Annotated in this window: 51 protein-coding genes and 3 tRNA genes (2 of these 54 running past the window's edge); 27 read left to right on the top strand and 27 right to left on the bottom strand. The window is 44.6% G+C overall.

From position 1 onward, the window contains the following. The 3 genes from OXI21_RS07060 to OXI21_RS07050 all read right to left on the bottom strand — a co-directional run. Positions 1-2,244, bottom strand: the beginning of a protein-coding gene (locus OXI21_RS07060) for an ATP-binding protein (protein WP_279618855.1). It extends 2,493 nt beyond the left edge of the window; the window shows 2,244 of its 4,737 coding nt (coding positions 1-2,244); the start codon lies at positions 2,242-2,244; the stop codon falls past the left edge of the window. Position 2,245: 1 nt separating this feature from the next. After that, positions 2,246-3,322, bottom strand: coding sequence for a Fic family protein (locus OXI21_RS07055; protein ID WP_347815521.1), 1,077 nt, complete (start codon positions 3,320-3,322; stop codon positions 2,246-2,248). 299 nt (positions 3,323-3,621) lie between these two features. Beyond that, positions 3,622-3,698 (bottom strand) — tRNA-Met (locus OXI21_RS07050). A 370-nt stretch (positions 3,699-4,068) separates the two neighbouring features. Here OXI21_RS07050 and OXI21_RS07045 point away from each other — a divergent pair. Both OXI21_RS07045 and argC read left to right on the top strand, forming a co-directional pair. Continuing rightward, on the top strand, positions 4,069-4,602 hold the full coding sequence (locus OXI21_RS07045) for a hydrolase (protein ID WP_279618853.1): 534 nt from the start codon (positions 4,069-4,071) through the stop codon (positions 4,600-4,602). Positions 4,603-4,620: 18 nt separating this feature from the next. After that, positions 4,621-5,658 (top strand): N-acetyl-gamma-glutamyl-phosphate reductase, encoded by a 1,038-nt coding sequence (gene argC, locus OXI21_RS07040; RefSeq protein ID WP_279618852.1) that lies wholly within the window; start codon positions 4,621-4,623, stop codon positions 5,656-5,658. 82 nt (positions 5,659-5,740) lie between these two features. Here the strand turns inward: argC and OXI21_RS07035 are convergent, their stop codons facing one another. From OXI21_RS07035 to OXI21_RS07005, 7 genes are all read right to left on the bottom strand, one after another. Beyond that, positions 5,741-8,821, bottom strand: a complete 3,081-nt coding sequence (locus OXI21_RS07035) for an efflux RND transporter permease subunit (protein ID WP_279618851.1) — start codon at positions 8,819-8,821, stop codon at positions 5,741-5,743. Positions 8,822-8,833: 12 nt separating this feature from the next. Continuing rightward, positions 8,834-9,907, bottom strand: coding sequence for an efflux RND transporter periplasmic adaptor subunit (locus tag OXI21_RS07030; protein WP_279618850.1), 1,074 nt, complete (start codon positions 9,905-9,907; stop codon positions 8,834-8,836). A 225-nt stretch (positions 9,908-10,132) separates the two neighbouring features. Further along, positions 10,133-11,248: an AI-2E family transporter gene (locus OXI21_RS07025; RefSeq protein ID WP_279618849.1), complete on the bottom strand. Its 1,116-nt coding sequence runs from the start codon at positions 11,246-11,248 to the stop codon at positions 10,133-10,135. 34 nt (positions 11,249-11,282) lie between these two features. Then, complete coding sequence (gene greA / locus OXI21_RS07020) at positions 11,283-11,759, bottom strand: transcription elongation factor GreA (RefSeq protein ID WP_279618848.1); 477 nt, start codon at positions 11,757-11,759, stop codon at positions 11,283-11,285. A 48-nt stretch (positions 11,760-11,807) separates the two neighbouring features. Next, on the bottom strand, positions 11,808-12,233 hold the full coding sequence (locus tag OXI21_RS07015; protein ID WP_279618847.1) for a VOC family protein: 426 nt from the start codon (positions 12,231-12,233) through the stop codon (positions 11,808-11,810). A 384-nt stretch (positions 12,234-12,617) separates the two neighbouring features. Continuing rightward, entirely contained in the window at positions 12,618-13,187 is a 570-nt protein-coding gene (gene grpE, locus OXI21_RS07010; protein ID WP_279618845.1) for a nucleotide exchange factor GrpE, read from the bottom strand. A gap of 90 nt (positions 13,188-13,277) precedes the next feature. After that, entirely contained in the window at positions 13,278-13,478 is a 201-nt protein-coding gene (locus OXI21_RS07005) for a hypothetical protein (RefSeq protein WP_279618844.1), read from the bottom strand. A gap of 279 nt (positions 13,479-13,757) precedes the next feature. Here OXI21_RS07005 and OXI21_RS07000 point away from each other — a divergent pair, with 279 nt between their 5' ends. Further along, the gene (locus OXI21_RS07000) at positions 13,758-14,801 is read left to right on the top strand and encodes a magnesium and cobalt transport protein CorA (RefSeq protein ID WP_279618843.1); all 1,044 of its coding nucleotides are present in this window, start codon (positions 13,758-13,760) and stop codon (positions 14,799-14,801) included. 130 nt (positions 14,802-14,931) lie between these two features. Here OXI21_RS07000 and OXI21_RS06995 read toward each other — a convergent pair whose 3' ends face one another. Beyond that, on the bottom strand, positions 14,932-15,657 hold the full coding sequence (locus OXI21_RS06995) for a DUF4377 domain-containing protein (RefSeq protein WP_279618842.1): 726 nt from the start codon (positions 15,655-15,657) through the stop codon (positions 14,932-14,934). Between the two features lie 212 nt (positions 15,658-15,869). Here OXI21_RS06995 and OXI21_RS06990 point away from each other — a divergent pair. Next, positions 15,870-15,947 (top strand) — tRNA-Asp (locus OXI21_RS06990). A gap of 154 nt (positions 15,948-16,101) precedes the next feature. Next, positions 16,102-16,179, top strand: a tRNA-Asp gene (locus tag OXI21_RS06985). An 80-nt stretch (positions 16,180-16,259) separates the two neighbouring features. On the opposite strand, the gene OXI21_RS06980 is transcribed toward OXI21_RS06985, so the two are convergent. Beyond that, entirely contained in the window at positions 16,260-16,832 is a 573-nt protein-coding gene (locus OXI21_RS06980; protein WP_279618841.1) for a DUF456 domain-containing protein, read from the bottom strand. Then, on the bottom strand, positions 16,829-17,443 hold the full coding sequence (locus OXI21_RS06975) for a chorismate lyase (protein WP_279618840.1): 615 nt from the start codon (positions 17,441-17,443) through the stop codon (positions 16,829-16,831). Before OXI21_RS06975 ends, OXI21_RS06980 begins: the two co-directional genes overlap by 4 nt. A 132-nt stretch (positions 17,444-17,575) precedes the next feature. Here OXI21_RS06975 and OXI21_RS06970 point away from each other — a divergent pair, with 132 nt between their 5' ends. From OXI21_RS06970 to OXI21_RS06950, 5 genes are all read left to right on the top strand, one after another. Beyond that, complete coding sequence (locus OXI21_RS06970; RefSeq protein WP_279618839.1) at positions 17,576-18,352, top strand: TSUP family transporter; 777 nt, start codon at positions 17,576-17,578, stop codon at positions 18,350-18,352. Positions 18,353-18,484: 132 nt separating this feature from the next. Continuing rightward, on the top strand, positions 18,485-19,441 hold the full coding sequence (locus tag OXI21_RS06965) for a metal ABC transporter substrate-binding protein (protein ID WP_279618838.1): 957 nt from the start codon (positions 18,485-18,487) through the stop codon (positions 19,439-19,441). A gap of 129 nt (positions 19,442-19,570) precedes the next feature. After that, positions 19,571-21,220, top strand: coding sequence for a glutamine--tRNA ligase/YqeY domain fusion protein (locus tag OXI21_RS06960; RefSeq protein WP_279618837.1), 1,650 nt, complete (start codon positions 19,571-19,573; stop codon positions 21,218-21,220). Between the two features lie 6 nt (positions 21,221-21,226). Continuing rightward, positions 21,227-21,922: an ABC transporter permease subunit gene (locus OXI21_RS06955; protein WP_279618836.1), complete on the top strand. Its 696-nt coding sequence runs from the start codon at positions 21,227-21,229 to the stop codon at positions 21,920-21,922. After that, the gene (locus tag OXI21_RS06950; protein WP_279618835.1) at positions 21,919-22,608 is read left to right on the top strand and encodes an ABC transporter permease; all 690 of its coding nucleotides are present in this window, start codon (positions 21,919-21,921) and stop codon (positions 22,606-22,608) included. The genes OXI21_RS06955 and OXI21_RS06950 overlap by 4 nt, the downstream gene beginning before the upstream one ends. Positions 22,609-22,736: 128 nt before the next feature. Here OXI21_RS06950 and OXI21_RS06945 read toward each other — a convergent pair whose 3' ends face one another. Next, on the bottom strand, positions 22,737-23,300 hold the full coding sequence (locus OXI21_RS06945; RefSeq protein WP_279618834.1) for a DUF4303 domain-containing protein: 564 nt from the start codon (positions 23,298-23,300) through the stop codon (positions 22,737-22,739). Between the two features lie 137 nt (positions 23,301-23,437). Next, positions 23,438-24,154, bottom strand: coding sequence for a GntR family transcriptional regulator (locus tag OXI21_RS06940; protein ID WP_279618833.1), 717 nt, complete (start codon positions 24,152-24,154; stop codon positions 23,438-23,440). A 29-nt stretch (positions 24,155-24,183) separates the two neighbouring features. Here OXI21_RS06940 and lhgO point away from each other — a divergent pair, with 29 nt between their 5' ends. The 3 genes from lhgO (at position 24,184) to OXI21_RS06925 (ending at position 26,680) form a co-directional block, all read left to right on the top strand. Then, entirely contained in the window at positions 24,184-25,410 is a 1,227-nt protein-coding gene (gene lhgO, locus OXI21_RS06935) for an L-2-hydroxyglutarate oxidase (RefSeq protein ID WP_279618832.1), read from the top strand. A 321-nt stretch (positions 25,411-25,731) separates the two neighbouring features. Then, positions 25,732-26,445 carry a murein L,D-transpeptidase catalytic domain-containing protein gene (locus OXI21_RS06930; RefSeq protein WP_279618831.1) on the top strand — a complete coding sequence of 238 codons (714 nt, stop codon included), beginning with the start codon at positions 25,732-25,734 and terminating at the stop codon, positions 26,443-26,445. Between the two features lie 25 nt (positions 26,446-26,470). Beyond that, complete coding sequence (locus OXI21_RS06925; RefSeq protein ID WP_279618830.1) at positions 26,471-26,680, top strand: hypothetical protein; 210 nt, start codon at positions 26,471-26,473, stop codon at positions 26,678-26,680. 135 nt (positions 26,681-26,815) lie between these two features. On the opposite strand, the gene glaH is transcribed toward OXI21_RS06925, so the two are convergent. Beyond that, complete coding sequence (gene glaH / locus OXI21_RS06920; protein ID WP_279618829.1) at positions 26,816-27,733, bottom strand: glutarate dioxygenase GlaH; 918 nt, start codon at positions 27,731-27,733, stop codon at positions 26,816-26,818. A 333-nt stretch (positions 27,734-28,066) separates the two neighbouring features. Further along, entirely contained in the window at positions 28,067-28,384 is a 318-nt protein-coding gene (locus tag OXI21_RS06915; RefSeq protein WP_279618828.1) for a DUF3870 domain-containing protein, read from the bottom strand. A gap of 535 nt (positions 28,385-28,919) precedes the next feature. Between OXI21_RS06915 and OXI21_RS06910 the strand changes: the two genes are divergently transcribed. The 6 genes from OXI21_RS06910 (at position 28,920) to rsgA (ending at position 34,966) form a co-directional block, all read left to right on the top strand. Beyond that, positions 28,920-30,356, top strand: a complete 1,437-nt coding sequence (locus tag OXI21_RS06910; RefSeq protein ID WP_279618827.1) for a cation:dicarboxylase symporter family transporter — start codon at positions 28,920-28,922, stop codon at positions 30,354-30,356. Between the two features lie 183 nt (positions 30,357-30,539). Further along, positions 30,540-31,808 carry a serine--tRNA ligase gene (gene serS / locus OXI21_RS06905; protein WP_279618826.1) on the top strand — a complete coding sequence of 423 codons (1,269 nt, stop codon included), beginning with the start codon at positions 30,540-30,542 and terminating at the stop codon, positions 31,806-31,808. 23 nt (positions 31,809-31,831) lie between these two features. After that, positions 31,832-32,083, top strand: a complete 252-nt coding sequence (locus OXI21_RS06900; RefSeq protein ID WP_279618825.1) for a YfhL family 4Fe-4S dicluster ferredoxin — start codon at positions 31,832-31,834, stop codon at positions 32,081-32,083. A gap of 321 nt (positions 32,084-32,404) precedes the next feature. After that, on the top strand, positions 32,405-33,610 hold the full coding sequence (tyrS, locus tag OXI21_RS06895; protein WP_279618824.1) for a tyrosine--tRNA ligase: 1,206 nt from the start codon (positions 32,405-32,407) through the stop codon (positions 33,608-33,610). A 33-nt stretch (positions 33,611-33,643) separates the two neighbouring features. After that, positions 33,644-33,967: a ferredoxin FdxA gene (fdxA, locus tag OXI21_RS06890; protein WP_279618823.1), complete on the top strand. Its 324-nt coding sequence runs from the start codon at positions 33,644-33,646 to the stop codon at positions 33,965-33,967. Between the two features lie 42 nt (positions 33,968-34,009). Continuing rightward, positions 34,010-34,966, top strand: a complete 957-nt coding sequence (rsgA, locus tag OXI21_RS06885) for a ribosome small subunit-dependent GTPase A (protein WP_279618822.1) — start codon at positions 34,010-34,012, stop codon at positions 34,964-34,966. A gap of 168 nt (positions 34,967-35,134) precedes the next feature. On the opposite strand, the gene OXI21_RS06880 is transcribed toward rsgA, so the two are convergent. From OXI21_RS06880 to OXI21_RS06865, 4 genes are all read right to left on the bottom strand, one after another. Next, a complete protein-coding gene (locus OXI21_RS06880) occupies positions 35,135-36,562 on the bottom strand; it encodes a DASS family sodium-coupled anion symporter (protein WP_279618821.1) in 1,428 nt (475 codons plus the stop codon). A 549-nt stretch (positions 36,563-37,111) separates the two neighbouring features. Beyond that, positions 37,112-37,885, bottom strand: coding sequence for a M48 family metallopeptidase (locus tag OXI21_RS06875; RefSeq protein WP_279618820.1), 774 nt, complete (start codon positions 37,883-37,885; stop codon positions 37,112-37,114). A 62-nt stretch (positions 37,886-37,947) separates the two neighbouring features. Next, entirely contained in the window at positions 37,948-38,568 is a 621-nt protein-coding gene (locus OXI21_RS06870; protein WP_279618819.1) for an IMPACT family protein, read from the bottom strand. Between the two features lie 189 nt (positions 38,569-38,757). Then, on the bottom strand, positions 38,758-39,960 hold the full coding sequence (locus OXI21_RS06865) for a PLP-dependent aminotransferase family protein (protein ID WP_279618818.1): 1,203 nt from the start codon (positions 39,958-39,960) through the stop codon (positions 38,758-38,760). 143 nt (positions 39,961-40,103) lie between these two features. Between OXI21_RS06865 and recC the strand changes: the two genes are divergently transcribed. The 6 genes from recC to OXI21_RS06835 all read left to right on the top strand — a co-directional run bounded on the left by recC (position 40,104) and on the right by OXI21_RS06835 (position 48,338). Continuing rightward, a complete protein-coding gene (gene recC, locus OXI21_RS06860) occupies positions 40,104-43,577 on the top strand; it encodes an exodeoxyribonuclease V subunit gamma (protein ID WP_279618817.1) in 3,474 nt (1,157 codons plus the stop codon). A 122-nt stretch (positions 43,578-43,699) separates the two neighbouring features. Further along, positions 43,700-44,092 carry a hypothetical protein gene (locus OXI21_RS06855; protein ID WP_279618816.1) on the top strand — a complete coding sequence of 131 codons (393 nt, stop codon included), beginning with the start codon at positions 43,700-43,702 and terminating at the stop codon, positions 44,090-44,092. A gap of 130 nt (positions 44,093-44,222) precedes the next feature. Continuing rightward, positions 44,223-45,080, top strand: a complete 858-nt coding sequence (gene rapZ, locus OXI21_RS06850) for an RNase adapter RapZ (protein ID WP_279618815.1) — start codon at positions 44,223-44,225, stop codon at positions 45,078-45,080. 21 nt (positions 45,081-45,101) lie between these two features. Beyond that, entirely contained in the window at positions 45,102-45,989 is an 888-nt protein-coding gene (gene folD, locus OXI21_RS06845; RefSeq protein WP_279618814.1) for a bifunctional methylenetetrahydrofolate dehydrogenase/methenyltetrahydrofolate cyclohydrolase FolD, read from the top strand. A gap of 139 nt (positions 45,990-46,128) precedes the next feature. Next, the gene (leuE, locus tag OXI21_RS06840; RefSeq protein WP_279618813.1) at positions 46,129-46,854 is read left to right on the top strand and encodes a leucine efflux protein LeuE; all 726 of its coding nucleotides are present in this window, start codon (positions 46,129-46,131) and stop codon (positions 46,852-46,854) included. A 146-nt stretch (positions 46,855-47,000) separates the two neighbouring features. Next, the gene (locus OXI21_RS06835; protein ID WP_279618812.1) at positions 47,001-48,338 is read left to right on the top strand and encodes an FAD-binding oxidoreductase; all 1,338 of its coding nucleotides are present in this window, start codon (positions 47,001-47,003) and stop codon (positions 48,336-48,338) included. 98 nt (positions 48,339-48,436) lie between these two features. On the opposite strand, the gene hemB is transcribed toward OXI21_RS06835, so the two are convergent. The 4 genes from hemB to OXI21_RS06815 all read right to left on the bottom strand — a co-directional run bounded on the left by hemB (position 48,437) and on the right by OXI21_RS06815 (position 54,963). After that, positions 48,437-49,441: a porphobilinogen synthase gene (gene hemB, locus OXI21_RS06830; protein ID WP_347815494.1), complete on the bottom strand. Its 1,005-nt coding sequence runs from the start codon at positions 49,439-49,441 to the stop codon at positions 48,437-48,439. Positions 49,442-49,583: 142 nt separating this feature from the next. After that, on the bottom strand, positions 49,584-50,933 hold the full coding sequence (locus tag OXI21_RS06825; protein WP_279618811.1) for a ferric reductase-like transmembrane domain-containing protein: 1,350 nt from the start codon (positions 50,931-50,933) through the stop codon (positions 49,584-49,586). Between the two features lie 184 nt (positions 50,934-51,117). Further along, entirely contained in the window at positions 51,118-53,001 is a 1,884-nt protein-coding gene (locus OXI21_RS06820) for an AAA family ATPase (RefSeq protein ID WP_279618810.1), read from the bottom strand. 327 nt (positions 53,002-53,328) lie between these two features. Continuing rightward, positions 53,329-54,963, bottom strand: coding sequence for a Na/Pi cotransporter family protein (locus OXI21_RS06815; protein ID WP_279618809.1), 1,635 nt, complete (start codon positions 54,961-54,963; stop codon positions 53,329-53,331). 355 nt (positions 54,964-55,318) lie between these two features. On the opposite strand from OXI21_RS06815, the gene OXI21_RS06810 reads away from it, so the two are divergent. Then, positions 55,319-55,738, top strand: a complete 420-nt coding sequence (locus tag OXI21_RS06810) for a YeeE/YedE thiosulfate transporter family protein (protein ID WP_279618808.1) — start codon at positions 55,319-55,321, stop codon at positions 55,736-55,738. A gap of 11 nt (positions 55,739-55,749) precedes the next feature. Then, positions 55,750-56,166, top strand: coding sequence for a DUF6691 family protein (locus OXI21_RS06805; protein ID WP_279618807.1), 417 nt, complete (start codon positions 55,750-55,752; stop codon positions 56,164-56,166). 102 nt (positions 56,167-56,268) lie between these two features. Here OXI21_RS06805 and nfsB read toward each other — a convergent pair whose 3' ends face one another. Together nfsB and OXI21_RS06795 are read right to left on the bottom strand one after the other, a co-directional pair. Beyond that, positions 56,269-56,913 (bottom strand): oxygen-insensitive NAD(P)H nitroreductase, encoded by a 645-nt coding sequence (nfsB, locus tag OXI21_RS06800; protein WP_347815520.1) that lies wholly within the window; start codon positions 56,911-56,913, stop codon positions 56,269-56,271. 162 nt (positions 56,914-57,075) lie between these two features. After that, a protein-coding gene (locus OXI21_RS06795; protein WP_279618805.1) for a GMC family oxidoreductase N-terminal domain-containing protein crosses the window boundary here: on the bottom strand, positions 57,076-57,671 show its 3' end. It continues 1,027 nt past the right edge of the window; the window shows 596 of its 1,623 coding nt (coding positions 1,028-1,623); its start codon lies beyond the right edge, outside the window — the gene reads right to left on this strand; the stop codon is at positions 57,076-57,078.

Raw genomic sequence — 57,671 nt, 5'->3', positions numbered from 1 at the left:
GAATGCTTGTGCTGTAATATGATTATCGAAATTTTTTTCACCATTAAAATACAAAAGATTATTGGCTTTACTTGTTCCTTCGATCACACAAATAGCCTCAAAAAATAGCTCAAAATTCTCTATAATTTGACTATGATACTCCTCTGATATAGTTGAATATATCGTACGATTCAATTCACTTAAATAAATAATAAATGGCCAATCGAGCTGTTCTGTTGCAACTTTTAAAAAGGACTTAAAATTATTTTTGATTAAAGCCTCAGAGTGACCTTGGTATAAACTATTAATTAAGAAATCAACATTAGCTAATTCTTTAATTTTTTCATATTGATGAGATTCAATGAGGTATTTGGTTAGATAGCGATAGGATTTTTGATTTTCATAAAATCCTTGTTCTTCCAACCAAAATGCTATATTTTCATGCAATTCCAATTTTGCTTCTTCAGGCAATCTCTCTAAATTAAAACGTCGGAAACTATCATGATATAGCCTTATGCCACCTCTAGAAGCATTCTCTATAATGACGGGAGATAATATTTTTAAGTCTTTCTCCATCATATAAGCAGGTTTTACTACTTCTTTTAGCTCATTCTTATAGAGAGAAAAATCCAAACAAGATAACGTATCAGCTGTTGTATTTCTTTCTAATTGAGCTGTGAGATGTTTATAATAGCTCTGTAAGTTAAAATCATATTGAGGTAGGCTTTCAATCTGTTCTTGTGAGACCCGTTGTATATTTTCTATTGATCTTAAAATATATGTTAAATAAAGAGGGTTGCCCTCACTCTTTTTGTAGAGGAGATCTGAAAGATTATCTTTTTCAAAACTGATATCTTTACGGCTAAACTTATCCATTAATTGCTTTGTAAAATTAATATTCCATTTAGGTATTGATATTTCTTGATAGTTAAAATCCTCTGTAAGAAATTTCACTTCTTCAACGTTTTGCGAACCTAAAACAATGGATATATTTTCAGAAGTTTCTAATTGAGAAATAGCTTCTATAATTCTGGTTCTATCTTCTGACAATTCCTTTGAATTTTTTAAAACTCTTTCAATATGATCTAACCCATCAATAATTAGTATAAAAGGCTCTTCAATCTTCGAGAGCAAAAGATTCAATTCAGATAGATTTGCTACATATCTATTTTCTTTTTCAGTAAATAGATCTGGAAATTTCTCTAAAATGGATGAAACTAAATTACCATAGAATGTATCAGTCTTAATTCTATCAAGTAACAAATCATCATCTGTCCCTGTAAAACAATAATGACGTATAACTGCAATATTTTTTTGTGAAAGGTGATTTATAAAATTAGTTAAAAACCATGATTTTCCAGAGCCTGGTTCTCCAAGTAAAATTGTTTTTTTATTTTCAATCTCTTCTAGAAAAGAGTTATAGTCTGAATCCGAAGTAATATTTAAATTGGCATTAATATCGAATTTTTGCTCAATTTTTCCAAAATCAGTTTTTACTCTTAATTCAATTAAAACATCTGTAACAGTAACTTCAGCCGATCGAGTTCGATAATTTCCTGCTAATTTAGCAAGGCGAACTAAAAAATCATTGATATAAACATCATCATTAGGATATTGCCCTATCCCTAATTTTTCCGCTTGTAGAATTAAAATGTTCTCTAAATCATCTGGTTCCTTAAAGCTTAAACTTGCTTTTGGGAAATTAACTTCTATTAACAACTCATCTGTAAAATTCTTAAAAGTACTTCTATCAAGATTATGTTCTGTTGCGTAATTTTTTAGACTATCCCAACGATTAAAATTTTCTGGTTCTATTTCCCATAATTTATCCAAATCTATTTTAAAAACCTTTGTTGGAAATATAGAAAAAGAAGATATATCAGATGACTGTTCAACTAATACTCTTGTGATATTGTTATCTATTGGTTCATCCCATGCCAAGCATAATCTAAATTCAGTATTAGAAGTTTCTAAATTTATCCAAGTTTCATATAAACTATGAAGAGCAATTTGATAATGGCTATCTGCAGAAAGATAATCTTTTGTTAATTTTTTTCCTGTATCTCGGTTGCTATACTTAATCTGTTTGCGTTGTACTTTCTGTTTATTTGTAATCACAATATCATCAAATCTATCGTTATCACTGTTTTTTCTATCAATAGAAAAAACACTGTCTAAATTACCCGATAAAGCTTCTTTCAAAATAAAATAACTGGCTATCAGATCTTGATACTCATAACCTTCATGTGCATGATTTAGACTCATACTATCCCCTCATCAATTCAATCAACTTATTATTAATAAACATTTTTTCTCGACCTTCCGTATGCTCAGTCAACACACCAATATCACAAAGTTTTTGTAAATAATTCGATGCGGTTTGGCGCTTAGCAATATCTTTCTCTACTAAGTTAGCAATACGACAATAAGGCTGCTCAAAGAGAATATTGACGAGCTCATAGCTATATATTTTTGGTTCTTTCTCTCTAATATGTTGAGCCGTTTCTTCGATTAATGTCGTTATTGAAGCGATTTTATTTTTTGTCCAGGTAGAGGTTTCTTCAATGGCTTTTAACATAAACAAAATCCAGGACTCCCACTCGCCACTTGCGGTAACCGTTAACAACAATCGATAATAATTGCGCTTATTCATAACAATATAACGGCTCAAATAGAGGATGGGTAAAGTCAGAAGCTCTTTCTCAATCAAATATAAAATATTGAGGATTCTTCCTGTCCGGCCATTTCCATCTATAAAGGGATGAATCGCTTCAAATTGATAATGTAAAATGGCAAGCTTAACTAACGGATCGAGATCATCTTCAACATGCAAAAAATCTTCCCAATTTTTCAGTAATGTTCTAATGGTCCCTTCCCCTGCTGGCGGAGTATAAATAACATCACCGGTAGTACTATTGCGCAATGCTGTTCCTAATTGCTTCCGCACGTTCATATCACTGCCTTTTAATGTACTGCAAATTTCGATTGCGGTACGGCTTGAAAGAGGAACGTTTTTTAATGAAATAAATCCATTATAAAGCGCACGACGATAATTTAAGGCTTCTTTGGTCATAGGATCCGCACTATTCTCTTCCCCAGCATACTGAAAGAGTTTATCTGTAGTGGTAACGATATTTTCTATCTCAGAACTCCCCTGAGCTTCTAAAATGGGCAATAAATTGATAAGAAGCCCTTGGTTCGGTAAAAGCTTTCCTGCCTGATTTAATTCTGCTAACGAAGCACGTGCAGTAATACAGGCTTTTAACACTTCTTTAGTTTCAATCTCTATATTAGGAGGCAATAGAGGAAGATCGTTATAGGGTTGATCAGCAATCCAAGTCATCATTTTTCCTTTTAAATTTTTAATACAGTATAGGTTGATGGAATCAGCACATCAACATAATATGTTTAAAAAATAGAAAAAAATCGACACGTTTTTACAATGTGTCGATCGCATCGACACAATATCGATACTTGATCAGAGCTTATAAAAGTAAAAAAATGGACTTTATGGATAAATTTAAAAGGATCAATCGGCTAATCAATTTGAGGAGGGATTTTAAAATATTCGGCAGAATCTTCGGCATTTTTATGCTGGACAACAAAAAAGCCCTTGAAAATCAAGGGCTTCCGTGTTTTATGTGGTGGACATAGGTAGATTCGAACTACCGACCCCAACATTATGAGTGTTGTGCTCTAACCAACTGAGCTATATGTCCGTTGAACTGATGTGTATTCTAGGGGGTAATGCCTTTTCTGTCAAACTTTTTTTACCATATGATTACAAGTTGAGCACTTATCTCTTTTATTGCAGATAACCACTTGTTTTAATGCAATCTAACGATATTTATGATGCGATTATTCAAGTGCTATTTGCGTGAGTTTAATAAAAGTTTAATAAAAATTTGCACGGGATTGGTGAACATTTACTCAAAATGAAGCAAAATTTTCTCCTCCTAAATTTTTCTTCTCTCCCGCCTCTAAAATTGAGGGTTTTCCGTCGCCCTCTTGTTACTTTGATGGGTTAGTGCTAAAACTATTTATATAACAATAAATATCAAACGCATCGAACATGCGTGAGGAGCGATAATGAATAACACTATTTTTGTACTCGTCGATGTCCAGGAGCGACTTGCGAATGTGATCGACCAAAATGAAGCAATTATTCGTGAAACCCATCGGCTGATTTCGGGCTTAAAAACCCTCGAGATTCCCATTTTATGGCTCGAGCAATATCCAAAAGGATTGGGACCAACCTGCGAGCCGTTAAAAAGTGAATTGACGGGCTATTGTGAGCCGATTGAAAAACGTGAATTTAGTGGCTATCTACAACCTGCCTTTGTCGAGGCGCTTGAAAAAAGTGGCCGTAAACGCGTCATTGTTGCCGGTATGGAATCCCATGTATGCGTCTATCAAACGGTGAAAGATCTCTTAAAAGAGGGTTATCGCGTTGAAATTGTCGCCGACTGCATCGGCTCACGCACAGCGGAAAATCGTAAAGTTGGCATTAAAAAAATGATGGCACTCGGCGCGCAGATCACCTCGGTCGAGACGCTATTATTTGAATTATTAGAAACCTCTCTGCATCCAAAATTTAGAGAGATTAGCAACCTGATTAAATAGAAAGGAACAGATAAAATCATGATCAAAGTAGGAATTATTGGCGTTACGGGCTATGCGGGCATTCAGCTTTTATGGCTCCTTGAGAACCACCCGAATGTTGAGGTCACGATGCTTGCGTCGCGCTCTTATGAGGGCATGGATCTTGCAGAGGTATATCCAAATTTTCAGGGTCGACGACGCCAAATCCTACTCTCTGATGATGCGCTGATGAGCCGTATTGATGAGCTCGATTGCCTGTTTATGGCGCTCCCTCACGGGCTTTCACAACCCCTTGCGCAAAAGGCGCACGATCATCATGTCAAAGTGATCGACCTTGGGGCAGATTTCCGCTTTGATGATCTTGAAACCTATGAGAAATGGTATAAGGTCAAACACGAATCAAAAATACTCAATGATCGGGCGGTTTACGGGCTTTGCGAGCTCTATCGAGAAGAGATTAAACAATCGGATATTGTCGCCTCACCAGGATGTTTTCCAACCTCCGCCATTTTGGGCGCAGCGCCTCTTTTAAACGCGAAGCTTGTCAATCCAAAAACGATTATTGTCGATTCCAAATCAGGCACAACGGGGGCCGGTCGAGGTAATAAAACCGCCTCGCTATTTTGCGAGGTTAATGAGAGTTTTAAAGCGTACGGCGTCTTTTCCCATCGCCATCGCCCCGAGATTGAGCAAGAGCTCTCACATGTCGCCGATGAGTCTGTCGAAATCGTCTTTACGCCCCACCTTATTCCAATTAACCGTGGAATTTTATCCACCATTTATCTCGATCTAAACACCCATCAAACCGAGGCCGATCTGTTAAAACTCTATCAAGATTTTTATCAAGGGGAAGCCTTTGTGCGCGTCCGTGAATCATTACCGGAATTGAGTCATGTGAAAGGGACAAACTTTTGCGATATCGCCATTCGCGTTGATGAAGAACGTCAAAAAGTGATCGTTATTTCCGCGATCGATAATCTCATCAAAGGCGCTGCCGGCCAAGCGGTACAGAGCATGAATATTATGCATGGACTTGATGAAACTCTCGGACTGAAACTGACATCGATGTATATTTAATCCATTAAAAATCAATTAAAAAAGCCTACTCAGAACATTATCTCAGTAGGCTTTTTAATCTTATATATTTTTATATGAAACGTTAGACGACCTCCTCACTCACCTCATACTCTGAAAAGTCGATGCGTTTGTGGCGATTGATAATCATATAGACTACCGGCACCACAAAGAGCGTCAGAAGTGTTCCAAGTGTAAGACCACCGACGATGACCCAGCCGATTGCTTCGCGGGATTCAGCGCCCGCGCCCGTTGCAAGTGCAAGCGGTAAAGAACCGAGCACCATTGCTCCCGTTGTCATTAAAATGGGGCGCAGACGAAGGGCCGCCGACTCTTTGATTGCCTCAAGTTTTGCCTTGCCTTCATCTTGCAATTGATTGGCAAATTCAACGATCAAAATCCCGTGTTTAGTAATGAGCCCAACAAGCGTCACAAGGCCAATCTGGCTGTAGATATTGAGCGAATTCCCCGTAAGATAGAGCGCGCCAAGAGCACCAAATCCAGCAAGGGGCACCGAGGTGAGAATAATAAAGGGGTCAATCCACGACTCAAATTGCGCCGCTAATACAAGATAAATAAAGAGCACCGCAAGCCCAAACATCAGATACATCGACGAACCAGAATCAATGAGCTCTCGCGCTGAACCGGTGTAATCGAGCATCGCATCAGGCATCACCTCACGAATTACCTCTTCAACCATCCGCAGGCCTTCTCCTTGCGATGTCCCCTCTTCTAAGTTCGCTGAAATCGTCACCGAACGGAGTTTATTAAAGTGGCGTAATACCTGAGGCGCAATGGTCTCTTTAATAGTGGCAAACGTTGATAACGGCACCATCTCGCCACTCTTAGTGCGCACATAGATATCTTCCATATCCCGCGGTTTACTGCGCTTATCAGGGTTTACTTGCACAAGTACATCATACTGCTCAGCGCCCTCTTTAAAGCGGGTAATATTACGGCCACCGAGCGCCGTTTCAAGCGCCTTGCCGACAACATTGACATCAACGCCAAGGAGCGCAAGTTTTTCACGATCCACCGAGACTTCAAGCTGTGGCGTATTCATGCGAAGATCGTTGTCTGGCGTAACAAGCTCGGGCATCTGATTCAGACGCGCCATAATTTTATTAACCTTTTGGTCGAGCACTTCAAAGGATTCGTTCGATCGAATAACAATCTCAACCTCTTTTGAGCGCCCATCCTGCCCAAGCGATTGTTGGTTACTTGCAAAGACGCGAAGCCCAAGCGCGACATCGCGAAACTCGCGGTTTAATCGGCTCACCATCGCCATCTGCGACTCTTTACGTTCGTCCCAATCTTTGAGCGTCACCGAACCAAATCCGCCCGATGCAACGCCCGACACCACAAAGACATTTTCCGCCTCAGGCTCGTTGATTAAGAGATCTTCCACCTCGTTTAAATAGCGGTCAGTAAAATCAACCGTCGCACCATCAGGGGAAATTGCTGCAATACGAATATTCCCGCGATCTTCAATCGGCGAAAGCGCTTGAGGAAGGAGATTAAAGAGCCCGTACGTTCCCGCCAATACGAGCACCATCACGATCACAATCACGCTTTTCACCTTAAGAACTTTCGCAAGCAGCCCTTCATAGAGGTGATTAATTCCCGTTAAAAAGCGCTCAATCAGAGATGAGAGTTTCCCCTGTTTATGGGACGGTTTTAAAAGACGCGAGCACATCATCGGCGAGAGCGTCAGCGCGGTAAAACCTGAAATCATCACCGCCAGTGCCAGCGTCATAGCAAACTCAACAAAGAGCTGCCCAATTCGCCCCTCTGAAAAAGTGAGCGGTAAAAAGACCGCCGCAAGCGTAATCGTCATTGCAATAATGGCAAAACCGATCTCTTTTGAACCCACAAAGGCGGCGCGAATCGGATGCATTCCCGCTTCAATATGGCGGTGAATATTTTCAAGCATTACAATCGCATCATCGACCACGAGCCCAATTGCCAGCACAAACGCCAGCATCGTCAACGTATTGATCGAATAACCAAGCACATACATTAAAAAGAGTGTTCCAACTAGCGCAATCGGCACCGTGATCATGGGAATAATGGTCGCCCGCGCATCGCGGAGGAAAAAGAAGATAATAATTCCGACAAAAATCAGCGCTTCTACAATGGTTTGATAGACCGATTTAAGCGATTTATTGATAAAGACGGAGTTATCTGAACTAATCCCAAGCTCAACCGAATCGTCTAGACTTGCTTGAAGCGCCGGTAATACGCGCCGTACCTCGCTCGAAAGAGTTAAAGGATTTGCCACCGATTGCTTAATAATCGCAATCCCAACGCCCTGCTTCCCATTCATGCGCGGTTTTGTGGTCTCTTCCACCCCGCCAAGCTCGACATTTGCCACATCGCGAAGGCGTACAATATGCTGGTTTACATTGGAGCTTTCCGGTTTTGTCGTTTTAATGACGACATCGCCAAATTCCTCTTCACTATTTAAATCGGTCCGCGCGACAACTGAAAACTCTTGCGTGGAGCTCTTCACCGTTCCTGCAGGAATCTCGACGTTTTGCGTTCGAAGCGCTGACTCGATATCGGCCACCGTAATCTCAAAAGCCGCCATCTTTTGGGTATCGAGCCAGACGCGCATCACCGGCTGACGTTCTCCCCAAATGGTAATGCTCGACACGCCCTCAAGGAGTTCAAGTTGCGGTTTTATCGCAAGCTCCACCATTTTAGTAAGCTCAATGGCACTATGATTATCACTTGAAAGCGTGAGCACCATCACCGGATCGGCATCAGAATCACTTTTGCTGATAATCGGCTCATCGACCTCTTCGGGTAGCATGCGTTTCGCGCGAGAGACTCGGTCGCGCACGTCATTAGCCGCCTCTTCAATATTTTTATTGGGTTTAAAGGTGATATTAACGTTAGAAAATCCGCGGCGAGACATCGAGGTAATATAATCGATTCCTTCAATGCTCGTGACCGCATCTTCCACTGCTTTTGTCACCTGAGTTTCGATAATCTCAGGGCTAGCGCCAGAATAACTGGTGCGAACGCTAATGATCGGCACATCAATATCGGGATATTCGCGAATGCTCAAACGATCAAGCGCAATCATGCCGAGTAAAATCAGCACAATATTGATCACTATCGCAAAGACCGGGCGACGAATGGAGACTTCTGATAACATCATAATGGTAACTCCCTACAGCGCATTCGCCGTCTCTAATCGCTCAAGGCGAAGCGTGCGTGAGCGTTCATTTTCCTGCACCGTTGCGCCATCGCTAATTCGGATTTGCCCCGCCCGAATCACAAGCTCCCCACCGGAAAGCCCTTTTAAAATCTCCACGTGTGAACGAGTTCGCTCACCAAGCTCCACCTCGCGCATGAGCGCTTTATATTGTTTATCATTGCCGGCAATGGGTTCGGCAATATAGAGAAAATGTTTCCCCTCTTGCGCCACAATTGCCTCCTCCGGCACCATCACCACATCATATCCATAAGGAATTTTAAGCGCGAGACGGGTGAACATTCCGGAGATTAATTTCTCATCAGTATTATTGTAGAGCGCGCGGATCGCTAGCGATCGCCCCTCTTGCTCAATTTTTGGGCTCACGGCATACACCTCTGCCTCAAACATCTCATGGGGAAAGTTATCAATGGAAAATTCCACCTGTTGCCCCACTTTTGCAATGTGTGCAACGCGCTCTGGAATATTAAACTCAAGCTTGAGCTGATCGGTATTTGAGAGTGTCACTAGGCTCGTGCCCGCTTGGATATAATCGCCTAGATCGAAGTTTTTTAGTCCCATCGTGCCATTAAAAGGTGCGTGAATGGTCATCTTTTCAAGATCGGCTTTGGCAATTTCAAGACGCGCTTCCGCTTGGAGAAGGGTTGCATGGGCTTCATCTCGCATTTGCGCCGTAGCTCCGGCTTTTGCCGCTTGAAAACGCTCATAGTTTTGCCGGGCAATCATCACTTTTGATTCCGCTTCCACGACATTCGCCGCCTGAACGCGTTTATCAAATCGAATGAGTACATCGTCTTTAGCAACATTGCGCCCTTCAATAAAATCAATGCCGATAATGCGCCCCGAAATTTCAGGACGAATGGTGATTTCCGAGGAGGGAAAGAGCGTGCCGATCGCATAGATCTCTTCGCTTTTAGGAATTAATTGGCTCGCTTCAAGCTCCACTTCCGTTGCCTTATCTTGTGCTTGGAGGAACATCGGAAAGAGCATCAACAGGGAGAGCCCAAGGGAAAGATAACGTCGATTCATAGCGCAAACCTCTCGCGTAATACTAAACTCTAGCTAAATAATGTGAAGAATCCTAGCATAGCCTTTAGTGTGTGATTTTTTGTAAATAAGTCAGCTAAATTAATGCTTAGTCTATCATGCAGTGCGATGCGACTACACGTTTAATCATTTAAATTCATAAACAAAAAGAGCTAAATCAACTCAATTTAGCTCTTCTTTTATCCACCTGATTCAAAGAATCCCCATCTAACTTTTGGCGGAGGGTTTTCGCTTTGTTTTAATCGCCTTTTTCGGCTCAGGCTCGGGAATTCGGTGATCCTCTTCATGGACCCACTCACGCCATAACGCCACAATGAGTGCCATAATCACAGGTCCGATAAATAATCCAATCACGCCCATGGTTTTAACCCCGCCAACCAGTCCCATAATCGTGGGCAAAAATGGCAGTTTAACTGCACCGCCAACAAGGCGTGGGCGAATGGTTTTATCCACTACAAAAAGCTGAATCGTTCCCCATGCAAAGAGAATTAATCCGCTTGTCGTTGAGCCACTTCCCACTAAATAGAGCGAGACCATCGTCATCGATAATGGTGCACCTCCCGGGATAAGGGCAAATACACCGGTAATCACCCCAAGCGTTAAGGGGGATGGTGCGCCGACAAAATAATAGACAAACCCAAACACAATCCCCTCACCGATCGCAATTACGACCATGCCGGTAACGGTGGAACTGATCAACGTCGGGACAATGCGGGAAATGCGATGCCAGCGATCCGGAAATACCCGCTCACCGACAATATCGATCTGCTCACAGATACTGCGGCCATCTTTATAGAGGAAAAAGAGCGTGATAATCATAAAAAGGAGGGTAAACCCAAGCCCGGCAAAGTGACGGGTAATCTCTTTGGTGATCACCATGCTGTATGAAAAGATGTTTTTAAGCCCCGCTTTGGCAAGGAGCTCGTTCACCCCGTTGGGGCGATTTAAAAAGCTCTCCCACCATTTGTTCAATTCATCGCCAACAAGGGGAAGATTTTGAATCCAATCGGGCGTTGGCTTTCCATCTCGGTTAAGCGCGGTAATCCATTCAAAAAGCCCTTGGATCTCATTGAGTGAATAATGCGCGAGCCAAATAAAAGGCAGTACGATTGCAAGGACGATAAAGACCGTTGCAACACTAGCTGCCACAAGTTCGCGCCCCTTACAGAGACGCAGTAGATCGCTGTAGGATTGCCAGGTCACAAATGCGATAATCATTGCGCCGAGTGCGGGAACAATAAATTCATGGAAGAAAAAGAGCCCTAATACTAAAATGAGCCCGATAATCCATTTCGCTACGGGGTGAAATGATAACGCCTTCATGTGACCTGCCTTATTTCATGGTGTTGTCGGTGTTTTAGATGTGTTCTACCTCTAAAATCTCATACATTTTATCACCACCTGGGGTTTTAATGGTAACCTCATCGTCAACTTCTTTTCCGATAAGCGCACGAGCAATCGGCGAGGAGATCGAAAGTTTATTCGCCTTCACATCCGCCTCATAATCGCCGACGATCTGATAGGTCACTTCTTTCTCTTCATTGACATCAAAAAGCGTTACCGTTACCCCGAAAATCACCTTACCGGTATTGGCGATCTGCGTAATATCGATCACTTGAGCATTCGAAAGGCGTGCTTCAAAATCGCTGATTCGAGCTTCGATAAAGCCTTGCTCTTCACGGGCAGCATGATACTCAGCATTCTCTTTTAAGTCACCGTGTTCACGGGCTTCTGCAATGTCTGCAACAATGCGTGGACGTTGTACTTTTTTAAGATCATCAAGCTCTGCACGTAAACGCTCAGCGCCCTCTTTCGTAATGGGATATTTATTCATTGTCTCAATTCCTGTTGATACGTCTTTGAAGTAAATGTTGTGCGAGCGTTACCACCAGCCAACATTTTCCATTTCAGTCCATGGGGATTGCGGCTCTTTCGGCTCCCCTTTTTGCAATAATTCGATCGAGATATCATCGGGCGAGCGGAAAAATGCCATCCAACCATCGCGAGGAGGAACATTGATCTCAATGCCGGCATCCATCGCACGTTGACACACTTCATAGATATCGTCCACCTCAAAGGCTAAGTGCCCAAACGCGCGACCAATACCATACTCTTCTTCTGAATCCCAGTTATAGGTCAATTCGATCTCAACCTCTTGCCCCGGCGCCGCTAAATAGACAAGCGTACATTCCCACTGGGGATATTCTTTACGGCGAGTCTCTTTTAATCCTAAAACATTTGAGAAAAATTCAAGGGATTTCTCAAGGTCTTTAACGCGGACCATCGTATGTAAAAATTTAACTGTCATTTTTGTTCTCCTCAAAAGGAAGAAGGGTATGTCAGCATACCCTTCTCATAGATTTGTGTGAACGAATTAAGGGGCGCATTGCATATCTGCTAAATCGCCTTTTACGTTGCTATTTCAGGCTCTATTACATGAAATGCATCACAAGTGATTTAACAAGTACAACCACAATCCCTAATAAACACGCACCACTTAATACCGCTAGAATGGGGAAAGTAATTCTATCTGAACTTTGTTGTGACATTTGCATCTCCTCTAAAAAAGTTGGCAATATTTAAGTACCCGAGGCACCTAAAAGCTACATTTAACTAACTAAATGATAAGGCATGTATTCCTTTTTTTCTAGCTTTATCTCAATAAAAGCTCAGAAGCGCCCTAATCGTGCGGCTATTCTGCAACAATCACCTGTGCCGCTCGTACCACGCGTTCGTTTAGCAAATATCCTTTTTGCACCACTTGAATCACATGACCGGATTCAAATTCACGATTTTTCTGCATGGTAATGGCTTGATGACGCTCAGGGTCGAGTTTTTCACCGGTGGGATTAATCTGGACGACGCCAAATTTCTCACATGCATTTAAGAGCATTTTGTAGGTGAGCTCTGATCCTGTGATAAATTGTTTTACTTCATCATTTTCAGATTTTTGCAACGCGTTTAATTCGAGCTCCATCGCATCTAAAATGGGCAGTAATTCTTTTACAAATTTATCAAGCGCATATTTATGGGCGTTTGCCACATCAATCTCAGCACGGCGTTTGATGTTTTTCACATCGGCGGCTGCGAGTAAATATTGATTATATAGCTTCTCTTTTTCCGCTTGTGCTGCTTCATACGCAGCCGTTAACTCTTCAAGCGTTAATTCGCTCTCTTCGCCTTCCACCACTTCATCAGTCGCTTCTGCGTCGAGCGCATCATTTTCAAGCTCTACATCCATCTCATTTTTTGTATCTGACATGATCTTTTCCCTACGTAAAAATTCTATAACACCTATAATTTGAGGTCCATTATAATTTTTTCAAGGTGAATTGATGATTTTGTCTAAATATTAATCATCGAGATCATCAAAATCCCAATCATCTTCAAAACTTTCAAGCTCGTACTCTTTTGCGAGCTTTTTCTCTAATGCGCGCTGTTCACGAATCGCTTCAATATCACGCCACGCTTGAGATTTATTGGGTTTTACCTCAGGAATTTCTTCCTCTTCAATAAGATCCTCATCAATAAAATCGTCGTATCCTGCTGTCATGGTTTTCTCCTATATAAAAACTCTATGGCATGCTTATAACGCATTCAGACTAAAAAGCAAATTTTTTTTTAATTTATTGCATTTATCGGGGTGATATCCCTGTAAATTCAAGAGATTATCACATGCTTATTTTTTGATCAACTCTTCTTTTTTGATGGAAAAAAGTGTGCCAAAACCGCCCTTTTCTAAAACTCTCGGCAAGCAAAAAGAGATACGCTATAATATGCTCTTATTCTTCATAAAAACCACTTTCCCGCTAAAATCAGGAGGTAAACTAAGGTGATTACAGCGTTTATATTAAAAAATGGTCGACTGGTGCAGAGCAAAATCTCATCGAACGACGATTTTCAAAAAGAGATGATCTGGATTGATCTTGTCGATCCTACCGAAGAAGAACGCGCCTTAGTTGAAGCTTATTACAATTTTGAGTTGCCGGAGAAAGCGGAGATTAAAGATATCGAGGCGTCCGCACGCTTTTATGAAGATGAAGATGGGATTCACGTCCACAGCTTCTTTTTAAATGATTTTGGCGATCGGGTTACCAATGTCACCGTCGCTTTCTCAATCTATAATGGCCGCCTCTTTACCCTGCACGATGAGGATTTAAGCTCTTTTAGACTCTATCGCCTACGCGCTCGCCATCCGCAAATTAATGATATGGAATCGGTCATTGATGTGATGGACATCTTAATTGGCCTTCATGAAACGGCGGTTGAACACGTTGCTGACGTTCTTGAACTTATCTACACCAAGCTTGAATCAACAAGTCCTTATGTGCTCATTAATGGCAATAAAACGGAAGAGAAAGAGCCCCGCAAATCCCGTCGCCGCCGGCAAAAAGAGCTTGAGCAAGAGGAAGATGACGAGCTAAAAAAAGTCGATATGGATACGATCTTATCGGAGATCTCTATTCAAGAAGATATTAATGGTAAAGCTCGACTATCCTTAATGGATACGCGCCGTTCGCTCTCCTTTTTATTGCGGGGCCGACTATTAACCAATGATCAAAATGAAGATGTACGGGAAATTCTGCGCGACTTAGAATCGCTCACCAGTCACACCTCGTTTCTCTTTGACAAGGTAAACTTCCTGCTCGATGCTGCTATGGGTAAAATCTCCCTTGAGCAGAGCCGTATTATCAAGATCTTCTCCATTGCATCGGTGGTCTTTCTGCCACCGACGCTTATTGCAAGTATCTATGGTATGAACTTTGCCTTTATGCCGGAGCTCAATTTCCGTTACAGTTATCCGCTCTCGATCGGACTGATGTTTTTATCCGGAATTGCGCCCTACCTACTCTTTAAGCGAAAAGGTTGGCTGTAATCTTTTTATCTACCCATATATAGATATATATAAGACGAGCTAAGACAAAAACGCGAGCCATCCTACGATCCTCGCGTTTTTTATTATCTATTCCGGTAATTTATGAGTCTCTATCAGTAACCGCTATCGGTTACGGCTCGAGCCCTTCCGCATCGATCCCTGCTTCATCGAGCTCCTCTTTGGTATCGATCGACACCTGTTCGACAATCATATCAAGGACGAGACGCGTTTCACCATCTGCACGGGGATAAGCTTTTAAGCGGAGACGATAATCGATATTCTCATTGGGAGTAAATCCTTCAATCTCCCCTTTATAGATCTCCCACTGATCCTCCGGTTTTTTACGAACGAGCAGGCAGGTTTCGCCCGATTCTGTCGTTCCTAACTTACAGACCGCCGGTTTACCGGAAACATAGAGAAACGTCGTATCATATTCAAGCGCCTCAATATCTCTAAACGCGCCCTTATCAAGCTCTACCGGAATGTAACGGCTCTCAGACTCGCCACGAATATTTCCAACGAGATAGAGCGCATCGCCCTTTCGCACCATCTTCGGTTTATTGCGTAAAAAGGAGCGCACTTTTTGATCGAGCCCTTCCATCTCCACCTCACACGCCATCTTAGTTACGGCTAAACGGTGGGGATTGGTACGAAAAATATCGTGCTCTTTAAGATACATCGAACCGGTAAAGGTATTGCAACCGCCGACGATGGCAAAACGATTAGACTCCATATCGAGCACCGCGCGAATCTCTCGTTCAGCTGAAATCGGCTCGATAGTTAGCGAATCGGCAATCCCGATCTTTCCTACCAGTAAAAGCGCGCTGAGCATCATCAATTGTCGTAATTTGGCCATCTCAATCGTACCTCGCAATGTTGAGTGTGATAAATTTAACTGCATTTATAGTAGCACGGCTCGCACGCAACACGAGAGTTTTTCCCGTCTAACTCGTTCATTTATGATCGCCGGTGCGCCATTGTTAGCCAATTTAATAAAAAAAGATGACAAATGTTTTTTTCTTTGTATAATACGAATCCTCAGTTGGCAACAACGAGAAACAAAACTTAGGAGCGGTAGTTCAGTTGGTTTAGAATACCTGCCTGTCACGCAGGGGGTCGCGGGTTCGAGTCCCGTCCGTTCCGCCAGTTTTAACGTATGTTTGATTACATTTATAAGATCAAATACGCAAACAATCTTAGTTGAGTTAGGTGAAGCAGTTAAGATTGAACAAAAATTATGCTAGACAATTAAATTTACTTTAGTATAATACTTCACCTAGACGCTAGCAATAGCAAATTAGGAGCGGTAGTTCAGTTGGTTTAGAATACCTGCCTGTCACGCAGGGGGTCGCGGGTTCGAGTCCCGTCCGTTCCGCCACATAAGAAGCACTGATTCAAACGAGTCAGTGCTTTTTCTTTGCCTCAAGTTTTATTTAAAAACTGGTAACGTACCTCTTCCTATCCCCCACCCACAAGCTTCCAGAGCGAAACCGCTAGCGTTTTCACCCACGCCCAATTGATCTCCATGCCCTCCACCCCACTTGCGATCATCTTAATGGTTTGGATTACCGCATAGATTAAGATCAAAATGGAGAAAATCACGCGAATCACAAGCCCCACTGCAAAGCCTAAAAAAGCACCTAATCCAACCTTTCCCGCGTTGTAGAGATCTTTCCGATCTAAAATTTCACCGAGCATTGCCCCGAGCACAAGTCCGATCACCATGCCTAAAATCGACGCAACTAACAATCCCACAATCGAGCCTAACATCGAAAGCCAAATGCCTTTTCGCCCCGATCCGGTAAGTTTTGCGCCATAGGCCGTCGCTAAATAATCGATCACAGAGCCAATTCCGGCGATCACACCGACAACGATCACGCTTACAAGCGACATGCGCGTAAATCCATCGAGATAGGCGAGCCACCAATACCCCACAAACATCAAAGGAAGCCCCGGCAAAATCGGGAAGACCGATCCAAGTGCGCCGATCACAATCAATACGAGCGCTAAAAGCGCAAAGAGAATCGTCATACAGCACGCTCAATCGATTTTTCGCCGATAAACTCAAAGAGTGCAGGGAGATAATATTCCGTCAATTCCAATCCATCGCCAGCCCAATCAAATATCGAACGGCGCGCAATAACGGTTGGAACATCGAGAGCATGATCAGAATGATCTTGAACCTCCATTCCCCACGCAAACGTGGGCGGATTTTTCACCACCGCATATTCAAACGGGGTACGTGTAATCGGGAGCGAACCATCAAAGAGTTTATGCCCGAGCGGTTCCGTTCCGCAATCGAGAATTTCAAGCCAGCGCGACTCATTCACCCGCCCTTTTTCAAGGGAGGAGGGCATTCCTTGACAAAGACTCTGCGCCCATACAACCGGAGTTCCATTAAGAAGCAAAAAGACCTCTCGGCTAAAGAGATAATGATCAGACAATGCATTAAATCGCGGATCGCCGAGCGCTTCAATTTGGCGATTACCTAAAAATAACAAGGAAACGGAAAAGTCAGCGCCGAGCGATTTCAATCCTGCCGTTAACGATTGGATGCACAATAGTGGATCGAGTACTTTAAAATGTGGCTCCCGATCGTAGATCGATTTTAGCCCATCTCGCCACTCCGATAAATTCGCCATAACGCCTCTTCCTTCTCTAAAAATGATGGGGTATAGTGTAACGCAGAACGGTCTTACTCCTCAACGAGATCCGTACCTTTACGCCGAATCTTGTCTTATAACAATAACTCAGACACCTCAAAAAAGGATCCTATGGAAGCGGATATTATCGCCCTACTCACCCTTGTCGCAATGATTGCCGGAACCATCGATGCCATTGCGGGCGGAGGCGGATTACTCACCCTTCCTGCCCTTATGATTGCAGGACTCCCGCCAATTAACGCCATCGCCACCAATAAACTCCAAGCAACGGCCGGCTCCTTCTCCGCAACGGCCGCTTTTGCACGCCGTAAACTGATCAATTGGAAAAAAGGGGGGCCCATTGCACTCCTTGCCTTTAGTGGCGGAATGCTCGGTGCCAATCTCATTAGCCAAATTCCACAAGAATATTTGAAAGCCGCTGCCCCGATCCTACTTCTAGTGATCGCAACCTATTTTATCTTTTCGCCCAAATTTACTGACGTTGAGCGGAAACCCAAAATGCCACGCCTGCTGTTTCTCTTCACCTTTGTGCCACTCATTGGTTTTTACGATGGCGTTTTTGGTCCGGGAACAGGGTCGTTTTATATCGTCGCGTTTGTCGCCCTTCAAGGTCATGGCTTATTGAGCGCCAATGCCTACACAAAACTTGCCAATTTCTCCTGTAATTTAGGCTCGCTTCTTGTCTTTTTATTTCACGGCAACGCCTATTTTGTGATTGCGCTCTGCATGGCGGTGGGCGCATTTGTCGGCGCGCAGATTGGTAGCCGCTTTGCGGTTCGCTTTGGCGCACGATTAATTAAACCCCTTCTTATTATCTTAAGTACCATCATGGCGATTAAACTGCTGCTCGACCCAACAAACCCGCTGATTCAACTCATTCGAGGCTAATTCTAAGATATTTTCAGCAGATTCGATCACTTCAGGCTATAATGTCTATTAACTCAATTGTCTACATATGTAGTCAATTAAGCAATACAAAATAAACTTTTGATAGAATAACCCCTTAAGGAGATCAGTCCCATGAAGCGATTGATAGCGCTATTTTCCACCCTATGCCTACTCACATTGTCGCCCGCCCTTGCGAAAAAGCTCAATGTGATCACCAGTTTTTCCATCTTAAATGATATTACCGAAACCATCGGCGGTGAGCGCATTCAGAGCAAGGCCATCATTGGTGCCAATCAAAATGCCCACACCTATGAGCCAACGCCCTACGATTTTATCGATCTTAAAAAAGCCGATCTTTTCATTATTAACGGGCTTCACTTTGAAGGTTGGTTAACCCGCACCGTCGATGCTTCTGGTTTTAATGGTGCGCTACTAGACGTGAGCACTGCCATCGCTCCACTTCCTGCCGACCCCAATCATCATCACGACCACGACCATTCAGGACACCACGATGATCACGATGGCCATACAGCTCACGATCACGAGAATCACGACCATGAGCATGGCGAATTTGACCCACATATCTGGCAAAGCCCGCTCAATGTGATCAAGATGGCTGATGCCATTAAACAGGAGCTCATCGCCCTAGACCCTGAAGGGAAAGCCCACTACGAGGCCAATTTCGAAGATTATCAAAAAGAGCTTTTAGCCCTTGATAAATGGACGCGCGACAGTCTTAAGGCCAAATCAAACAGAGCGCCCCACTTCCTTATTTTGCACAATAGTTTCCAATATTTTGAGCATGAATATGGCGTGCATTTCCACACCTTAATGAATTCCCATTTTGCGGGCGAACCCTCTGCCGGTGATTTGGCGGAAACGATGACGCTTATTAAAAAGAACAATATCACCACGCTCTTTTTTGAAAACATTGAAGCCTCGCGCCTTCTTAAAAATCTGATGGAGGATCTCAAGCTCAAAAACGGCGGCATCCTCTATTCTGATGCGCTCACCAAAGATGATACAGCCAATAGCTATATCAAGCTCTTCAAACGCAATGTGGAAACCATGTTAAACTCAATCGATTAGCTTACCATCAAACAAGATAGCTTAGCGTAAAAATGCGTGATCTCAATCAGTCGAAATCACGCGTTTTCTATGATAAAATATCAAACTTTGAATTTATAAATTTACACTATCAGAAAGGCCAGAATAGATATGTCAGAAAGTACCATTCGCACTAATTTTATTCGTCAAATTATTGATCAGGATTTAGCTAGTGGAAAATACCAGCAACCCTCTGATATCCACACCCGTTTCCCCCCTGAACCGAATGGCTATCTACACATTGGTCACGCGAAATCGATCTGTTTAAACTTCGGAATTGCGCGCGATTACGGTGGAAAATGCAACCTTCGTTTTGACGACACCAACCCAACGAAAGAAGAGATCGAGTTTGTTGAGTCGATCAAAAAGGACGTGGAGTGGCTTGGCTTTAAGTGGGACAATCTATTCTATGCATCCGATTATTTTGAGAAGTTTTATGACGCGGCGGTCACCCTCATTAAAAAAGGGCTAGCCTATGTTGATGACAGCAGTGCGGACGAGCTTCGTGCAATGCGCGGAACCTTAACTGAACCGGGCAAAAACTCCCCCTATCGTGAACGTTCGATTGAAGAAAACCTCGATCTGTTTGAGCGTATGCGTAACGGCGAATTTGAAGACGGCGCTAAAATTTTACGTGCCAAGATCGATATGAGCGCACCCAACATGAATCTGCGTGACCCTGCGATCTATCGTATTCGCCATGAAGATCATCACCAAACCGGCAACAAATGGTGCATCTATCCGATGTATGACTTCGCGCACAGCTTAAGCGATGCATTTGAAGGCATTACCCACTCGATTTGTACGCTTGAATTTGAAGATCACCGCGTTTTATATGATTGGTTTGTGGAGCATTGCGGCGTTGAGCATACCCCGCATCAATATGAGTTTTCACGCTTAAACTTAGAGTATACCGTGACCTCAAAACGCCGTTTAACCCAGCTCGTAGCTGAAGGTCATGTGGATGGCTGGGACGATCCTCGCATGCCAACCATCGCAGGATTACGTCGCCGCGGCTGCCCTCCTGAAGCGCTTCATCTTTTCTGTGATCGCATTGGGGTGACTAAATCGGAAAACTACATCGAAGTGCAACAGCTCGATCAAGCAATGCGCGATGTATTAAATGAACAAGCCGATCGCCGCATGGCGGTTATGGATCCCATCAAAGTCACCTTAACCAACGTTGAGGCGGACGAAATGGTGAGCGTTCCGAATCACCCGCAACAAGAAGAGCGCGGCCGCCGTGAGATCCTCTTTAGTAATGAGATTTTCATTGAGCGCGCGGACTTTAGAGAAGAAGCGAACAAACACTACAAACGCTTAGTCTTAGGCAAATATACTCGTCTACGCGGTGCCTATATCATTAAAGCCACAGACGTTGTGAAAGACGAAAATGGTGAGGTGATCGAGGTGATCGCTGAAATCGTTCCCGGTTCGCTTGGTAAAAATGTTGAAGGCGTTAAAGCGCGCGGCGTAATCCAATGGGTTACTTGCAAAACCGCCGTTGATGCGACGATCAACGAATATAACCGTCTCTTTACGGTGACCAATCCTGCTGGTGAAGAGGGCGATATGCTCGACTACATCGCCGATGATTCATTAGTGGTGAAAACAGCGAAAGTTGAACCTGAGCTTGCCAAATCAGAAGCACAAGTTCCGTATCAATTTGAGCGCATTGCTTACTTCACCCGTGACTCAAAAGCCGGTGACGCACTTGTCTTTAACCGCATTGTGACGCTTAAAGATAGTTTCGGAGAATAAGTCTGGATGAACGAAATTATTGAATATTCCCCCTCGTTACTCGAGGGGTTTTTCCTTACCATCACCCTCGGCATTACCTCGTTTTTGGCAGCACTTTTTTTTGGTTTAGGGGCAGCATTTCTCTCCTTTAGTCAATCAAAAACGCTTCGTTTTACCATTAGCAGTTACACCACGATCATTCGCGGCATTCCGGATCTTGTGCTAATTTTCCTCTTCTTTTACGGGATTCAGGAGTTGTTAAACTGGATTACGGGGCTGATCGGCACGAAAAATATTTTTCTCACCCCCTTTATTTCGGGCGTGATTACGATCGGCTTTTATTTCGGCGCTTTTATTACCGAAACGTTTCGTGGGGCGATTTTAGCCGTTCCAAAAGGCCAAGTGGAAGCCTCTGTCGCACTCGGTATGCCTAAAAACCATATCTACCGCCGCATTTTATTCCCTCAAGCGATGCGTTTTGCACTGCCGGGCTTAAGCAATAACTGGCTGGTACTTCTTAAAACAACCGCACTCGTTTCACTCATTGGGCTGCAAGATCTTGTCTTTATGGCCAATAATGCGGGGAAAGCGACGCGTTTGACCTTTAACTTTTATATGGTAGCGAGCATCGGATTCCTCCTTTTCACGAGCCTATCGATCTTAGTGATTCGCTTTTTAGAGCGCCGTTACAGCCTCGGATTTAGTACAGAGGTGTCGATATGAGTACGATGATTGACCGTTTTCCGGAGCTTTTAGAGGCCATATGGCTCACCATTCAGCTCACCTTTATCTCATCGATTGCCGGCCTCTTACTTGCGGTACCGCTCTCGATTTTAGCGCTCTCAAAACGCAAATGGATTCATCTGCCAATTGATGCCTACAGCTATTTTTTCCGCGGCACGCCACTTCTTGTCCAGATCTATATTCTCTACTTTGGGCTTGGGCAGTTTGAAGCGATTCGCGATATTGAATGGCTCTGGGATAATATTTTAAGTGAGCCGTATGCATGTGCGCTTGTGGCGTTTTCGCTCAATACCGCCGCCTATTCCTTAGAGATTTTTAAAGGCTCGATTAAAAACACTCCTAAAGGGGAGATCGAGGCCGGAATGGCTTTTGGTATGAGCAAATTCACGCTCTTTCGCCGCATTATTTTCCCATCAGGATTTAGACGCGCCCTTCCCGCTTATGGGAACGAGGTGATCTTTATGCTGCACGGAACAGCGCAAGCGTCTGCCATCACGCTAGTGGATATTTTAGGATTTGCGAAACAGGTGCATTACCAAACCTTTGCGGTATTTACCCCGTTTTTAATTGCGGCAGCACTCTATATCGCCATCACGTTTGTGCTCGTCTTTATCTTTAGAAAGTGCGAAAAACGCTGGTTGGCCTATTTAGGACCGCAACGCTAAATGGTCGTAATCAATATAAAATATTGAGGTATAAAAAACCTGCAGTGTACTTCCCTATATTAAGAAGTTCCTGCAGGTTGTTTCTTGCCTGCTTTACGCCCGTTTTATTGTTTGGTTTATTGCTTATTTTATTTCTGATGGATTGGCTCAAAACGCGCCATAAACTCTGCAAATTGTGCTTCGCTATTAAGTTGGCTCGCAAAGAAATTTTCGATACTCACGCGGCGGGAATCCCCCTCAATGGTGAGAAAAATAATGCGATCGACCCTTCTCTCCATCTCGCCAAAAACGCCATTACGATCGAGTTTAGTCATCTCATCGAGAACCGTTTCATAAAAGAGCATCTCAAAGCCGTTAAAATCCTCGACGGTTTTATTAACTAAAAATTGATTAAGCTCGAGCATCGCGGGAAATTGCAAATTACTGCTGTTATAGACCCACGCTTCCGGTTGCCAGCGGAGCTTAAGGCGATCCATCGGCGCGATCTCCCCATATTTCGCTTCCGTTTCACTCATGAGCGCGGCAAGCGATTCTTCGGTATTAATGGCGATATAGAGCGATTCCAAAAAAGAGTCCGCCACGAGTGCAATCCCATAGACCGCCTCCCCTTCCATCAGCGGCAATAGGCGCTCCATATCCTCTTTAATCGCTTTATTAAGTTTCACTGCAAAACTGCGCATCGCGGCTTCCATAATGATTTCTCTCTCCTTTTGATCTGATCCATTAACGGGCAAATTCATGGGCGTAATAATCCATTGCACTTTTTTAGTTGCATGCAACATACTACTGTGATAAAAATGGTGTTAAATAATAATTAAACGAGGAGAATTTACCGCGGATTACAGATCCACTCAAATTGCTCTAAAAGCTCAGCACCTTCCCAATCGTCACGACTTTTAGATTCCTGCGTAATCAGCATGTTCGCCGTATTGATGATATGTCTTTCCATCTCAATGCCCGCTTGAACGGCATCTTTCGTAAGAATCGCTTCATGGAGCGCTTTATGATCATTAAACGCATCCATGCAAGAACGTGAATGAGGAATCGTGCTTGGCCCTGTGAGAAGTACGGTGTTTCGCGTGTTTTCAATAATGGTGAGCGCACGCCCAATGCCCGAAGCCTTTAAGATCGCCAAATGGTACTCTTTATCAGCTTCCAACGTCGCTTTTGCATCATCGGATTCAGCAGCGACCTGAAACTTCTCAAACGCCTCTTTAATGAGCACTAAATCGTCATCACTGCGGGAAGTTGCCGTTTTACGAATCATCGGCACTTCCAGCATCAGACGAATTTGAAAGGACTCAATTAATCCCTGCAACGATGTAGGCAAAATGCGAATCCCACGATTCTTTTCTACTCGCACCAGACCAATATTTGCGAGCTGTTGCGCCGCCTCACGAATGGGCGTCCGTGACACACCGATCCATTCCCCAATTTCGGTCGCTGAGTAGAGTTTCCCGGGTTTTAGCACATTGTTCATGATCGCCTCACGAATGAGGGTAAACGCCTGATCGGATAAATTCTCAATTTTTTTTAATTTTTTCATATTAGTGTCATCATCTAAAGGAGTTAATTGTGGCAACAATCAAGTATGCGATTATTGGAGGCGGGATCAATGGGCTAGCCGTTGCACGGCAACTTTTGCTCGATTACCCGGAGGCGAAGGTCTCTCTCTTTGAGAAAGAATCGAGCGTTGCACAACACCAGTCAAGCCATAACTCGGGCGTGGTTCATGCAGGATTATATTATGCAAAAGGCAGTCTAAAAGCAAAATTATGTCGCCGAGGCGTGACGCTAGTGCGAGAGTACTGCGCGGCCAACGACCTTCCCTATGATGAGTGTGGAAAATTAGTGGTGGCTCTTAATGAGGTGGAAAAAGAGCGTCTGCTTGCGATCTACCAAAAGGCGAGCGATAACGGCGTTCCCGGCATAAAAATGCTCTATGATGATGAGATTCGCGAGGTTGAGCCCAATTGTATCGGCATTGCGGCGCTTCATTCGCCTGAAACCGCCATTGTGAGCTACGAGAAGATCGCCAAACGCATTGCCGCAGAGATTATTGAGCGTGGCGGTGAAATCCATCTCTCAAGCCCGGTCAAATCACTTGAAAATCGTGATGGCACCATTCATGTGATGATCGATAAGGAAAATGGCACAATCGAACACCCTGAAACCTTTGATTACGCCGTGACCTGCGCCGGATTGCAATCGGATCGATTAGCCGTCAATTCAGGCGATATCGGCACTCCTAAAATCGTTCCCTTCTTTGGGCAATATTTTGTTCTTGATGACGCGCACACGGGCGAGGTTAAAGGCTTAATCTATCCCGTCCCCGATCCGAAATATCCCTTCTTAGGCGTTCATTTCACCAAACGGATCGATGGAAAAATGACGATCGGCCCCAATGCGTTTCTCTCAAAAGCGCGGGAAAATTACGATGGAAAAGGATGTAATCTCAAAGATATGTTCGATTACGCCACCTTCCCCGGTTTTTGGTGCTTTGCCCTTAAAAACGTTCCGGCAGCGATGCGCGAGGTAAAAACCGTGCTCAGCACCAAACAATTTGTAAGTGAAGCGGTGAAGTATGTGCCCTCATTAAACGGCATGAAGGTCTACCCGGCAACTCGCGGTATTCGCGCGCAAGCGATGGAGAAAGATGGCTCACTCGTCGATGATTTCGTGATTCGCCGTGATGGCAACATCATCCATATTCGTAATGCTCCATCTCCGGGTGCGACCTCATCGCTTGCCATTGCGGAACACATCGTGCGCGATGTGATGCAGGAATCGAATCAGCCCTAAAACCAAAAGTAAGCCCGATTATTTTGAGTGACGACCCCATTCCCCAGAATCAGATTGCCTCAGAATTCTCGGCACTTAAATAATGAGTCCGAACTCAACTCTCTTCGCAGCGCCTGCTTCGCCTCCTTGAAGCAATTCCCGCTAACAAGAGCTTACTCGGAAGAGGTATAGTGAAACCGCGCGAAACTTCATTCACCGGTTGAAACTATTTAAAATTGCCTCTTCCTCTTTTTTTGATAATTGCGGTATGATAGAGCACACGTCGTTGATTTTTAAATTGATTCTTCAGTTGATTATTCACTTTCTCTCTTAACCCGCACTATGCCTATCAAAATAAAGCCGCTCCTCCGAATTACGCTCTACGCGTTGATTCTCATCACCCTCTTACTCTTAATCGGCGCGAGCTACTATTTTCGTGATCGAATTCGCCTGATTCCGAGCTTTTGGGAGCGCAGCCACGCCCTTGTCAATCATGATAAAAACGCCTCTAAAAAGACACTCGAAACCTCCCTACGGCAGCGCGCAGATGAGGCCTATCAATATGCTTTAGCCCATCAATTTGATCTTGAACACGCCGTTTTAATTAATTTTTCGATCCATTCAGGGGCCAATCGTTTTTTTGTCTGGGATTTTACCGAGCAACAACCCATTATCGAGAGTTTAGTCGCCCATGGATATGGCGCACCGGGATTTGAGAGCACCAATCAATCGATCACCTTTAGCAATACGCCGGATAGTTACGCGTCCTCTCTTGGGAAATATCGTCTTGGTGAACGCTCATGGAGCCGCTGGGGCATCAATATTCATTATAAAATGCATGGACTGGAACCGACTAACGACAACGCGTTTCGCCGCTATATTGTGCTCCACTCATTTGATAAAATCCCCACTGATGAAACCTTCCCGAAATATCTTCCCATGGGCTATAGTCAAGGATGTCCGGTGATTAGCGATGAGGCAATGCGCCGTATTGATGCGCTCCTTCAAACGAAGACCAAACCGGTGCTCCTCTGGATCTACATTGATGAACCCTAACGGCTTTAAAAGGACTACTCCTACGATGCGACAACTGTTTAATACCGCCCTTCTCTCACTCACCGCTTTGATGCTTTTAAATGCCTGCAGTGAGCCACAGGATAATTATTATCCGCAGAAAATTAAACAGAAGGAAGAGATGGAGCGCCGCATCAATGAAAGTAGCGAACTCCATCAAAAACAGCTCGATAGAGCAAATCAGCTCCTAGAACATGAAGCGTTAAACAACAAATAATTTGTCAAAACTCAGACACAAAAAAGCCTTACTTCTCGGCAGAATCATCGTCAAATCGTAAATTCCGCTAAAAGTAAGGCTCGTTTTTTATAAGGATTATTTTATGAGGCTAATACCGCCAGCCTATAAGATCGATTATTCGTAGAAGCGACCGCGTTGACGGAGAAGCTCACGATTTAAGTTCGGGTTTTTCTCAAATGCGGCACGGCCATGCAACCAGAATTCGTTATTAAGGACCACTAAATTACCAACAGGAAGTTCTAATTCAACCACGCTTTTATCCGATTCCATCGATTGTGAGAGCGATTTTAAGAATTGCGCTTCTTCAATGGTGCCAGGATAGGCAAACTGATCGATAAAGCAGATGCATGGGCGATTATTCTTATTAAAGAAGAGCTGGCGTTGAACCTCTTCCTGAACATTTTTGCTCGGCGGCGCAATGTATTGGAATTTGTGTGATCCAAGTGGGCTACTGGTAAATTTCTCAAGCTCTGCCCAATCATCTAAGTGAAGCAGACGGCTCTCGCCTCCCACCGCATTCTCTTCAACCATTTTCATCATCAACAACCAATCGGTCGGCTCGCTGACGAACGTACCATCGGTATGAAGGGTAAAGAGACGATATGCTTGACGCAAGTACGAGTCACTATCATCGGTATCACGTACGGTAAAACGCGCGTAATATTTACCGGTCATCGAGTCAAAGTTTGAGATTCCCACAAGGTGCGCAATCGCCGTGGAGAAAATCACATATTCGCTTGTGCAATCAGTCACGCCTTCAACGCCAATGGTAAATCCACCAGTGTCGCGGTCATTGACAATATCGCGAAGAATATTCCCAAAATCACTGCCCGCCGCTTCATCTAAATAAGAAGCGATCACTTGACGCTCATACGGCGTATATTCAAGGCGCTGAACCTCGATATTTTCCTCACGAACGCGGTTATAAAATGTCTCAAGCACTGATTTTGCAAGAGTAATATTGTGAATGCGTTTTGATTGGGGGTTTAACGCAATTTCAAAGCGATCATTTTTCTGTAAAAACGTAGACATATCCTCTTCTCCTACCTTAGTTTTAATTGTTCTCTATTGTAAATATACTTTATTGGCTTATCTATTTTAAGCAACAAAAAAACCAGTAACGAAAGCCCCACTCCATTGAGCGGAACGCGTTACTGGTTTTGGTATCCTATTAGCTGCCGGCGGGCAGTCTCAGATAACTAAGCAGTCGCTTAATTGTGTTTGTTGCCATTTTATCTATTTGATATCGTCTCTAAGAAGGCTCGCACCATGGGTGATATGGCCGACTTCTCTCTGGGATATCGTGTTAAGTTGAATGTAGCATGCAACTAAAATAAAAGTCAATCTTTTTAATCATTTTTGATTTTAACGGGAGAGTCCGTGAAATTGATACTCCAAATCTTTTACCGCCGCCACAAGCGCGCTCGCCGCTTTGCCTTTGTAATAGACTTGAATCATCTCAATTAAGGTTTGTGTGCCATCCAATAGACTGTGCCCTTTTAGAAGACGTTTCATAAAATCGCGCCCAAGCTCGGTCACCAAGGTGCATTCCGCATCGACAATCACCCCATATTTTTTATCCACTTCAGCAGTAATGGTCATCGAATCATACAAATTTTTTGCCGCCATACCTTGAGGCAGACGCGCATACCCTGCAATAAAAATGGTCGCTTCGCTCAACATCGTGACCTCTCCTCATTTTTTGTTGTGTTTAATTTTGATTTTCAACTTAAATCGCCAATGACAAATCTCTGCATAACCTATCATCCATTCCATGCGATAACGCCGTTTATCATAGCATTAAGCGTGAGAAAAAGACGGTTAAAACCTGCATTCAAAGAAGATCGTTTCACCCTATTGCAATCGCCCTGAAATGGCGGTATAACTAATAAAGGTTTTTCAAACCGATTTTTTATCCCATCTTTTTCTACTGGAGAGAGCATGAAAATGAGCAGACACTCTACACAGCGTATCAACATTGCACATTTAGCTGCGAATGTTTGTTGCTGTTGCTGCCCTATTTCACGCTCGTGTTAATCCAACCGATTGCCCTCTAAAAATACCCCAAATTTATTTCCAATTTTTCAATTTTTTTAATCTAAGCATCAGGGACGATTTTCGCAGATAGCGTATGGCATCATCTTAAATAAGGTGTGCTTTTTCTGTTGTCTGTGCATTTATCTCAAGAGATACCCTTGCCCCATTTAAGGAGTTTATTATGAATGCAATAAGCAGCGATACCTCGATCTTTTCGGGCGCCTTTTTTGAACACTTTCTCGTTATTACCCATTGGCAGACGCTGGTGTGGTTTCTATTCCTGCTCGTCGGATTTTTCATCATCCATCGTATGGGAAAACATAAAAAAAGCTTTTTCATGCGCATGATGGTGGGATTAATCCTCGGGATTGCGCTCGGATTTTCGCTTCAACTGCTTGAAGGAATGCCGGAAAACTCCACCACCGCTCTTAAAGAAACGGCGCTCTGGTACGGACTTTTTGGGCGAAGTTTTATCTCGCTTATTCGGATGCTCGTCATTCCCCTTGTGTTTGTGTCGATTCTAAAAGTGGTGCTCGATTTTGCCGCAGAGAAATACCTCTCTAAAATCGCAACGCGTGGGATCTTTTGGCTGCTCTTCACCACAGGACTTGCCGCCATTGTCGGAATGCTGCTTGCCAATATTTTAGGGCTTGGCCAAGGTGACGTGGAGGTGACGCAATCGGCCGTTATTCGCGAACAATCGAACATCGTCAACATTTTAGTCGGCCTCATTCCAAGCAATATTATTACTGCAATGCACACCAACAATGTGGTGGGACTGGTGATCTTCTCAGCGCTTTTAGGCGTTGCCGCAAATAAAGCGGAGCGAAAACTCCCCGAAGAGATTGCGCTCTTTAAATCCTTTATTAACGCACTGCACCGCATTGTGATGAGCGTCACTTCGATGATTATCAAACTGATGCCCTACGCAATTATCGCCCTTTTAGCCGGCACGGTGATGAGTAACGGGATTCCCGCGATTATCAATGTTTCGAGCTTTATTGTAGCGATCTATGCTGCAACCCTTATTATGATTTTAATTCATATTTTACTGGTGATGATGCACGGCCTTTCGCCGGTTACCTTTATTAAAAAAGCGCGCGATACGTGGGTGATGGCATTTTCGAGCCGCTCGTCGATGGGAACGCTCCCGATGTCCATTGCCACTTTAACTGAGCGCATGGGTGTTTCAAGCGGAACAGCGAACCTCATTCCCTCACTTGGGGCAACCATGGGCATGAACGGCTGTGCCGGATTTTTCCCCGCGCTCCTTGTCATGATGGTAGCGAACATGATCGGCATTGAGATGAACCTTCAATTTTACATCATGCTCTTAATCGTTGTTGTGATCGGTTCCATCGGCGTTGCGGGGATTCCGGGAACGGCGACCATTGCCGCAACCATCTCACTTTCGGGAATGGGACTTGGGGAATATTTCCCCTTAATCGGTATGGTGCTTGCGATCGACCCCATTATCGATATGGGCCGTACCCTTGCAAACGTCTCCGGCGCGATGACGGCAGCGCTCATCACCGATAAAGAAGTGGGCATGCTCGATGAGAATACCTACAATAATCCGGGCGCGGAGATTCGTTCCGATGAAGATCTTGCGATCTAAAAAAGACGCAGATCAAAGAGATCGCAAAAATTGAAAAAAAAAGGCGAGCCTGAGTGCTTGCCTTTTTAATGCGTGATCTCAAGGGATTTGACGCACTTTTGCTTTTGTAATTCGTTTGGAGGATACGCAAATTTCGTATATAATGAAACATTAATTTTTCTAGTGTCAATGAGGGTTATAAACGTGATTGATCCGCGATTATTCAGGGATGAGATAGATTTAGTTGTTAGCGAATTAGCAAAACGAGGTGAAAGCGTTAACAAAGAGGAATATCTTCAGCTTGAGAGTGAACGTCGCTCACTGCAAATGGAAGTTGAATCTCTCCAAAGCAAACGCAATAGCAGTGCAAAATCGATCGGGAAAGCAAAAGCCCAAGGCGATGATATTGAGCCATTACTCGCAGCGGTTGCGGATCTTGGTGAAAAACTTGAAGCGTCAAAAACCAAACTTGACGAAGTTCAAGCAAAACTCAACGCCATTCATTTGTCACTACCGAATCTTCCTCACGCATCGGTTCCCGTTGGAAAAGATGAATCGGAAAACCGTGAAGAGAAACGCTGGGGGACTCCGCGCGAATTTAGCTTTACGCCCAAAGATCATGTGGATCTGTGTGAAAAGCGTGGCCTAAACTTTAAAGCATCGGCAAAACTCACCGGTTCACGCTTTGTGGTGATGGAAGATAAAATTGCCAAACTTCATCGCGCGCTCGCGCAATTTATGCTCAACACACATACCACCGAACATGGTTATGTTGAGATGAATGTACCGGTGATCGTCAATGAAGAGAGCCTCTACGGAACGGCTCAATTGCCTAAATTTAGCGAAGATCTTTTCAAGCTCACCGATGAGCGCAATTACTATCTGATTCCCACATCAGAAGTCCCGCTCACCAATCTTGGGCGCGATGAGATCTTTAATGAAGAGGAACTTCCCCTTCAAGTGACCGCGCACAGTATGTGTTTCCGCTCAGAGGCGGGAAGCTACGGTCGCGATACCCGCGGCATGATTCGCCAACATCAATTTGAAAAGGTTGAACTCGTTCACTTTGTGAAACCTGACGATTCATTTGATGCCCTTGAGCGTCTTGTGCGTCACGCTGAAATTATTTTAGAAAAACTCGAGCTCCCTTACCGCCGCATGACCCTTTGCACCGGCGACATGGGTTTCTCAGCAGCGAAAACATATGATTTAGAAGTATGGTTACCCGGTCAAGAGACCTACCGCGAAATTTCATCATGTTCAAACTGTACTGATTTCCAAGCGCGCCGACTCAAAGCCCGTTATAAAAACAGAGAGACCAACAAAAATGAGCTCATCCATACGCTCAATGGCTCTGGCTTAGCGGTGGGCCGCACATTAGTGGCGGTCATTGAAAACTATCAAGAGGAAGATGGCTCGATCCGCGTCCCTGAAGTATTAAAACCCTACATGGGCAATCTTGATTTTATTTAACTGTTGTTAAGGAGATATTTGCAATGGCTTTAATGATTACTGATGAGTGCATTAACTGCGACGTATGTGAACCTGAGTGCCCGAATGAGGCGATCTCAATGGGTCCTGAAATTTATGAAATCGACCCAAACAAATGTACCGAGTGTATCGGTCACTTTGATACTCCACAATGCGTTGAAGTATGCCCGGTTGAATGTATTCCTAAAAACCCAGATCACGTCGAAACTGAAGACGAGCTCATGGTTAAATTTGAGAAGTTACAAGCAGCAAAATAGTGCCCTTGCGGGATAATGCCTCGCATCGATGCTCAATGAGCCGCACCCGATACTGCGAGCGCGATCGCCAGCTAATAAACGATTTCGCGCATGCGCTAAGGGTGCACGCATCACCATCGAATCAAGCAGATAGAGCACTCAATGGATCAATATCCCATTAGATCGCGCTGATATTCATTAACCCTTTGCACGATTGATCGGATATGGATTTATTGATAATTAAACCAATCAATAATGGATGATGGCAGATGAAAATCTGCCTCACTTTTTTTAATTTTGATACAAAATAACGCTCATAGCACAAGTTAATTTGGAGAAAAAATGGCTAGCATAGAAGAGAGTTTAAAGTTAATTGAGCGCGGAGTTGATGAGATTATCTCCGTGGATATGCTTACGGAAAAACTCAAAGAGAACAGACAATTACGGATTAAAGTTGGATTTGACCCCACTGCCCCGGACCTTCACCTTGGGCATACTGTCGTGATCAACAAAATGCGCCATTTCCAAGATCTTGGCCATGAAGTAAACTTCCTGATCGGCGACTTTACCGGAATGATCGGCGACCCCTCTGGAAAAGATGTCACCCGTAAACCGTTAACGCGCGAACAGGTACTTGAAAACGCCAAAACCTATCAAGAGCAGATCTTTAAAGTGCTCGATCCTGAGCTCACAAAAGTGGTCTTTAACTCAGAATGGTTGACGGATTTAGGGTCAGCAGGGCTTATTCAATTAGCGTCACATTACACCGTTGCGCGCATGCTTGAGCGTGATGACTTTGAAAAACGCTACAAATCCCAGCAACCGATTGCGGTGCACGAATTTATCTATCCGCTTCTTCAAGGATATGACTCAGTACATCTTAAAACCGACGTTGAAATGGGCGGAACCGACCAACGCTTTAACGTCTTAATGGGCCGTGATTTACAGCGCGCCTATGGCATTGAAAAGCCACAATGTGCGATCACAATGCCACTTCTTGTGGGCTTAGATGGCGTTAATAAAATGTCTAAATCCCTTGGTAACTATGTGGGCGTTGACGAAGCGCCGGACAGCATGTTCGGTAAATTGATGTCGATCTCAGATGAACTCATGTGGAACTATTTTGAGCTGTTAAGCTTCCGTCCTATGAGCGAAATCGAGCAGCTTAAAGCCGACGTTAAAGCGGGTAAAAACCCACGCGACGTAAAATTTGAGCTCTGCCTTGAGATCATCGAACGCTACCACAGCAAACAAGCGGCAACCGAAGCACACGAAAACTTCATCAACCGTTTCCAAAAAGGAAACCTTCCTGAAAATATTGAAGAGGTGACCGTACAAGCCGATGAAACCGGTTCAATCGGAATTTCAGCAGCGATGCGTGAAGCGGGACTTGTTGCGTCAAATTCTGAAGGTAACCGTATGATTCAAAGCGGCGCAGTGCGCATCAATCAAGAGCGTATTGAAGACCGTTCGATCACGTTAGCGCGCGGTACCAGCGTTATTATCCAAGTGGGTAAACGCCGTATTGCTCAAGTGACCGTTAAATAGTTCACACAAAACGCATTCAAAAAAGGAGAGAGGATGACCTTTGTTGTAACGGATAACTGCATTCAATGTAAATACACCGATTGCGTCGAAGTCTGCCCCGTTGATTGTTTTCACGAAGGGCCGAACTTTTTAGTAATCAATCCTGAAGAGTGTATCGATTGCACCCTATGCGAGCCTGAGTGCCCGGCTGGTGCGATCTTATCAGAAGAAGATCTCTCAGATGAGCAGATGATTTTTCTTGATCTCAATGCAGAGCTAAGCCAATCGTGGCCGGTATTATCCGAGAAGAAAGATCCTCTCCCCGATGCGGAAAAATGGGACGGTGTTCCCAATAAACTGCCGCATCTTGAGCGTTAAATCCCCCTCATCCTTTATCGATTCTAAGGAGACCATGCCCAGATGGGACGTAAACTCACAAAGCAACAACAACGCATTTTAGAGGAACGCCGCCAGGAGCAGCTCGCGTCCGATTGCGAGCATCAATATAAAGGGCGCATCATCTCCCAGCATGGCGCGCACGTCACCTTAGAAGATGAGGCCGGAAATCTTCATAAAGCCAGTTTTCGTCAAAGTCTCGGCGCCATTGTGTGCGGGGACTTTGTCTATTATCAGTTTGAACAAGAGGAGCCGGTGGTTACCACTCGCCTTCCTCGCACCAACATCTTTTCACGCCTCGGATTTGGAGGAAAAGAGAAGATTTTAGCTGCCAATTTAGATCAGATCTTTATTGTGCTTGCGCCTGAACCTGAGCCAAGTCCTTCTTTGATTGACCGCTATCTCATCGCAACGCACTATCTTGGCATTCAAACCCATCTACTGGTGAATAAATTTGATCTGATCGAGAATCCCGATCAGTGGGACTTTTTGGACGATTATCGCGGGCTTAATCTCTCGCTCTATCAAACCTCGATCCACGATCCTGAATCCATCGCCATACTAAGAGAGGGATTAAGCCAGAAAACCTCCATCTTTGTGGGGCAATCGGGCGTAGGAAAATCCTCACTCACCAATAAATTAATCCCCGAGCTTAATCTACAGACGCAAAAGATTAATGAGTCCACGGGACTTGGCAATCACACCACATCGAGCACCACGCTCTATCATCTACCCAAAGAGAATACCTTTTTAATCGATTCTCCGGGCGTACGCAGCTTTAATATTGAGCATCTGCCGGTCTCAGCAATTGATGATGGCTTTCCTGAAATTGCGCCGCTAACACGCCAATGTAAATTTAGTAATTGTCGCCATCTGCAAGACCCGCATTGCGCCGTCAAAGATGCGCTCGAACGAGGCGATATTACCGAGCGCCGTGTAGAGAGCTATATGCAGATCCTAGCGAGCTTAAAAGAGGCTTAAATCGCCCTACGGCTCTTTCTTAAATATCTCATAAGATATCCCAAACATAAAAGCCCAGAGATGCGATCTAACTGATCCCTCTGGGCTTTTTATTCGAGGCAATAAAAAAGCAGACACTCATAACATAACAATATGAGGTCTGCTTATTTTGTCAGTTTTAACGATCGATTACGCTAAAAACTGTAGTAGGAATGCACCGTAGCCCGTTAAGATTAAGATACAGAGAAGGTTTAATACGCCCCCTGCTTTCATCATATCGCGCTGTTTTAAGTGTCCTGTACCAAACACAATGGCGTTCGGCGGCGTTGCGATCGGGAGCATAAACGCACACGATGCACCAAGACCAATCATCAATACTAACGCTTCAGGTGGCATATTCATCTCAATGGCGATCGAGGCAAATACAGGCACTAAAAGCGCTGCCGATGCGGTATTACTGGTAAATTCCGTTAATACGATAATAAACGCAACTACGATGAAAATCACCAGAAGTTTCGGTGAACCGCCAAAGATATCTGCAACGGTTTGACCTAAAATCTTCGATGCGCCTGATTCTCCTAATACTGCCGATAAGGTTAATCCACCACCAAAGAGGAAAAGAACGCCCCAATCGGTGCTATCTGAAATTTGTTTCCATGACGCTAGGCCTAAGAATGCCACCGCAATCGCACATGCTACCGCTACAAAAGTATCGGGCGAGGTGATGCCGAAAATATCTTTAATCCAGCCCCCTGCAATCCATGCTCCCGCCGTTACAACGAATACAATCGCCGCTAAAACACGCGCGCTCGTCCATGGAATTTGCTCATCGGTGATCTCAACTTTATAGTTAAGACGCGGTTTAAAGACGAAATAGAGAACAGCAAACATTACCGGCATCAATAAAATCATCATCGGTAAACCGACTTTAAACCAATCGTTAAAGCTATAACCTAACTCTTTTGCCGCAATGGCGTTTGGTGGAGAACCGACGAGCGTTCCAAGCCCACCGATACTCGCTGAATAGGCAATCCCTAAGAGGATAAAGATAAAGGTACCGCGGTCTTTAGAGAAATCAAGATTACTCATGATTCCAAGGGCAAGCGGAAGCATCATCGCCGCCGTTGCCGTATTACTAATCCACATAGAAAGCACCGCTGTCACAAGGAAAAGCGAAGTCACAGTAACCCCTAAATGCCCGCCTGAAATCTTAATCATAAAGAGCGCAATTTTGCGGTCAAGGCGTTGTACATGAAGCGCTGTCGCGAGCGCAAATCCTCCAAAGAAGAGGAAAATAATCGGATCTGCAAACCGAGATAATGCAACCTTGGTGGTAAATCCATCCCCACTAAATAATACCACTGCTGCCACCGGTACAATGAGCGCCGTAATCGTGACGTGAACCACTTCCGTCAACCAAAGCGCTCCGATAAATACAAGCAGAATAAGCCCTTTCTTCTCTTTTGTAGGATACGAATCAGGCAAAACATAATGGTAAATCGCAAAGCAAATCGCAATGATTACGAGCGTCGAAATAACGCCACGCAATGCACCGCTCGGTGATACTTCACCCTGGTTATCGGTCACTTGCTCTTTTTGTGCTTCAACCGCAGCCATAATGAACTCCCTTTCTAAAAGTAGTTATAATTATTCAAATAATGAACGAACGGAAATCCCTTATTCATTCAACAAAAGTAGTCAGTTATAAGGGATTTTTAACTTTAATGCAACGATCAAAAATTACCCACATCACAAATATCGTTCCATGTTATTGGCCACAGTAGGCTTCTTCGTCCCATTTTTTCTATAGCTATCATCAGACTATCAGAGTGAGAAACGACTTTCAAAACTCTTCACAGCTCAATTCGAATTATCTGCAATGGCTCAGAATTGGATAATATTTACTCGATCGACACCTATCAATCCCGCTTAATCCTGTAAAATCATCACATTAATGAATCCTAAAACAAAAATAGAGCATCAATTTATCGGGTTACTCCCTTAAATCGACACTCTATTTTATTGACTCAAAACAGATTCAAACTCTTTTTGTTTGCAATAAATCCTATATTTGCTCAACTTTTATAGATTTGTGTGCATTCGCTTCATCGTTCAGAGTCTTTAATTTTATCTATTAATCTTTTCTATATTTAAATGACACTCATCTTAACGAAACTTCGATAATTGAGCTTCAAGCGATGAAATCCGTTTGGTGCTCGCCGGATGCGTTGAGAGGAAATCCACATTGGAACTGCCGCTCAGTTGCGCCATCTTCTTCCAGAGCGTGACCGCCGCTTCCGGATTATAACCAGCATTGGCCATCAGCTCTAGACCAATCAAGTCCGCCTCTGTTTCCATCTTGCGTGAAAATGGGAGTGAGAATGCTACTTGCCCTGCCTGTTGGATCAAATCTTCCGCCCCTTGATCTAAGCCCACAATGGCGGCGATCAGAGTAATTCCAGTACTTTTTGCCATCTCTTGGGAGACCTTTTCACGGCTATGCTCGCGCAGAACATGCGCCATCTCATGACCAATAATTGCGGCAAGCTCATCATCGGTCAGTTTTAACTGATCAATAATACCGGTATAGACCACCATTTTCCCGCCGGGCATGGCAAAGGCGTTCACATCATCGCTTTTAATGACGTTAATTTCCCAGTCATATTTAAGCGCATCGCTTCTAAATTTCGTGGTATGCGGTAAGAGACGATTGAAAATACGATTGACCCGCTTTGCTTGCGCCGATTGATCAAGTTTACGCTCCTGCTTTGATGCGGTAATCAGCTGCGCATACCCTTCTGCCGCCGATTGATTGACCGCTGCTTCCGGCACCATGGTAAATTGCGCGCGATTCACACCGACTAATCCGCCCGATGTCGTACTTGCACACCCCGCCAGCACCAATCCCGCCAATAGCGTGGCGATGATCCCCTTTTTCATAGCTCTCTCCTACTCTTAACTCATTTAAATATTCGCAATGGCTTGATTATCACATATTCCAGCTAGCCATTGAGCAATTCTTTTTCCGATAAAATCTCCACACTCGGGAGTGCCTCGAGCCTGCCGAAAAGCGCCTCATAATCTCGCGCCCGAACGCTCAATTCCACAAGGCAGATATCGGTAAATTCTTCGCGAACCTTGTTAAATTCAAGCCCATGCAGCGCCTGATTAACCTCATTGGTTGCATCGTAGCCATAACGAAAGATCAGCGGCTTGCCAATAATTTTGGTCACGATTTTCGCATTTTCGATCGCTTTTGCCGCCCCTTCTTGATAGGCTGAGACAAGCCCGCCGGTGCCAAGTTTAATCCCGCCAAAATAGCGCACCACAAGCACAATAATATTGGTTAATTCATGGGAATTGATCTGCCCTAAGATCGGTCTTCCTGCCGTGCCGGACGGCTCTCCATCATCATTGGCGCGATAATTATCATAGGATTCCCCAAGCATATAGGCCCAGCAGACATGGCGTGAATCGTTGTACTCTTTGCGATAATGCTCCACAAGCTCAAGCGCCGCCGCTTCAGAATCCACAAAATGGGCAAAACTGATAAATCGGCTTCGCTGCTCCACAAATTCCGCTTCCGCCATGCCTGCAATTGTCTTATAGGTATCTTTTATCACGCTCTGCCTTCCTCATTTCATCAAACGCCCATTAAAAAGCTCTTACCCCTTTAGTTACAAGGCGTAAGAGCTTCTTATTATAACGGCTTAATCTAAAAACGGCATGATGAATCCTTTATCAAAGTTTATCAAGACTCACCGATGCAACTTTTCCTATTTTAGATTGGTTTCAGCCGAGTTGATTTCGGTTTATGCGTATTTTGCAATCGCATTGGCAAGGCGTTTCGCCGCTTCATCAGCACCCGCCGCATCGATCGTTGCAAAGGATAAGCGAAGCGTTGAATCATCGGGATCGTTCACATAAAACGCCGCTCCAGGAACAAACACAACGCCTTCATCAATGGCGATTTTAAGAAGTTTTGTGGCGCTCATACCATTTTTAAGTTTTGCCCAGAGGAACATCCCGCCTACCGGTTTATTATAGGTAATGTGCTCGCCTAAATGCGTATCAAGCGCTTTCATCAACGCGCCGCAACGCTCGCCATAGGCTTTAGAAATCGCCGGAATACGATCATCCAAACGGCCACTCTCTAGATACGCCGATACGATCAATTGCGATAAAACCGGCGTATGCAGATCCACCGATTGTTTTACCAACACGATTTTCTCGCGAGTTTTCGGCGCGGCAATAATAAATCCAAGACGAAGGCCGGGGACTAAAATTTTCGAGAATGAAGAGAGATAGACCACATTCTCCTCGCCCTTACCTTCTGCTTGCGCGATTTTGTAGAGTGATGGAACACGCTCGCCCTCAAACCGGATTTCGCCGTACGGGTCATCTTCTAAAATTACGAAATTATACTCGATCGCAAGCGCTAAAAGACGTTTACGATTGGCCTCACTCATCGTTGAACCCGATGGATTTGCAAAGGTGGGCACGATATAGAGCGCCTTCACATTTTTCGCCGTTTGCAAGGTTTTCTCAAGGGCGTCAAGATCGAGTCCTTCGTCCGACCCTTCTACATCCACCACGTTCGCTCCAACCATTTTAAAGACCTGGATCGCCGCTAAATAGGTGGGTTTTTCAACTAAAATTGTATCGCCTTCATTTAAAAAGGTACGCGCAACGAGGTCGAGTCCTTGCTGAGAACCGCTTGTCACCACAACGTGATCGGCATCGGTTTTGATACCGCGTTTTTTCACAAGTTCTGCAATGCCTGAACGAAGCTCAGGCTCCCCGTCGGTGACGCTATATTGATAGGCTGCTACGCCTGACGCTGTCGCGACTTTGAGCGCTTCATTAATGCCCTCTAGGTCAAACATATCTGCCGCGGGAATCCCCCCTGCGAGCGAGATAATGTGTGGCATTTTACTAAATGCCAGAAGCTCACGAACGATTGAGCTTTGAGTCCCTACAACACGATCAGCAAAAAGCGCGTCTAAACCTTCCATTTTATTTCCTTACATTTTATTCATATCGTTATACTATTAAGGATTACCACACAAAATCGAGCCCGGCATCAGTGCCCAAAACTCGGCTTTGGTATAATCGCTTTTACTCTTTATTGTGTTCCATTGCGCCAAATAGGTGATCTATGAGTCTTACCGTCTACCATTCCAATCATCTTGATATCTTAAAATCGATCGTCGGACATATTATGATGAACGATCCGCTTGAGAGTCCTTTTGAGAAAGAATACCTCTTAATCCAGAACTTTGGGATGGCAAAATGGTTGCAGACTGAGATCGCCTCTGAACTTGGAATTTTGACGCAATGTGAGTTTTTGCTTCCGTCTAAAATGCTCAGTAATCTCTGTGACGAACTTCTCGAAAACAGCGAACATTTCCGTCAGAATCTCTCTCAAGATAAACTATTTTGGCCGTTAGTGTCCATTATTTTTAATATTGATCAAAATGATCCCGATTTCGATGCAATTTCCAGTTATATTCGCTGTGACGATCCCACACTTCGCTTAAAAAAATCGGTCTCACTCGCAAAAGAGATCTCCGCTGTATTTGATAAATATATTGTCTATCGTCCCGATTGGATTGCCGCGTGGGATCGAGGTGAAACGGTGGATGAACTGCCCCCTCTCCATGCCATTTGGCAACAAAAGCTCTGGCGTGAGGTGATGCGTTTTCTCAATTATCCGACCCACTTTGGAAACATTAAACCGCTCCTTGAAGCGCGCCTTGATGATCCTATCTATATGGAGCCGCTTAAAACAAAGCTCCCTAAACGCCTCTTTATTATTGGACTTACCTCGCTACCGCCGCTCTTTTTAGACCTTTTAATGTGCTTTAAAGAGTATATCGATATCCATCTCTTTTTTAATAATCCGTCGCAATTTTATTGGGGCGATGTAACGAAGTATTACACCGAGCTGTCGCTTGGGCGTGAAAATTTCTTCGATGAGAGCGTCAACGACGATATTCTCTCCCCGTTTACCCCAGAAGAGCCCGATGAACATTGGCAAGAGTTTGCCGGCCATCCGCTCCTTGCCTCCCTTGGGAAAGTCGGGCGCGATCATCTTAAAATCTTGCAACAATATCCTGAACAGCGTGAGATTGAAGCCTTTAGTGAGCCCGAGCCCTCATCGCTCCTGCATCATCTGCAATATACGATTTTCAATCTACTGCCGCCTCACGAAACCGATAAATGGACCTTTGATCTGAGCGATCGCTCCCTTGAAATTCACACCGCCTATAGTCCGCTCCGTGAAATTGAGGCGCTCTACGATCAACTCCTTCATCTATTTAATCAAGACCCGACACTTAAACCGAGTGAAATTGTGGTAATGACGCCAGATATCGAAAAATACGCGCCACTCATTGAGGCCGTATTTGGTGAAGGGATGGCCAATCGCCATAACGCAATTCCCTACTCCATCTCCGACATTAGCCTTCGCCATAGTGAACCGCTACTCGATGGATTTTTAACGCTGCTCACCCTACCGACGCTCACCTTTAAAACTAGCGAAATTTTACCGCTGCTTAAACTGCCCGAGGTGATGGAAAAATATGGCTTTACCGAACGGGATTTTGATCTTATTAGTTATTGGATTGAAGAGGCGTTTATTCGCTTTGGCATTGATCATCACCACCTTGAAACCCTCGGATTTGGCGATGATCCACGCCACACTTGGCTCTGGGGCTTAAAACGGATGCTCCTTGGCTACGCAACCCACGATGAGACGCTCATTCACGGGCATCTTCCCTATCTCGATATTAAGGGAATGGACGCGCTGCTCCTTGGGAAGCTCACCGCCTTTATTGATCACCTCATTAAATGGCGTGAAGCGCTGGAAGCGCCCCGTCCGCTCATTGAGTGGCAGACGATTATTGCCCCGCTCTGGAATGATTTTTTCGCCGATCCTGATCCGCAACAAAGTGGCAGTAGCGACCAAAAACTCACCTTTATCTTAAATGCGTGGAATGACATTATTGAGGCCGGCATTAAAAGTGGTATTGAGGAAACCTTTGAGATTGAGACCCTCCGCAGGCTTCTCGAAGAGCGATTAATTGATGAAAAACCGATTCAAAACTTTATCCAAGGGAAGGTGACCTTCTGCTCCTTTGTGCCGATGCGCGCGATCCCCTTTAAAGTGGTGGCGATGATTGGGCTCAACCAGGAAGATTTCCCGAAATCGACGCTCTATCACGATTTTGATCTTATTCAATTTAAGCCCTATCCCGGCGACCGGACGCGCCACAGCGATGACCGCTATCTCTTTTTGGAAGCGATGATGTCGGCCTCGGAAAAGCTCTATTTAAGCTACATCGGCCACTCCATCCAAGACAATAGCGAGCGTCTGCCCTCGCTTTTAATTGATGATCTTTTTAATTATCTCAAAGCGGTGACCATTTTGCCGGAAGGAAAAACCCTCGATGAACTGCTCATTACCCATCACCCGATGGCACCTTATAATCCCGAGCTCTACCAAGAAGGCGCGCGCAATCAAAGTTTCCAAGATCGTTGGATCCAGCATGCGGAGCGCTCATTTTTAACGCCGACGGAATTTCCGCCCTATGATTTTGAACATTTAACGCTTGGGGAACTTATTCACTTTTACCAAGATCCCACCGCGCATTTTGCGCAAAAACGCCTAGAACTTCGCTCATTGCGTGAACGTTCTATTTTGCCAAGCGATGATGAAAACTTCACCGCGCCAACGGGATTAACCCGCTATCTCTATCGCCGAGAAGTGCTCGACCGCCTTCTTGCTGCGCCTTTTGACGATATTGAGCTAAAGGAATATGCCTACGGCGAGCTGAAACACTATTATCATCATAAGGGCTATCTGCCAAAATATGCCTTTGAAGATTTTGCGTGGAACGAGCTGATTGCGCCCCTTTTAGAGCTTGCGCTCACCATCAAAAAGAGCACCAATCCCATCATCACCGAAAAAGAGATGCGCTATCAATTAACGCCGCCCTCACCGATGATCTCAATGCGGGAAGCGCGCGAAAAACTCCATCCCGATACTCTCCCGAAACCCTCTGAGATTACGCTTTTACTGCCGCTTCCAGAACTTAATCAAAAGCGGGAGATTTTATGGGACGTCGGTGAAATGAGTCTAAAGCGTTCAATCCGCGCCTACTTTTATCACCTTGCTCAATCGCTTTTTGAGCCCGATTGCATGACAACGATCTACACTTTAAGCCGCAATCAGGTGAAATCCCATTCGCTAATGCCCCTAGAGCTTCCCCATGAGACGCTTGAGCATTTTATTGAGGGCTATTATCTTGGCATGAGCTCGCCAATTCCAAGCCTTTCGCCCACCGCAAAGGACCTTGAGCGTATCAAAAATATTTATCTCCTACTTGATGAGAATCAGCTCACTGATTTTAAAGCGATTAATCCTCTCACAAAAGATGATATAACAGACCTATTCAGTCAACATCCGACGCTCTTTGAAGCGTTTCGCCTGCTGAAAAATCTTTTTAGCTACGAAGGACTTGAGCGCAGACTCTATTCCGATGATGATCCACGGGCGCTACTGCGCTACATTCTCTTCTATCAGCACTACATGATTCCAATTGAAGAGGCGATTAACGAAGATAAATAAAGACACTGACTGTCAATAAATCCATCAATGATTCGCAGAGATTTTTAAAACCCGATATGATCGAGAGGATTTTCGATCCGTAACACGATCTGCAATACTATTTATAAGATAACCTCAAGGAGATGAAACAGGGCATGGCCACCGAACCGAATCCAAATAAACAGCTCTTGGCACAACCGAAAAATCATTATGATTATGACGGGATTTTTGGGCAATGGGTCTGGTTTCCGTGGCAATTTCATCTCGGCCTTGCGGTCCTTGCGTGGCCATTTTTTCTCTGGCTGTTTCCCACCTTCCCCTTTGGCAAAGCCCATCTAAATGCCTTTTATAAAGAGTATGCCGTTTGGATTGCGCTCACCTTATCGCTCATGTGTGCGCTCACGGCGTTATTGAGCTACACGATGGAAAAAGAAGGGTTACGTTCTCGCGGAAAGCGCGGGAAAAAGCGGGTTTCAGCAAAAGAGATCTTAAAAAAGGCATCCCCGAAAAAACGCTCGTCGCGCGCTAAAAAATAGTCAAATTTCCATCATTTAACTCTCTTAATCTTAAGATAAAATAAATCTTCGGCGACTTACCCTTTAAGGCGAAAGTTGGTATGATGAACGCTTTAATAATCAACGCATCTCTAACTGATATCCCAATACCATGATTCAATTGTTGATTGTCAGCGGTCTTTCAGGTTCAGGAAAATCGATCGCTCTGCAAACGCTCGAAGACGAAGGGTTTTACTGTGTCGATAACCTGCCCTTAAGTTTTTTGGAGCTTTTTTTAGATAAGATCACCGAAAATCACAATATGCGTAAACTCGCAATTGGGCTTGATGCTCGCGGTTTTCCGGAAGATCTCGAGGGCTCGGATGATATTCTCAATCGCATTCGCGATAATCCCAATTTCGCCGTCAAACTGCTCTTTTTGCAAGCCTCCAATGAGGTTTTATTAAAACGATATGGTGCAACCCGGCGAAAACATCCGCTTGCCAATAAACGCCAAGCGCTCCTCGATGCAATTCTCTATGAACGCACCTTTTTAGAACCGATTTTAAAACGCGCCGATGTCATTCTCGACACCTCGTTTTTAAATGTTCACGAGCTTCGCAGCACCCTGATTTCTCAGCTATTAAATCAGCGCAATCGCCTCATTATTCAGATTCAATCCTTTGGGTTTAAAAATGGTCCGCCTTTAGATGCGGATTTTATGTTTGATGCGCGATGCCTCACCAATCCCCATTGGAATCGTGAACTTCGGGATTTTACTGGGCTTGATGAGCCGGTCATCGAATTTTTTAACACCAAAGCGGATATCCTCGATTATTACCAAGACATTCGCCAGTTCTTTTTCAAATGGATTCCCACCATTGAGAAAGGCACGCGCGCTTATCTCTCCATTGCCATCGGCTGTACCGGCGGGCAACATCGCTCCGTCTATCTCGCAAAACGCCTGCATGATGAGCTAAGCGAACACGATTATTTAGTCACTCTCAAACACCGAGAGCTCTCCCGTTAAACTATATAGGAAGGAACCCCCATGGCGACAATTATTGATGGAAAAGCCTTTGCAGCTGATCTTCGTGAAACCCTTAAAACCCAAGTGGCCGAGCTTGAAGCAAAGCACTCGATCACGCCCGGTCTATCGGTGATTTTAGTGGGCGAAGACCCTGCGAGCCAGGTCTATGTACGCAATAAAGAGAAATTTGCCAAAGAGTGTGGCTTCAATTCAGTCACCTATCGTAAACCAGCGGATATCACCGAAGAAGAGCTCTTAAGCTTGATCGATGATCTCAATAATGATCCGAGCGTTCACGGGATTTTAGTGCAGCTTCCGATCTCAAAACACCTCAATGAAGAGCGCGTGTTAAACAGTATCGATCCACTTAAAGATGTCGATGGCTTCCACCCGATCAATATCGGCCAGCTCTCCATCGGTAAACCCAATTTAATTCCCTGCACCCCACTTGGCTCACTTCTGTTACTGCAAGATAAATTAGGTAAAGATCTTTCTGGCAAACATGCGGTGATCGTTGGGCGTTCAAACATCGTCGGCAAACCAATGATGCAGCTATTACTGTCGCAAAACTGTACGGTAACCGTAGCGCACTCACGCACCAAAAATACCAAAGAGCTCTGCCAAGCGGCGGATATCGTCGTGGCGGCTGTCGGCGTGCCGGAACTCATTAAAGGCGACTGGATCAAAAAAGGCGCAACCGTCATTGATGTGGGCATTAACCGCATTGAAACCGCTGAAGGAAAAACTCGTTTAGTGGGTGACGTTGAATTTGCAGGCGCAAGTGAAAATGCAGAATTTATCACTCCTGTTCCCGGCGGCGTTGGCCCGATGACAATCGCGTGTCTCCTTCGCAATACCGTCACCGCGATGTGCATGCAAAATAAGATCGACGATCCTAACAAACTTTAACCCTTATTTTCAAAAAAGTTTGCTAAAATAGCCGTTATAACGATTACAAAATACCGAGGAGAGCCCTAATCCGCTCTCCTCTTTTTTATCTTCGATTTATTCTATTAAATCTTGTCATTAGGTGAGCATTCCGCAAATTATGTTTGAAAATTTAGGCATTTTTGATATTGAGCATTACGTTTTAGCCGCCCTTGCGATTATTTTAGTCCCCGGCCCCAATTCGATTTTCGTTCTCACCACCGCGATAAAAAAAGGGGTTAAAAAGGGCTATCAAGCCGCTCTGGGCGTCTTTTTTGGGGATTCGCTCATTATGCTTGCGGTCTATATCGGCATTGCTGCCTTTATCAATGAACACCCTGAGCTCATGCTAACGCCGATGCGCTACTTTAGTGCCGGCTTTCTCTTCTTTTTAGCCGCGCAAATTCTCTATGGCACCTATGGAAAATCTTTCTTAGAGCGCCGTAACAGCGCAAAAATCCCGTCAACTGAGATTCCCGCTGACAATCCTAGTAATCCTGATAATCGCTCAGAACTGCAATTTAAAACCCTTAACAAAGAACGCAACCCCTTTCTAAAAGCGGTATTACTGAGCCTGACTAATCCCAAAGCACTGCTCTTTTTCTTTGTCTTTTTCCATAAATTTATCGACCCCAGTTTCACCCCAACCTATCTGCCCTTTCTTATTTTAGCGTCGATCTTGATGCTCATTAGCGTAAGCTATCTCTCAGCACTTATTTTTGGTGGCTCGGCATTAATGCAATTTGTTAAGGGACACGCGTGGCTTGGAACTGTTGGCAATACGCTAGTAGCGCTCATTTTCTTGCTCTTTTCGTATCAAATTTTAACGACTCATCTAGTTGTGTAAACGGGATTAAATTTTATTAAAAATCATCAAGATAGTCTATTTGCGCAAAACTTGACGCATCTCGCACTCTTTAATGACAAACCTTCCTAAACGTGAATATAATGAATCCTTACCGCTCCCATTCACCCGCGTAAAAGGAATGATTCATGAAGACCATTAAGCGCTTGCCTCGCCTCGATGGAAAAATTGGCTGGGTTCGCACCTCGCCCTATCACAATCGCAACAGTCAAACCGCTCGATTTGAGAAGCCCAAAGGCCTTAAATCGCCGTACGATTATGCGATTATTGGCGCGGGATTTACCGGGATATCGCTCGCCATTGAGCTTGCGAAACGTGAGCCGGAAGCGTCGATTTTACTGCTGGATGCGCTTCGCGTTGGTGAGGGGAGTTCTGGGCGAAATGCAGGGTTTATCATCGATGTACCGCATACCTTAAAGCTCGATCAAAAAGCGCTTGAAAAGAGCTCGATGATTCACCGCTTAAATCTCTTTGCGATTAAACGGCTCGAATATTATAAAAATCTTGGCAAGATCGAATGTGGCTGGCAACAAGCCGGGAAATATCTCGCGGCCCATGAAGAAAAAAATGAACCTCGTCTTCGCCCCTTTATGACAATGCTCGAAAAGCTCAATCTTCCATTTGAATATATTGAGGGCAACAGACTCAATCAGCGGCTCGGCACGAGCTATTATCGCTCCGCCGTCTATACGCCGGATAATATTTTAGTTAACCCTGCGGCGCTCATTCGTGGCATTGCAACGCTCTTACCGGAGAATGTGCATCTGTTTGAAGAGACGCCGGTAACGGAGATCGAATATAATTCACCCCATACGCTCTATACTCGCGCGGGACGCTTTTGCGCCCATGTGATGATCCAAACCAATAGCGGCTATATTGAGGAGCTCGGCAAACTCAAAAATACGCTCGTCCCCTGCTTTACCTATGCGAGCCTGACAAAACCGCTGCCTAAAAGCGTCAAAGAGCACTATTTTAACGCGATCAAACCTTGGGGAATTACCTCCGCGCATCCTGCGGGTACTACCGTTCGGTTTACCCACGATGATCGGATTTTTATCCGCAATAAATTTGATTATGAGCCAAAAATGCGCAGCAGCCGAGAGTTTTTAAAATATGCACGCCACATGCACATAAAAAGTTTTAAAGCCCGCTTTCCTTTTTTAGGTAACCCTGATTTTGATTACACTTGGGGCGGACAGGTAACGCTGACTCGCGACCTTACCCCGCTCTTTACCAAGCTCGATGACAACGTGTATGCCATTATGAGCTGTAATGGCGTCGGCGTCGCACGGGGGACCTATCTTGGCTACTATATGGCCGATCTTTTACACAATATTGAGAGCCCCGAACTGCGCTTTTTAATGAATGAAGGGAAACGAAAACCGATCCCCATTAAACCGCTTACCTCCATTGGTGCCAATCTTCGCTTTTTTTATGAAGAATACAGCGCTCAAGGGGACATTTAACGATTTCCATTTAAACGGACAAAAGAAAAAGCTAAGCCTCTTTGAAAGACTTAGCTTTTTTATGATTCATACAATCGAATATCTGATTATGATTCAGCTTAGTGACTCAAGCTATCGATCTCGCCATTTTTAAGCCATTCTGCCACTTCTTTGGTGTAGTAGCTCACAATCATATCCGCGCCCGCACGTTTAAACCCAATTAAGGTCTCCACCACAATCTGTTTCTCATTGAGAGCACCGGCTTGTGCGGCAAATTTAATCGCAGCATACTCACCGCCGACTTGGTAAGAGGCAAGGGGAAGATCGGTACGCTCACGAAGACGTGCTAAGAGATCAAGGTACGGCGTGCCCGGTTTAACCATTAAGATATCCGCGCCTTCCGCTTCATCAAGTTCCGCTTCAATCATCGCTTGACGACCGTTTGCATAATCCGCTTGGTAGCCGTTACGATTGCCGCTAAGCTCTGAGTTGACCGCTTCACGGAAAGGCCCGTAAAATGCCGATGAGAATTTAATGGCGTGCGCTAAAATGCCCACGTGCTCGTAACCCGCTTCATCAAGTGCTTCACGAATGGCGGCAACCTGCCCATCCATCATCGCTGAAGGAGCTAAAATATCCGCGCCCGCTTTCGCTGCTGTGACCGCTTGTTTGGCTAAATTGGCGATGGTTTTATCATTATCCACGCAACCCTCATGCACGATACCGCAATGGCCATGCGAGGTATATTCACAGAAACAGATATCAGGGATAATCACCATTTCAGGCGCCGTTTCACGGATAGTACGGATCATGCGCGCAAGTAGGCCATCATCATTCCACGTATCACTGCCCTCATCATCTTTATGATGCGAAATTCCAAAAGGCATAACGTAACGAATGCCGAGCGCTTTCAGCTCTAAAATCTCTTTGGCAAGATCGGTTTCAGGATAACGATAGATGCCCGGAAGCGTTTGAATCGCGACCTTTTCCTCTAAATTCTCTTCGATAAAGATCGGAGCGATGAGGTCGTTGAGATCAAAAAAGTTTTCTTGCACCAATTGACGAATCGCCGTATTACGACGCATGCGACGAGGACGATGTAACGGGGTGATGGTTTCACTCATAGTATTCTCCCATAAAGTTCGCGATAAAAAATAACCCCTCTATTATACCCGATAACGCAAAGGGACGGTAACGCTCTTCGCACTTACCGTCCCTTATCTTCGTTTTTAATTCTTCACATTTAAAGACTCATCTCTATTGATCTTATCGCATCGCGAAGTTTTCTTGATGGAAGCGTTTTTCCGTATTAAAGCCTTTACCTTTCAAACCTTGTTTAAGGGCATTAGCAAACCCAACCGGGCCACAAAACCACACTTCAACATCCTCTTTGCCGGTTTTAATCGGTAGTTTATCTGCGGTGAGATAACCCATTTCATCGCTTAAATGCGGGTGAAGCGTTACATTCGGAAGCGAATCACACAGCGCTTCTAATCGGGGTAAAAGATGGGCTTCTGATTCATTTTTAATGCAGTAGTAAAAGTCTACTTTTGGCGCGTGATATTCCGTTTTTCCTTCCACTTCACGACTTAACTGCTCAAGCCATGCGGTAAAGGGCGTACAACCAATTCCGCCGCCGATCCACACTTGATGAGGGCTCGACGCATTTTCTAAAATAAATTCCCCATAAGGCCCTTCCACACGGATCGGATCGCCCACTTTCGCATGGGTAAAGAGTCTATGAGTGCCATCGCCTAAATCTTTAATCGAGAAGCGTACGCAATCGTTGCCACAATCCGCCGATGAGATGGTAAAGGGGTGCGCGCCACTAAAATAACGGTGATTTAAGAATGCGTATTGCCCTGCTTTATGATGCCACTCGCCTTTAAGTTCACAATCGATCTCAATCAGATCATTTTCATGACGGGTAATATTTAAGATTTTTCCTGCATGTTGATGTTTTTTACCGATCCAGCCAAAGAGTGAAATCACTGAAGCCACTACACCCACAACAGTAATCACCGCAAAGAGCCAGCCCACCGGTTGTGTCCAAAAGGTTGGCGGTGAGAGCACAATGGTATGAAACGCGATGGCGATGAAAATAACGCCCATCAATTTATGAGTATAGCGCCAGATATGATAGGGAATTTTACGGCAGAGCGTGATCACAAGAACCGCTGCAAGCACCCAAACCATAATCTCCCCGATATCTTTTGCGTCACCTTTAAACGAGCGTAACCACTCAAAAAACCAAGGAAGATCGATATTACCGCCGGCACCTTTTTTACCGCCTTTCTCAAAAAAGAGGAGCAAAATGCCTTTACTTTCACGAATTAAATAGTGCGCGATCGCAAAAATAATCGCCCAGATTCCCGCCCATTTATGGAGGTGATACATCTTATCGAGTCCATCAAACATCGGCTCGAGTAGTTTGGGGCGAAGCGCCAACACCATAATGAGCCCCATCATCGAATAGGCCAAAATCCCCGTTAAAAAAACGAGCTCATTGCGCATATTCCATACATTCATCTGCCCATAGGGGTAAAGCCATAAATTAATTAGCCACACTCCCACAGAGAGCAGACCAATTCCAACTAACACATTCCGAGTTTTCATAATAAGATCCTTTGTCGACTGCCAAATAATTAATTTCATTTATTTTTGGTATGTCTCTATTTAACCCCATTCAATGTCAATTCCTTATTTTATGGTGTAAAAAAGGATAAATTTCCTTAAAAGATTATTGTTTAAGAATGGTTATCGATCGCATTAAATACCACGATGGACGATTATCCTCGTGTTACCTGCCCCGCGTGACCTGCAATCCCATGCGGTGGAAAATGTCATCAATTTTATTTTTAATCTCAACGGGCGAATCGGTGAGTGCAAACACTAAACTAAAATAGAGCTCGGGGAACATCGATTTACGCAGCGCAATGCGCACCTTTTCCCCTTCATCCCCCAAAGATTTCACCTCAAAAATGCCCTCTTCATTGGCTTGAAAGACATGGCGTTTTAAGGAGAGATCTTGCCCTTTTTGATAATCATTACTAAGGCTCATCAGTAGCAAATTGAGGCGATTGTGCAGCATATGGAGCTCAATATTTTCAGGCTCATCGCCACAATATTGCAGGCAACGAATGAGATCACCATAGTTTTTCTCTAAGCGATTGACCGGAAGCGTCTGAATAAGGCGATATTCTTGATGGGCCCAGAGCCGCTTTTTCTGTACCCTATCCGAGAGATAACAGGACTCAATCTCACCCACACGAATTAAAAATGCCCCGCGTGATTCAAGCCGATCCATACGTTCTTGCATCTCCGTTGAATCCCGTAATAATTCACAAAATGAGACGCGACGAAGCGCCGTTTCAAAACTTTTTAGCTCGTTATAATCAAAGTCCGATTTCTCTAAAAACGCGATTACCTCTAGGGTATTGAGCCGCTCTTGATCAAATTTGGGTTTAAGATAATTTAAAATGGCCCGATAGCGCCCAAAGCTATACGAGTGATTGCGGAGCGCGTTGCGCATGCGGTAATTATCGGGCCACGGCTCGGATAACAGCACCTCGACCGATTTACGAAAGCCTAAATCCCAGCCAAAGACCTCATCAATTTGGCTCGGTTTGTCCACCAACCAGTCGATATCTGCAAGGAGTTGCACCTCTTTATTGATCTCTCTAAAAAAGGCCATCGCCGCGCGAAAATCCTCTTTACTGCCCACGGCAACAATCTCAATCCCGCGGGATTCAAGGTCATATTCAAGCTTTTCCGCAAGCCCGCGTAAAATGAGCTCATCAGTATCCCCTTCCACTAGCAGTATCGTCTTCGCAAAGAGCGCTTTTTTATACTGATAACTGATGCGGTAGAGAAAGGTACTGCCTTCAAATTCAGGTTTCATCTCAGTGATCTGGATCGGCCCTTTGGCAATATTTTCACAAACGCAAAAAGAAGAAATATCCTCTTCTAAATATTTAAGCTCTAAAAATTCTGGCGAATGGGTGGCCAAAATAATAATCTTTTTATTATTGTTCGAACGGGGCTCACCGCACACCGAGCGCATCTCTTGGAGAATAAAATTTTGATATTGCGGATGGAGTGAAATCTCCGGCTCGTCAATAATCAGTACCCCGATCTCATCGTTATAGAGCGCGGTTAAAAGCCCGACAAGGTGCACCAGCCCCGAGGCTTCCTGCCCGATGGTATACCCGAGGCGTTTTTCCGGCTTATCGAGGTGAATCTCATGCTCAAAATTAACCTCTAGTCCATTAATGCCCCAATGCAGATTAATATCGCGCTTAAAACTCTCACGAAGACGCGCCCGCACTTTAAGCTGTACATCGGCCCGCTCTTGAAGGGTTCGATACTCTTCGAGCAGTCCGCGACGCTTGATAATATCATCTTCCATCAGTCGCCCCGATGAGAGAAAGCGCACCTTTTTCCGCCCCATCTCACCGCTGCGTTTTTTCTCCATAAAGGCTGCAAAAAGCCCGCGAAGTAGATGACTTTTCCCCGAGCCATTCGGGCCAACAAAGGTTAAAAAACCATTTTTAGGAATTTCCACATGACGGCCAAATTCAGGATTATCTTTCTCTAAAATGGAAAACTCCATCGCTAGTGGCAACGTCAATCCTCTGTTAGGCTGCCCCTTTCCACGATTGTTCGATTCCTTACTCTTTTTCACCGTCCGCTCCTTATGATTTAAGATGACTAAAATCGTCCGTTCATCGCCTTATTATGGGATAACTTCACACTAACGGCAATAACAAAGCCTTTCTTAAACTTCGCTAATCTTGGATTATCTTAATTAATTCGGCGCTTCATCAATTTATGCGCATAAAAAAGCCCGCACTCAGGGTACGGGCAAAATGATCATATAAGGAGCATGATCTATGATCGAGCAGTCGATCAAGAATCAAGTGTAGCGAACAATTAAGAAAAATCGCAACTATTGTCGCCGCTGATTAATCTTTAATCATTTCCGCGGGCGCTCGCTTACTTTATCGTTTATTCATCGATCCTGATGTTTCTCAAAAAGCATTTCGGCAATGTTATGGGCATGATCCCCAATGCGTTCAAGATTTGAGATCATATCGGTAAATACAAGCCCCGATTTTGGCGTACATTCCCCATGATTGAGGCGATGAATATGGCGTTTACGAAGCTCGCGTTCCATCTCATCAATCGACACCTCAAGCTCATAGACCCGACGCGCCACATTGAGATCTTTATTGCGAAGCGCAAGCACCGCAAGTTCGACTGATTGAATGGTGAGCTCAAACATCTGGTAGAGCTCCTCTTTCGCCTCATCACTTAGGAGCGCATTGCGATTAATCATGTAATCGACCTGCTCGACAATGTTCTCAAAGTGATCGCCAATTCGCTCTAAATCGCACACCAAATTAAGGAGCGCTTGAAGATGATTGGAATCCCTTAACGAGACCGAATTGGGGAAAATTTCCACAAGATAATGGGTAATCTCTTCATCGAGTGAATTGATCACCGACTCCAGTTTACGCGCCGCATCGGCATGATCGATTCCTTCGGTTTTAAGATAAAGGAGTGATTCTTTTAAGCCCGCAATGCTGAGCTCTCCCATATGGATCACCTCTTTACGCGCCTGCCCGATCGCAATGGCTGGCGATTTAGTAATCATCGCCTCATCTAAATAGAGCGATTGTTTTGACGAAGGTTTCTCTTTCGCCTCAGGAATTAAGCGGGTCACAAGATAAGCCCAAACGCCCACAAAGGGGAGCTGAATCAATGTATTGATGACGTTAAAGGTTCCGTGCGCAAAGGCGATCTGCATCTTCGGCTCAAGGGATAAACTCTCCGCAAGCCAGATCATAAAATGGGTAAAGGGAAGGAGGAAAATCATAAAGATCACGGTACCGAGCACGTTAAAAAGCACGTGGACTGCCGCCGCTCGACGGGCTACCACACTTGCCCCAATCGCCGCTAAAATCGCCGTTACCGTCGTCCCGATATTATCCCCAAACAGCACTGGAAGCGCCGCATTTAGATCGATCAGGTTTTCCGCATAGAGCCCTTGTAAAATCCCGATCGTCGCACTCGATGATTGCACAATGAGCGTAAAAATCGTCCCAACGAGCACACTAATCACCGGGCTATGGCTCATCTCGAGCATTAAATCGGTAAATACTGGAAGATGACGAAGTGGCGCAAGTCCACTACTCATGAGGTCAAGCCCGATAAATAATCCCCCGAAACCAAAGAGGATCTGCCCCACATTTTGAAAGGATTTGCGCTTAAAGAAGAAGAGTAAAATCGAGCCCATAAGTAGAATCGGATAGGCATATTCACCAATGTCGATCCCGATAATAAAAGCGGTCACCGTTGTTCCGATATTGGCGCCCATAATCACGCCGATCGCTTGGCGAAGCGTCATGAGTCCCGCACCCACAAGGCCGACGGTAATCACCGTTGTGCCCGAGCTTGATTGAATTAAAACCGTGACGATAATCCCGACTAAAACGCCCATGAGCGGATTGGTTGTGAAGCGGTCGAGAATGGAGCGGAGTTTATTGCCTGCGGACTTTTGCAGCCCGTCTCCCATAAATTTAATCGAAAAGAGGAACAGACCGAGTCCTCCCAAAAAGTGAAAGAGTATCTGCTGCCAATCCATCAATAGTTTCTCCTTAAGGCATTCAAGGCATGAACGAACTCATAAAATAAAGTTCATTATTTTACGATATTTAGAAAAAAAAGTTCTGACATCCATGCGAAAAGCGACGATCTTTTTCTAAATAAATGCATCATTCAAGGCTCTTAGATCTATATCAATCTTATATTGACATCAACTTTAAAAATTTTCAGTAATTTAGCAGGACTTTTAGGGATTTTAATCACTATTTTCGATATCGTTTAAAATATAATATATACTGATTAAGTTTTATAATATAACTGCGGTAATTCAGGATAAAAACGCCGCAAACCACGATTTGAACATAATAATTTAAACGATAAAGGACTGATTGGACATGGATTCGATTTTTTCGCTTCCAGCGCTACTCGGCGGGCTCGTCATCGGGCTTGCGGCAGCGCTCTATTTTCTCTTTTTAGGTCGCGTCATGGGTGTGAGTGGCATTATTGGTAATCTCTTAAGCCGCTGCGGATTTACCCTTTGGCGCTTACTCTTTGTAGTAGGCCTTCTCGCATCCCCTTGGATTTACGGCATGATTACCGAAGTGCCCGTCGCTGAAATTACCGATAACCGCTGGGTACTTATCATTGGTGGATTACTCGTCGGCCTTGGCTCTGCCATGAGTTCTGGCTGTACAAGTGGACATTCAATCTGCGGAATTTCACGTCTTTCGCCAAGCTCGGTGTTAGTGACCATCATCTTTATGGTGGCCGGCGGGATGGCTGTTTTTGTGATTAAACATCTCTTGGGACTGTAGGAGGCTCTACCATGTATGCATTTATTTCGCTTATTTCAGGCATTTTATTTGGACTTGGACTACTGCTTTCCGGTATGGCCAATCCTGCGGTCGTACAAGGCTTTTTAGATATTTTTGACGCATGGAATCCGGCGCTCATGTGGGTGATGGTAGGCGCCCTCTTAGTGAGTTTTATCGCGGTAACCCTCGTGAAAAAACGTGGCAAAACCCTCTTAAATGAACCGCACCATCTTCCAACTAATACCCCAATTAATCGCCGTTTAGTGATTGGTGGACTCACCTTTGGTGCCGGCTGGGGACTTGTTGGCATCTGCCCTGCTCCCGCGCTTGTTCTCGTTGGGCAAGGCATTCCCGAAGGGTTAATTTTTGGCGCGGCTATGATTGCCGGTATGCTCCTTGCTCGACTGCTCCCTGCCAATAAATGTTAATGATTCTTAGGGAAGCGTTTTCAAAACTCTAAAAACAAAAAACTCAAAGTGATTGCAGAAAATGCCACTTTGAGTTTTTTATCGTTTATCGAATCGACCGGATTATAAAATCGTGAAAAGGTCGTCAAATGGGAGACGTGATTTAGGGAGATCTGCGTTGAAATCCTCTTCGCTACGATAGCCAAGCGATGCCACTACGACGCTGTGATAGCCCTTCTCTTTAAGCCCTAAGACCTCATCGAGTTTCTCGGGAATAAAACCTTCAATCGGCGTTGAATCCAGCTCAAGTGCAGCCGCTGCTAAAAGTAGATTGCCAAGCGCGATATAAACTTGCTTTTCTTCCCACTCATAGAGCGCCTCTTTCGTTGTGCGATTGAGCCCCACAAAGAATTTACGTCCTTGATCGTTCGCAGTTTTCATCTCAGGTTCGGGGAAACGTCTGTCCGCATCTTCTTGCTCAATAATCGCTGCTAAGTGATCATCGTTCATCTCATTTTTCGCGCAGAAAATCACCACATGCGAAGCATCACGCACGCGCGGATGATTAAATTCTGAAATGCCCGGTAAAATTCGCTCCTTCGCTTCATCGGATTCCGCAACGATAAAATGCCACGGCTGTGAATTCACCGATGAGGGGCTATTGTGAAGCACATCAAGCAGTTGATCGATCACCTCTTTCGGGATCTTTTTCGATTTATCGTACGCTTTACAGGTGTGACGCTTTTTTGCAATCTCTGCAATATTAATCATGTATGGGTCCTTCGTTCTTAACTCTTTATATTTTCTAATATTGATGCCGACCGAGAAAGCTTAATCCCCGATCGGCCTACTTAAACAATATGGGTATAAAAAACGTTATTTCAAGGAATGAAGTGCAGATGCGAATAATTATTGTTTTTGGATTTACCTTTATCCATGGCTTTTCTCACACGCTTCAAGCAGATATTTAGCCCCGCGATACGCAAGCATAATGGTGGGTGCATTGGTATTTCCGCTGACAATATGAGGAAAGCTCGATGCGTCAATCACCCGCAATCCTTGAACGCCCCGCACGCGTAAGCGCTCATCTAACACCGCCTGATCATCACCACCCATAGCGCAAGTACCCACAGGATGGAAAACGGTGAGCGATTGATTTTTCACAAATTCGGCAATCGCGTCATCATCTTTCAGATCCTCCGCGGTCGGCATCACCACCTCACTGATAATCGCCTTCATCGCTGGCGTTTCAAAAAAACGCATGCCAAACTTCACACTCTCAACCATCGCCTTAAGATCCGATGGCTCGGATAGATAATTACCATAAATCACCGGCAGGTCACTCGGTTTACTGCTGCGTAAAGTCACTTTTCCACGAGACTCCGGATAGAGATGCCCAAGTTTAAGGGTAAATCCTTCAAGAAGCTGATCGGCATCGCCCTCACTCATACCAAAGCTCTCAATTAAGGGAAAGGAGTGAATTTGCGTCTCGCGGCGACCGTCACCATCAAGATCAAAAAATCCGC

The sequence above is a fragment of the Ignatzschineria sp. RMDPL8A genome (genome assembly GCF_029815055.1).
Lineage (GTDB): Bacteria > Pseudomonadota > Gammaproteobacteria > Cardiobacteriales > Wohlfahrtiimonadaceae > CALZBJ01.
Note: the sequence above shows the minus strand (reverse complement) of the source record. Positions and strands in the feature narration are given on the sequence as shown.

Coding starts and splice junctions, on each gene's coding strand:
- OXI21_RS07055 (WP_347815521.1), bottom strand. CDS start 3,322: ATGACTTGGATTGCTGATCAACCCTATAACGATCTTCCTCTATTGCCT.
- OXI21_RS07045 (WP_279618853.1), top strand. CDS start 4,069: ATGAATAACACTATTTTTGTACTCGTCGATGTCCAGGAGCGACTTGCG.
- argC (WP_279618852.1), top strand. CDS start 4,621: ATGATCAAAGTAGGAATTATTGGCGTTACGGGCTATGCGGGCATTCAG.
- OXI21_RS07035 (WP_279618851.1), bottom strand. CDS start 8,821: ATGATGTTATCAGAAGTCTCCATTCGTCGCCCGGTCTTTGCGATAGTG.
- OXI21_RS07030 (WP_279618850.1), bottom strand. CDS start 9,907: ATGAATCGACGTTATCTTTCCCTTGGGCTCTCCCTGTTGATGCTCTTT.
- OXI21_RS07025 (WP_279618849.1), bottom strand. CDS start 11,248: ATGAAGGCGTTATCATTTCACCCCGTAGCGAAATGGATTATCGGGCTC.
- greA (WP_279618848.1), bottom strand. CDS start 11,759: ATGAATAAATATCCCATTACGAAAGAGGGCGCTGAGCGTTTACGTGCA.
- OXI21_RS07015 (WP_279618847.1), bottom strand. CDS start 12,233: ATGACAGTTAAATTTTTACATACGATGGTCCGCGTTAAAGACCTTGAG.
- grpE (WP_279618845.1), bottom strand. CDS start 13,187: ATGTCAGATACAAAAAATGAGATGGATGTAGAGCTTGAAAATGATGCG.
- OXI21_RS07005 (WP_279618844.1), bottom strand. CDS start 13,478: ATGACAGCAGGATACGACGATTTTATTGATGAGGATCTTATTGAAGAG.
- OXI21_RS06995 (WP_279618842.1), bottom strand. CDS start 15,657: ATGGCCAAATTACGACAATTGATGATGCTCAGCGCGCTTTTACTGGTA.
- OXI21_RS06980 (WP_279618841.1), bottom strand. CDS start 16,832: ATGACGATTCTCTTTGCGCTTTTAGCGCTCGTATTGATTGTGATCGGC.
- OXI21_RS06975 (WP_279618840.1), bottom strand. CDS start 17,443: ATGGCGAATTTATCGGAGTGGCGAGATGGGCTAAAATCGATCTACGAT.
- OXI21_RS06970 (WP_279618839.1), top strand. CDS start 17,576: ATGGAAGCGGATATTATCGCCCTACTCACCCTTGTCGCAATGATTGCC.
- OXI21_RS06965 (WP_279618838.1), top strand. CDS start 18,485: ATGAAGCGATTGATAGCGCTATTTTCCACCCTATGCCTACTCACATTG.
- OXI21_RS06960 (WP_279618837.1), top strand. CDS start 19,571: ATGTCAGAAAGTACCATTCGCACTAATTTTATTCGTCAAATTATTGAT.
- OXI21_RS06955 (WP_279618836.1), top strand. CDS start 21,227: ATGAACGAAATTATTGAATATTCCCCCTCGTTACTCGAGGGGTTTTTC.
- OXI21_RS06950 (WP_279618835.1), top strand. CDS start 21,919: ATGAGTACGATGATTGACCGTTTTCCGGAGCTTTTAGAGGCCATATGG.
- OXI21_RS06945 (WP_279618834.1), bottom strand. CDS start 23,300: ATGGAAGCCGCGATGCGCAGTTTTGCAGTGAAACTTAATAAAGCGATT.
- OXI21_RS06940 (WP_279618833.1), bottom strand. CDS start 24,154: ATGAAAAAATTAAAAAAAATTGAGAATTTATCCGATCAGGCGTTTACC.
- OXI21_RS06930 (WP_279618831.1), top strand. CDS start 25,732: ATGCCTATCAAAATAAAGCCGCTCCTCCGAATTACGCTCTACGCGTTG.
- OXI21_RS06925 (WP_279618830.1), top strand. CDS start 26,471: ATGCGACAACTGTTTAATACCGCCCTTCTCTCACTCACCGCTTTGATG.
- glaH (WP_279618829.1), bottom strand. CDS start 27,733: ATGTCTACGTTTTTACAGAAAAATGATCGCTTTGAAATTGCGTTAAAC.
- OXI21_RS06915 (WP_279618828.1), bottom strand. CDS start 28,384: ATGTTGAGCGAAGCGACCATTTTTATTGCAGGGTATGCGCGTCTGCCT.
- OXI21_RS06910 (WP_279618827.1), top strand. CDS start 28,920: ATGAATGCAATAAGCAGCGATACCTCGATCTTTTCGGGCGCCTTTTTT.
- OXI21_RS06900 (WP_279618825.1), top strand. CDS start 31,832: ATGGCTTTAATGATTACTGATGAGTGCATTAACTGCGACGTATGTGAA.
- tyrS (WP_279618824.1), top strand. CDS start 32,405: ATGGCTAGCATAGAAGAGAGTTTAAAGTTAATTGAGCGCGGAGTTGAT.
- fdxA (WP_279618823.1), top strand. CDS start 33,644: ATGACCTTTGTTGTAACGGATAACTGCATTCAATGTAAATACACCGAT.
- rsgA (WP_279618822.1), top strand. CDS start 34,010: ATGGGACGTAAACTCACAAAGCAACAACAACGCATTTTAGAGGAACGC.
- OXI21_RS06880 (WP_279618821.1), bottom strand. CDS start 36,562: ATGGCTGCGGTTGAAGCACAAAAAGAGCAAGTGACCGATAACCAGGGT.
- OXI21_RS06875 (WP_279618820.1), bottom strand. CDS start 37,885: ATGAAAAAGGGGATCATCGCCACGCTATTGGCGGGATTGGTGCTGGCG.
- OXI21_RS06865 (WP_279618818.1), bottom strand. CDS start 39,960: ATGGAAGGTTTAGACGCGCTTTTTGCTGATCGTGTTGTAGGGACTCAA.
- recC (WP_279618817.1), top strand. CDS start 40,104: ATGAGTCTTACCGTCTACCATTCCAATCATCTTGATATCTTAAAATCG.
- OXI21_RS06855 (WP_279618816.1), top strand. CDS start 43,700: ATGAAACAGGGCATGGCCACCGAACCGAATCCAAATAAACAGCTCTTG.
- rapZ (WP_279618815.1), top strand. CDS start 44,223: ATGATTCAATTGTTGATTGTCAGCGGTCTTTCAGGTTCAGGAAAATCG.
- folD (WP_279618814.1), top strand. CDS start 45,102: ATGGCGACAATTATTGATGGAAAAGCCTTTGCAGCTGATCTTCGTGAA.
- leuE (WP_279618813.1), top strand. CDS start 46,129: ATGTTTGAAAATTTAGGCATTTTTGATATTGAGCATTACGTTTTAGCC.
- OXI21_RS06835 (WP_279618812.1), top strand. CDS start 47,001: ATGAAGACCATTAAGCGCTTGCCTCGCCTCGATGGAAAAATTGGCTGG.
- hemB (WP_347815494.1), bottom strand. CDS start 49,441: ATGAGTGAAACCATCACCCCGTTACATCGTCCTCGTCGCATGCGTCGT.
- OXI21_RS06825 (WP_279618811.1), bottom strand. CDS start 50,933: ATGAAAACTCGGAATGTGTTAGTTGGAATTGGTCTGCTCTCTGTGGGA.
- OXI21_RS06815 (WP_279618809.1), bottom strand. CDS start 54,963: ATGGATTGGCAGCAGATACTCTTTCACTTTTTGGGAGGACTCGGTCTG.
- OXI21_RS06810 (WP_279618808.1), top strand. CDS start 55,319: ATGGATTCGATTTTTTCGCTTCCAGCGCTACTCGGCGGGCTCGTCATC.
- OXI21_RS06805 (WP_279618807.1), top strand. CDS start 55,750: ATGTATGCATTTATTTCGCTTATTTCAGGCATTTTATTTGGACTTGGA.